Raw genomic sequence first — 57,671 nt, forward strand, 5'->3', positions numbered from 1 at the left:
ATGATCGGGACAGCGAGCGTCTGCCCCATCAGCTGCAGCACCGATTCCAGCAAGCCTTCTGCCTGGTCAGCCGCAGCCCAAACACAAGGCCCAGCGTCAAGGTGGTCTCGATCGCCAGATCAGAATAGCGGGGCTGGCCGCCACGCGTCTTGGCGCTTGCCACCTGAACAGGGCTTCGGGCGTCACCCACAGTCAAACTGCCACCATGACGAAGTCCTGCCTCATATTCTGGCCAGTTCGTCACCCTGAACTTCATCTTCTCGATACGATGGCGGCGCGCGCTATTGTGTTTGAAAGGCATGACTAAACCAAAAGCGGTTCCGTGCTGCCTAACTCAGCCCGCTAAACGATCCCTGCACCAACGCCCCTTTGCAACAAAACCTCTTGTCCAGCTCCGCGCGATAACAATCTAGTTTGATGTGGGGCGCAGCCGTACATGGCCCGATAGACTTTTGAGAAATGTGATGCCGCGACGAATCCGCACGCTATCGCTATCTCTATAACGGGCAGACTCGAGCTGCGAAGCAGCAAGTGCGCGCGTTCCAGACGAAGTTCCATGTAGTAACGGCTCGGACTGCGTCCTAGTTCACACTTGAAGAGTCGCTCAATTTGACGGCGTGTAACGCCAGTCCCTGCCACCAGTCCCTCTATCGACTTGGGATCGCCGATATGTGCTTCCATCTGATCGATGACTTCGATGACTGCCCTATGATTGAACCGTACGCGGGAACTTGGCGGGAAGCGTTGACGGTCCCCAACCGAGCGAACACGACATGCGACGGCCCTCTCGCAGATGCGATTTACGACGGCAGCCCCATAATCGCGCCTAACAAGATCCAGGAATGTGTCAAAGGATGCGTCTGCGCCAGAGCAGGTATACAGCTCACCATCTTTCTCGAACGCCGCTTGCGTCGCTATAACGCCTGGGAATTCCTCCAGAAATAGCGGGAATTGCTCCCAGTGCACTGCGCAGCGACGACCTTCTGCAACGCCAGCTCGAGCAAGCACTAGGGTTCCGCCGCCTATGCCGACAAGGCGCGTGCGGCGGTTACGGCACTCTCGGAGCCAAGCATGCAACTGGTTGTCATGGCGAGGTAGGGAGCGACCTCCGCACACTATCGCGACCGGGGCTGCGGGCGATAGCCGGTTACGGTCACGCTCCGATTGCAATCCGACGGCTGAGCTTATGGTGATGCCGCAACTCGACACCACAGGTTGTCCGTCGCCCGAAACAACCTGCCAACCGTAGGCGTTTCGCCCCGTCACTTCATTGGCCAGCGTAAGCACTTCAATCGCGGAGGAAAACGCATGCAGCGAAAAAGCCGGAAGCAGGAAAAAGTTAAACCTGGCGGGTATGCTTTCCAGCCCTTGCTTTCGGGTCTCGTTGAATCGACCCACGGAACCCCGCGCAGCGTCGAGCGCCGTCGGCCGTTGCAAAATCGAATGTCCTGTCTTCACACGAATAGCCTGAGTACGTTCATTGCTCCCGACCAGATTCTCACGCGGAGTGGATAGGGCGGCGCTCCCACAGGATTGTTCTATGTCACCTAGCTAGGAGCCGGGACCTAACAGCTGATAACGCCGACTTCTTGTACAACGCCGAATCTGTTCGACGGCCGCCAGCCCGACGTCGACCGTCCGTTCACCTCGGGTAGTTCTCAGTTGCATCTAACATTTAAGCCAAGCTTGTTCATGAAGTTAACTTCGTTATTCTACAGCAAAGCTATTTGCGCAAGCGGCACAAGGTTCACATCGGTGAAGTTGCAAATCATCGATATTCTAAACTGAGCTCGGCGAGCTCGTCCCAGAGGCTTTCGGCAAACCCTCGCAGCACCATCAACTCGAATTCAAGCTCAGCGGTTCTTGTGATGCCGACCGCGATATGGCCGATTAGCGTGGTCGTCGCATGGCCGACCGGAAAGACGTTCAAGTCTAGGTCCACCGCTGTACCCTTGGCGAGCACCAAGGCGGCTTTGGCGCCCGAAATCGCTATTCGAACGCGGCCGTGGCTCTGGTCGACCACGTCTGCATGGGGCTTCAGCTTATGCAGGATGTCGACGGGATCTCCTGGCGACCCTATCTCGTCGCCCACGATGAAATATTGGCCCGGCGACATGCTTCTAACAGCAAGGGCATCACACTCAAGCGCGGCAACAATAATGCCAGCGACATTGCCGCTCCCGGTTGCAGAGAGCGCTTGCAGCACAAGGCCTTCCGGAAGTGCGGTCAGCGTCACGTCTGTCGAGAGGATGGGGGGCTTGCTACCCAGCGCAGAGCGGTGTTCGATCGGGAACATGGACATCGGGACCTCAGACTTTCAGCTTTTCGTTGGCCGGATCGACAAACGTCGGGTTGCAGAGGCGAGCGGTCGTGTACTCGTTGCGAATGCCGTTCCATACCTGCACTTCCTCGCCATGACGCGATGCGCCGCGCTTGACGAGCGCCAAGCCGATGGTCGAGCCGACATGGGGCGAGTAGCAACTTGAACTAACGTAGCCCTGGTCGTTTTCCAGCATTGCCGCCGCACCCTTTTCGAGAATATGCGAACCGCTGCGAAACGAGGTAGCGGGATCGAGCGGCACGACTCCGACAAGCTGAGGGCGGTTCGGGTCGTTGAGCCCTTCGCGCTCCAGCATGCGCTTGCCAATGAAATCCGCCTTGGTGGCCGACACCATCCGTCCTAAACCGACATCGCTGGGCACGGTCGTGCCGTTGATCTCGTTGTGCGTAACATGGCCCTTTTCGATACGAAGCACCGAAAGCGTCTCGACACCATAGGAGCAGATGTCATGTTCCTTGCCAGCTTCCATCAGGGCATCCGCCACCGATTCCCCAAAACCCGCGGGAACGGCCAGTTCATAAGCCAGTTCGCCGGAGAAGGAGATTCGGAACAACCGTCCCATAAGCCTGTGGCCAAACAGAGAGACCTGTTTGGCTCCCAGAAATGGGAAAGCATCGTTGGAAATGTCCTCGTCGACGATCTTCTGCAGAATGAGGCGCGCCTTCGGTCCGGCAATAGCCATCTGCGCCCACTGATCGGTCACGGAAGCGAGCCTCACGTCGAGTTCCGGCCACAGCGCCTGCGAGCAGAATTCCAGATGGTTCATAACGCCCGCCGCATAGGCGGTGGTGGTGGTCATGAAGAAACGACCTTCCGCGAGCCTGCTGGTGGTGCCGTCATCGTAGATGAAGCCGTCTTCGCGGAGCATCAGGCCGTACCGGGCCTTGCCGACGGGCAGTTTCCTGAAGGCATTGCAATAAACGCGGTCAAGGAATTCCGCGGCATCCTTGCCGGTGATCTCGATTTTGCCGAGCATCGAGACATCGCAAAGGCCGGCATTGATGCGAACATTCTTCACTTCTCGATCGACACTTTCGCGCCAGCCGGTCTCTCCGGACCGGGGAAACCATGCAGAACGATACCAGAGACCCGTCTCGACGAAGGTCGCACCGTTCTTTGCCGCCCAACCATGCAACGGCGATTTGCGTACTGGCTGGAAATGTTTTCCATGCGACGTGCCTGCAAGCGCACCGAATGAAACCGGCGTATAGAACGGGCGGAACGTCGTGGTGCCGACATCGCCAGGAGAAACACCACGCGCTTCCGCCAGCAGACCGATGACATTGACATTGGATAGCTTACCCTGATCGGTCGCCATGCCGTTGGTGGTATAACGCTTGGCAAGCTCGACATGCCCGTAGCCTTCACGCACGGCAAGGCCGATATCCTTTCGATGGACATCGTTCTGGTAGTCAATGAAGGCCTTGCCCTTCACCCCGGGAATGGACCAGAGCGGCTTGCCGGCAGGAGCGATGATGTCGCCTTCGACTGCTTCGAAGGCAACGGGTTCCACCTTGATGCCAATGGCGCCCAACAAAGCCGCAGCCTTGGCGGAACCCGCTGCCAGGCATGCGCCGATACCGTTCGCTGTTCCGCTGGCGCCTGCCAATGATAGACCCTTGTGGTCCTCGTCTGCCACGAAGGCACCGTCTGCATCCGACCACCGAGGCCTGCCGCCACGATGGAATGCTAGATTGATGACCGGGCTGAAGCCGCCGGAGACTGCGAGCGCATCGGCGCCCAGCTTTTCTGTCCGGCCATCCTTGAAGATGATGATGGAGGAAAGCGCCTTGCCGCCTTCGGCGTCGGAGACGAAGCCACCACGAACGATCCGGGCAGAACCGCCATAGACGCCGGTCGCTGCGCCCGAAGGTCGGCTGTCGATGATCGCCGCAAGCCGGACGCCAGCGGTTTCGAGATCGCGAGCCAGGACATAGCCGCTGTCATTGGTCGTGAAGATCGCCACCGATTTGCCTGGTGCAACTCCGTAACGGTTGAGATAGGCGCGCATGGCGCTTGCCATCATCACGCCGGGAATGTCGTTGCCGCCGAAGACGAGCGGACGTTCTTCCGCGCCGGTGGCGAGAATCGCCTGCTTCGCGACGATGCGCCACAACCGCTCGACCGGCGCTTCGGCGCGCGGGTCGGCAACATGCTTCTGCACGCGCTCGATCGCTCCGAAGACATTGCCGTCATACCAGCCGAAGGCCGTCGTGCGAGAGAGAAGCTGCACGTTGGGCAGACTTTCAAGTTCGGCGATTGTCTGACGGACAAAGCTCAAGGCGGTCAGGCCGCCGATTATGGCTGCCTCGGACAAAAGGCCGCCGCCGATCATCGAATTCTCGTCCACGAGAATGACACGGGCACCGGCGCGACCCGCCGTGAGCGCCGCCGCCAGGCCGGAAGCCCCGCCGCCAATGACCAGCAGTTCGCAATGCGCCCAGGACTTTTCATAGCGGTCAGGGTCGGTCTCGTAGCTCGCCTTCCCGAGGCCCGCCGCCTTTCGGATGAAGGGCTCGTAGAGCTTTTCCCAAAGGCCCGCTGGCCACATGAAAGTCTTGTAGTAGAAGCCGGCGGAGAGGAAAGGCGACAGCAGACCGTTCAAGGAGCCTATATCGAAATCGAGCGAGGGCCAGCGGTTCTGGCTCTGCGCCACGAGGCCCTGATAAAGCTCCTGCATGGTGGCGCGGGTATTGGGTTCCGTACGTCCGCTCTGGCCGATAGTCATGAGTGCATTGGGTTCCGATGCGCCAGCCGAGAGGACGCCGCGCGGCCGGTGGTATTTGAACGAGCGACCCATCAGCATCTGGCCGTTGGCCAGCAGGGCCGATGCGAGACTGTCGCCTTCGAGGCCGGCCATGCGTTTGCCGTCGAAGGTGAAGGAAAGTTGCCTGGTGCGATCGACGAGACCACCCTTCTCAAGACGATAGGACGTCATTTCGCCGTACCCCTTTTCGAAGCGCCGTTGATTGCTGCAAGCTGTGTCGGCGCAGGCGAGGCGGGTATGGTTGTCATTCCGACTGTCCTCGATGGCTCCGGCTGCTGAGCCGCCCGCTTCGCCGACCTGGATCGACTGCTGATTGCTCGATGCCCTCGATGGCTATGTAAGGCGATGTCGGCGAGTCCGGGGCTGCGTTGCCGCCAAGCCTTGAGAGGACCGCCATGGAGATATTCGTTGGAATAGACGTCGCCAAGGAGACGCACTGGGTCTGCGCTCTCAATCACGCCGCCCGGGTTCTTCTCGACCGGGCGGTCGAGAATGATCAGGCCGCGATCGATCGTCTCGTCGCCGACCCTGCGTGGCCTCGACAGTGCAGTCGTGATCGGTCTGGACATCACCGGATCGCTGTTTCCTGGAGGCCATCCTCCTGGCGCTGGGCCTGGCCTGCGCCTCGTCCACGTGCCAGGCATCGCCGTCAATCGCGCCGGGCACGGCTTTGCCGGCGGCGAGCGCAAGTGTCGGACCCGCGCGACGCACACACCATCGCCGACCTTGTCCGCACCAGGCCCCTGCGGCCAATCCTGCCAGACGACGACACCGTCATCGCATTGCGCCTGAAGGTCATGCGCCGCCGCGAACTTACTGACGACCAGACGCGCCGCGTCTCCCGGCTGCGCTAGTTCCTCGGCGCCATCCATCCCGGGCTCGAGCGCCAGCTCGATCTCACCTGCAAGGGACCGCTCGCCCTGCTCAGCCGCTATGTCACTGCTGCCGAGATCCGACGGGCCGGCATCAAGAAGCTCGTCGCGCATCTGAAGAAAACGCCTCATCTTCACGGCATCGAGGCCCTCGTTGGACGCGCGCTCGAAGCCGCTCATGGCCAGAGCATCGTCGTTCCCGGCGAAGCCGTCTTCGCCGACATGATCCGCGTACTCGCCGCCGAAGCTCTTCAAGCCCGCGAGGCACTCGCCCGCATCGAACTCGACCTGGAGGCGCTGCTCGACTGCCACCTTGACCGCGCCCTCATCCGCACTCTGCCGGGGATGGGGGCAGTGCTGTCGGCAGAGTTCATCGCTTGCGTCGGCGACATCCGCCGCTTCGCCTCGGCCGACGCGCTCGCCAGCGCCGCCGGCCTGGCATCGGTCATCCGTCAGTCCGGCAAGTCGACGGGATGGCGCCGAGCCCTCGGCGGAGACAAGGCGCTCAAGCGCGTCTTCTTCCAGAGCGCCTTCTGCGCCATCTCCACGAAACATCCTCTGTCCAAGGCCTTCTACGACCGCGAACGGCGCGAAGGTAAACACCATACCCAGGCGATCATCGCTCTTGCCCGTCGCCGCGTCACCGTCCTGTGGACAATGCTGCGCACCAGACAAACCTTCGATCCAATGAAAAAGGCGGCTTGACTTGCGCATTACTCAGCGGCCGCCTCGCGGGCGGCATCGTCACGCACGCCTTCGATCTCATGGGTCGCGGTATCGCGGCTTACCACCAGCCAGCGGCGGCATCCGGACGTGTGGTGCCAGTATTCCCTATAGGCGCCACGCGGATTGTCGCGCAGGTAGACATATTCGAACCATATCTCCTGCGATGCGTCCGCGGCGGGACGGGCCAGCGCCTCGCCCTTGATCGTGAATTCTTCCTTGGGCCGTTGCCCGCAATGTGGGCAGGGGATGAGGCTTGCCATTTCGGTGTCCTTGCTTCCCGGAAATCAGTGGAGGTTCGGTTGGGCGCCTTGGCCCTTCTCGTCGATGAGATAGCCGCGCTCGAACCGGTCGAGACGCATTTCGCGGGTGACGGCATGCGCATGGTTCCGGGCGATGAGGTGAGCGAAGCAGAAGCCCGAGGCCGGCGTGGCCTTGAAGCCGCCGTAGCACCATCCCGCATTGAGATAGAGATTGTCGATGGACGTGCGGTCGATGATCGGTGACCCATCCATCGACATGTCCATGATGCCGCCCCAGGACCGAAGGACCCGAACGCGCGAAAGAGCTGGGATCATCGCCTTGCCGGCTTCGATGACGTGTTCGACCGTGGCGAGATTGCCGCGCTGGGCGTAGGAATTATAGCCGTCCATATCGCCACCGAACACAAGGCCCCCCTTGTCGGACTGCGAAACGTAGAAGTGTCCGGCGCCGAAAGTAACGACACAGTCGATGAACGGCTTCAGGCCTTCCGAGACAAAAGCCTGCAGCACATGACTTTCGATCGGGAGCCTCATGTCGGCCATCGCGGCTACCTGGGAGGAATTGCCCGCAACTGCCAGTGCGAGCTTACCACAGCCGACGAAGCCCCTAGAGGTCTCGACACCGATCACTTTACCGTTGCCGCGACGTATGCCCGTGACTTCGCATTCCTGAATGATGTCGACGCCCATCGAATCGGCGCCACGAGCATAACCCCATGCGACGCCGTCATGACGGACAGTGCCGCCGCGCTGCTGGAGAAGGCCGCCCTGTATAGGAAAGCGTGCATTCTCAAAATTCAGGAAGGGAAGCTTCTCCCGCACTTGTTCGCGGTCGAGTAGATCGGCATCTACGCCATGCAGCCGCATGGCATTGCCGCGTCGGGTATATGCATCGCACTGCGCATCGGAGTGGAAAAGGTTGAGCACGCCGCGCTGAGAGACCATGGCGTTGAAGTTGAGATCCTGTTCCAGTCCTTCCCAAAGTTTCATGGAAAGCTCATAGAAAGGGTTGTTGCCCGGCAGAAGATAGTTCGACCGGATGATTGTAGTATTGCGTCCGACATTGCCCGAGCCGATATAACTCTTTTCCAGAACCGCGACGTTGCGAATGCCGAATTCCTTCGCGAGATAGTAGGCTGTGGCTAGGCCATGACCGCCGCCACCGACGATAATCACATCATAATGAGGCTTCAACGCCGGCGCACGCCATGCCGACTTCCATGCGGTGTTGCCGCGCAATCCGTTCAGGAAAATGGATAAAGCTGAGTAGCGCATTGGTCTGTCCGCTTCGTTCGGCTTTCTATATCGTGAAATTACGAGTAGGAGTTTCACAGGGCAGCCAAAAAAAGACACACAGAAGCCATGAACCAACAAAACAACCGATTAACCCAGAATATCGGGTTCCTACTTTTGCCCGGCTTCGCGTTGATGTCCTACGCGTCGGCGACGGAGCCGCTGCGCGCCGCAAACCTCTTGGCAGGCCAATCGCTTTATGATGTGGAGGCGTTATCCTTGGACGGCGCCGCGGTTGAAAGTTCATCCGGCGCCATAGTTCCTTGCCGACGGATCAATCAATTGCGGTTTGATACCATCTTCGTATGCGCGGGTGGCAACCCGTCGATATTGGGTTCGCCTGCGCTTTATACAGCTCTTCGGCAATTCTCCCGAGGCGGCGCCAGGATAGGGGGAATTTCAGGCGGGCCTTACATTCTAGCAGCGGCCGGTTTGCTCGACGGACGAGACTTTACGGTTCACTGGGAACATGCGGCTGCTCTCAAAGAAGCTTTCCCAAATCTCAAGCCGAGGCAGGCTCGTTTCGTTCTGGATGGCAACCGCATAACATGTGGCGGCGGGGTGGCACCTTTGGACATGATGCACGCCCTCATTGCCGACAGAATGGGAGCCGATTTTGCCCGCCGTGTCAGTGATTGGTATCTTCACACTGCTGTAGCGGAGCCGACCGCGCCGCAGCGGGCTTCTGCCGCAGAGCGTTTTGGCGTCAACCATCCCGTCTTGCTTAATGTATTGGCAAAGATCGAAGCGGCCATCGAACAGCCGCTGGACCGGGCGCAGATAGCCGCGTATGTGGGCGTAAGCACGCGCAATCTTGACCGCCTGTTCTCCGAGCATCTCAAGGCAGGCTATACAGAAGTTTGTCGAAATTTCCGGCTCGTCCACGCGCGCCGGCTTCTGCAGCAGAGCCCTCTGTCGATTTCCGAGATTGCATTTGCCACGGGCTTTTCAAGCGCGGCGCATTTCTCCCGTTGCTACTCGGCGTTTTTCGGCAAAAGCCCGAAGAGAGATCGGCGTTGATGCAGACGGGATGCTGCGACCCGCATCGCCCGTATCAACCTGTCCGATTTGTTTCGAACAGACCGCCTGCAACTCCTTGATGATCTTGGCGACCCAGCATCCGTCATGAGCTCCCGCGGAACAATGAAGGATATCGCGCCATTGGTTTCACAGGGATTGGTCCCGCGGATCGGTAGGCCTATGCCGCCTTCTCCGGGAAGATAGTATCGGAGATTGACCGAAAAGCTGCGCCGTCGGGCATTCTGAACCTGCTCAAACACAACCGCGGCATTCACGTGCTGAACGAAAGGGTGGCCTATGCAACACTGTGCGTTGTTGTCGATCAGTTGCTGACATTCAGCTTCCGGGAGCATAAAAATCAGCGCTATGCTGCCTGCGGGCGGCCCATGGGTGCACGCCCCCCACGCCCATCCACAATTGTTGCTGCAGGGGGCGGCAGAGTCCTTCTGCACACATGGATCAACGCCGGCCTGAAACCATCATATAAACGATATAGCCCGCCGTTCGGCGGGCGAACTCCGGATGCCCGGCCGGTGGCGCTGGATGAGAGGCATCTGTTTGCCCTGATCCCGCAGTGAGCGGCCGCTGTAACGGTTGGTCGGCTTCATATTTCCTTGAGGTCTCAGCGATTAGCGCGTCGAGGCCCTATCGAAGAAGCGGCGACCCGGTCCACAACCCACAATTTTGCGCTTGCGGGCGTCGATGCTCGATTGCCCGCTGGCTCATATGGCTCAGCCGAGCCAGTGGAGAAGCGACCGTCAACCAACTTGGACATGTTGGTTGGCGTTTTTACCGACGGGTTTGACGAAAATCCAACACCAACCCATTCAAGGTCGGAAGATGCTGGGTCTTAGACCGCAAAGCCAACAAGGGGTAATCCATGGCCTTTCCTAATTCGTCGCCTTACGTGATTATCGGCGCTGGCATCCATGGCCTGTCTACCGCATATCATCTGGCTCTGGCCCTCAAGAAAGCCCGCAAGGGTTCGGGCACGGACATTCTTGTGATCGATAAGAGCGGCATCGCGGCGGGAGCATCTGGCATTGCCTGCGGCGTTGTCCGCAACAATTACTTTCAGCCTGCGATGCGGGAGCTCATGGCACACTCAGTTAGCGTTTGGGAGAGCGACGCCGAAGCCTATCAATACAACCCGGTCGGTTACATGCAGATCAGCTCGGAATCGATGCACGAAGACGTTCGCAGCATCTATGAGCAGCAAAAGGCCATCGGCTATTCCTCGGTATTTGTTGAAGGCAAAGCAGACTGCGACGCCTACATGAAGGACTTATTTTCGGATTGGCAGGCAAAGAACATCACCTCCGTGCTTCACGAAAAGAAGGGCGGCTACGCCCACAACGCAGCGGCGATCTACGCGCTGGCGAAGAAGGCAGAAAGCGAAGGTGTCCGTATCCTGACCGGGGTGAGGGTAACTGGCATGATCTTCGCAAACGGATCAAGCTCGGCCGTGACTGGCATTGACACCGATCAGGGCCACATCACATGCGACTATCTCATCGTCGGAGCAGGCCCGTGGGTCCGCGATTTTTGGCGTATGGCGGAGCTACCGCAGACCGTCACGATCAAGAGCAAGGATGGACAACTCCATGGCGGTATCCCCATGTGGCGGTTTTGGCAGCTTGAGGAGGGGGTACTCGGTGTCGACCCTAACACCTTCAGGACCAACGATGGCAAGATGCCGCCGGTCATCCACGTCGACACGGACGCTCCGCTTTACTCCACCGTCGACGGAAGTCTGATCACGGAGAAGATGTGGGGGATCTACTACAAGCCTGACTTCAATTTCGGCGGTGTCCAAGGTGGTGCAATGCCTTACAAGGTCGAAACACCGGTGGACGAAGTTCAGATCGATCCCTACGGCCCGTCTTCGCCGGAATTCATCGCTAGCGAGGAATTCGCCCATATGTGGGTCTCGGCACTGGCTCACTGCAACAGACGGTTTGAAGGTACGATGGACAAGTTCCACCGCGAGCCGTCGGGCGGCATCGGTTGCTTCACACCGGACAACTTCCCCGTCTTCGAAGCACTCCGTGAGAACGTCTACATGATCGCCGACTCCAACCACGGTTACAAAATGATCGGCGTGGGCGCGCTTGTCGCAGGAGAGGTCCTGGGTCACGAATCTCGCCTGCTAAAGCCGTTCCGCCTAGGCCGCTATGAAAAGGGTGAGCTGCACCCAACCTCGAACAGTCCTTATCCTTGGAGCTAATCGGGTTGGATAAGCGCTTCGCGCCGGACGCCTGGAATCCGCGGGCCGGCGCGTGAAGATGAACCATGCTCAAGGAAAGCGAGTTAAGTGATCCAAGGCTTAAGAACCAAAACATGGCGCCATCAATACCTTGCCGCCGGTGGACAAGCAGAAGTGGTACGGTCCGCGAGCTCCGACTTACATCATCGCCCTCGAAGGGAATCCACCGTCCGGTCGCGAGCAGATCGACAGGAAGCTGCTGACCAACTTGCCGGTCGAAGATCTCTCCGTGGCTGTCGAAAAGCTCGGCTGGTAAGCCCTGCGCTGGAAGCGGAGGGGAGAACCATGCGTCCCGAATTCGCCCGCGTTTCCGAGGCTCAGGTCGCCGCTTACCTGCTGCAAATCGCCAAATCGCATGCTTGGCGGCTATCTCGCTCGCACCGGTGATCCGCGTCCTGTCGACATGGTCTCTTCTGGCGCGGCATGACCCGCTTCGGCACCAGCATTGGATGAGACCGACGATGTGGGAAACCGGACACTTCAGCGCAGGGTTAACGCCTGGCGATTGTCTGGACGGCTGTTTTGAAAATCGCTTGCTGAGGGTTCCGCCTGAGGATGGGTTATGATCAAGGTCCGGATGTGGACGCAGCAGAGCCTTGGCCGGATGCCGCAGATCGCCAAGGAGACAAGCTCTCTCGAATGATTTGACGGACTCAGAGTGGGATCAGCTCGCGACGCTGATGCCCAAACCTGGCTAGAACGGCCCTCAATTCGGAGGAGAACAAGACATGCACGTCATAGCGCTTCTGAAATCCGAAATGTTCGACGTCGAGATCGGTGGCCGGAAAGGCTCGATCTCAGACATCTTCCCGGCCTGGAATGCACATGACCGATTTGGCATGGTTATCGACAGTCCGCTCGGCGGTCTCGGTGCGACGCACCTACTGCAGATCGCGATCACTTCTTTTTACGATATAAAGCCCAGTCGTCGCGCCGAGCGGAAGATCTATCCGGAAATCTACGCGTTGCATTCAGGCAAGGGGTATGGCGCCCATACAGCGTTCGACTTCTGGCCTCGGCGGCGCGAAAAGATACTGCCGGATGACCCCCGCACCGTCCTAGATGCCATTAACGATTGCGGCATCACTAGGCTCGCCGTGCCAGACCGACTGCCACAAGATATAGAACATCGACCGAAGGAAGAGGACGCAGCGCTCGACCGAATCGTCACGGCAGTCGCCTATTCGCCCAGCGGCCGTGTCGGGAGACCTGATTTTATCGTCTCTGGCAACGACAAGCGCACCGAGTATAATCCGGGCCGTGTGTTGCGCCCGCCGGTAGTCCGTGAACCAGCCCCTCAACACAGGGGCGTGCTGATCAAGGAAGTCGATCCGAGTTACCGAAACTGGCTATTGGAAAGGGATGCCGATATCGGCGAAGTGGACCGCCTAGCCGCCGAACGACGGCGCGAAGCCATCCGAAATGGACAGGGTCTCGTTACCGAAAGTTATCGCTTCATTTCTGTGATTGACGCGCTGCGGTGTCTGTAGTTGGCACTCCCCATCAACGGCATTTACGGCGAACTCGATTGGACCGTTCACTGATAAGGCCTTGATCCTGATGCGAGCAGCATTGATTCTTGAACCCGGATCCGGAAGTGGCTTGTATACAAATTTGTCGCAGGAGTGGCCACATCTATGAATCTTGGCGGCAACGAAAAACGACCTGAGTGCGTCGAGTTCTTGCTGCTCGATCTGTTTTCCATGATGTCGGTGACCTGCGCGATTGAGCCGCTGAGGGCGGCCAATCGACTTCTCGGATTTGAGGCCTATAGCTGGCGCTTCTCTTCGGAGGATGGGTCAGCAGCCCATGCCTCCAACGGAATCTCCGTAAATGTGAACGAGCGCTTCGGCACTTCCGATGCACCCGAGTACCTGTTCGTCTGCGCAGGCATGACGTTCGTCGCGAAAGACCAGACCCGGTTGAATGTAATGTTGAAAAGGCGGGCACGCGAAGGGTGCCATATGGGCGCGCTGTCCATGGGCACCGTTTTTCTTGCCCGCGCAGGGCTGCTGACCGATGCGCGATGCACCCTGCACTGGGAAGGGCAGCCAGCTTTCCGCGAGGAATTTCCGTTCATTGAACTAAGCAATCAACTCTACGTCATCGACATGAACAGGTACACGTGCGCTGGCGGAACCGCCTCTCTCGACCTGATTCTGCACATCATCACGCAGGCACACGGCGCGGTTCTGGCACGGTCCATCGCCAACCAGTTTCAAGTCGAGCGTATCAGGACTGGGAATGTCGAACAGCGATCGGGCAGCTCCGTCCGCCTCGACACGCTGCCTCCGCACCTGGCGCAGGCCGTCGGACTGATGATGCGCAACTTCGAGAAACCTTTGAGTATCGGTTCAATCGCCCGCACCTTTGGATTGAGTGTCAGGAATCTCGAGCGTCTTTTTCAGCGGCATACAGGTTACCCGCCCGCCCGCTACTACAAGATCATTCGGCTCGAACACGCCCGGGATCTGCTGCTGCACACTAATCTTGCAAATGTTGATATCGCCATCGCGACTGGGTTCTGCTCGAGTTCCTATTTCTCAGCCTCGTATGCCGAGCATTTCGGACACACGCCGTCTCAGGAACGTCAGTAAATCCAGAATGGTGGACCGAGCGTATATGTCGGCCGCCTTCCGGAAGTTGCGGAGTTCCTTCCGCTCACGCAATTCCGACACTTGACTCCCTGACTTAGTTTGGTGGTTGGTCGTATAAACGGGACCCCTTAACGCTGGTGTCATCAAGACACTGTCGTCGCACCGCACTTTTCAACCGACTGGTTCACCGTGCGGCCGTGCGGCCGTCGTCCAGATCGAAGGATCGATCTATCGGCTCTCAGCACTGCGCGCCGAGCTCATCCCCAAACACCTGCTAGCCTTCATCACGCCACCGACACTAACCCACAGCGATTAGGGCCGTGCCGCCGCGACACCATGGGCAGCATGATGAAGACCTGCAACACACTCGGTCTCAGCTTCTGGGATATCTCGGCGACCGCCTCGGCGTCCCTAGCACCAAGATCCTACCGCTTCGGCGTTGGTGCATGGATCGTTCAGGTCTGAGTTAGGCAGGACGGAACCGCAACAGCCCTTGTGGTTTAGTCATGCCTTCCAAACACAATAGCGTCCGCCGTCATCGTCTCGAGAAGATGAAGTTCAGGGTGATGAACTGGCCAGAATATGTGGCAGGACTTCGTCATCGTGGCAGTTTGACCCTGTGGTACGCCGGAAGCCCTGACCAGGTATCAAACGCCAAGACGCAATACGCGTGGCGTCCCGCCCCGCTATTCTGATCTGGAGGCGGTGCTGCAGCTGATGGGGCAGACGCTCGATCATACCACCCTGAGCCGCCGAGTATAGCGCGACACGATCTGGGTTTCCTGCAATACGCGCTCTCACGTTGATGGCCGTGCTGCAGTCGGGCGCGGACATGGGCGGGAGATTACGAACTGCAGCCCACCCCCGCGCGATGCATTTCAAACCGTGCGGCTTTGTGCTGCTCGCATTTCAGCAGTCGCCGCATTTTGACGCAAGTTCTCTCTCCCTGGGGGTATTATTCCAAGGTGCCAATAATCACGCGACTCGATCGTGGGATCGACAAGGCACAAAACAAGCGCGGGTTAGTCGCACCGCTAGCTAAAAGGGGAACTAAACATGACAATTTCTCGACGAGAAATCCTCAAGGCCGGTTTGGCCGCCGGAACGGCTCTATCGATCCCTTCTGTCCTGCGGGCGCAATCGGCATCAGCTGCCTCGCGAACGGTGCACATGGTTAAGACGCACGCTTTGAGCATCTTCGACCCAATTTATACTGCGACGAATGTTACAGCAGACTACGGGGCGGCAATTTACGACACGCTGTTCTCGCTCGACTCGAAGTTCATGCCGCAGCCGCAAATGGTAGGGAAATGGGGCGTTTCGGACGACAAAAAGACTTATACCTTTGAGCTACGCGACGGCTTAGGCTGGCACGATGGCACTCCCGTCACCGCGGCAGATTGTGTTGCGTCGATCCGTCGCTGGGGCCAGGTGGCCCCAGGTGGGCAAATGCTCCTGGCGCGCGCTAGCGATATCTCCAAGAAGGACGATCAAATCTTCAAGATCGTACTCAAGGAGCCCTTAGGGCCCCTGGTCGATATCCTCGGGGATCTTACGCCGTCGTGTCTGTTCATCATGCGCGAGAAAGACGCGAACCGGCCCGCAACCGAGCAGGTTACCACGACCGTCGGCTCCGGACCATTTACGTTCAACGAAGCTCTTGCCAAACCCGGGGCAAGCTACGCCTTCGATCGAAACGAAAAATATGTACCCCGTAAAGAGCCGTCTGACGGTTTGGCTGGCGGAAAGATCGTGAACGTCGATCGCGTCATTTGGGACGTAATCGCCGACCAGCAGACCGCGATGGCGGCTTTGCAAGCTGGTGAGATTGATTATTACGAGACCCCGCCGGCTGACTTCTATTCCATGATCGAGAGCGATCCCAATCTCGAACTTCAGGTTCGGGACACCGGCCAGGACGCCGTCTTACGTATGAATCATTTGCAGCCACCATTTAACAACGTCAAGGCGCGCCAAGCGATCCTCCACCTAATTGATCAGGACGCGTTTATGCGCGTCATGGCCCCCGACCCAAAATACTCCAGTGCCATAACTTCGATCTTTGGAAGCACCCCACCTTATTCGAACGACGAAAACACTGGATGGTACAAGAAGGGAGGTAACCCGGAAAAGGCCAAGCAGCTTTTCAACGAGGCCGGTTATGCGGGCGAGAGGATAGTGATTCTCGATCCGACGGACTGGCACGAGGGGGACAATGCCTCGCAACTATTGGCTTCGGAGCTGCGGAAGATTGGGATCAATGCCGAACTCGCGTCTATGGATTGGGGTGCGCTCTCCGTTCGTCGGGCAAACAAGGGCCCGGTTGAGGACGGCGGCTGGAACATCTTCATTACGACCGAAAATGATTACGGGCTCAGCAATCCGCTCACAGATCCGATGTTACCCGCGAATGGCGACCAGGCTTGGTACGGCTGGCCGAAGAATGACGAATATGAAGCGCTGCGCGCCAAATGGGCAAATACCGAAGCGGTCGAAGAACGAAAGGACTTGGCCCGCAGGATGCAGGCAATCTGGTGGGACTTCGTCGGTGATGTGAGGTTGGGAAAATACGTTGTTCCTATCGCGCGCCGGAAGACTCTGACTGGACTGATCGGCGTGCCGCAACTGGTCCCGATGTGGAACATGAAAAAGGTTCCGGCCTAATGACTGGTTATATCGTTCGCAGAATTGTTTCGACCATCGCCGTCATGGCGATGGTCGGGATCTTCGTGTTCCTGCTTCTCAGACTTGCACCGGGGGACCCGGCGGTGATGATCGCCGGGAGGTCGGCCACGGAGGAGGTGATCGCCGGCATCCGCGAGCAACTGGGACTGAACGATCCTCTGCCGCTTCAATTCATGCGTTGGGTGCGAGACATGCTCGGCGGCGATTTCGGCGTCTCGATCTTTTCCGGACGACCGGTTCTCGAGCTCATTTCGCAACGGCTTGAACCGACGCTTTCCCTGTCAGTCCTGACGATGATCCTTTCGGTGTCGGTCGGGGTCTCTTTCGGCATCCTTGCCGCTTGGCGAACTGGCGGTCTCATCGACCGCCTCCTGGCGGCCTTTTCCGCGTTTGGGTATTCCGTTCCGGTGTTTGTCATCGGCTATTTCCTCATATACGTCTTCGCGATCAGGACACACTGGTTGCCGGTCCAGGGATATAAGCCGATCGAAATTGGTCTCTGGCCCTGGTTCGTGCACCTGATCCTGCCCACCGTGGCCTTGGGCCTCGGCTACATTGCATTCATCGCCCGGGTTACGCGGGCGAGCATGCTGGAAGTCCTGTCGGAAGACTATATGCGAACGGCCGCCGCCAAGGGGGCTTCGTCCTATGCCATGCTTGTCCACCATGCGTTGAAGAATGCCGGCGTGCCGATCCTGACCGTGATCGGCATAAGCTTCGCCTATCTGATCGGCGGCGTCGTCCTCACCGAAACAGTGTTCAACATACCCGGCATCGGTCGTCTGGTGGTGGATGCAATCAACAACCGCGACTATCCCATCATCCAGAGTGTGCTCATCCTGACTTCGGGTCTGTACGTCCTTATCAATCTCACGGTCGATCTGACCTACACGCTGATCGATCCCCGCATCCGGTACTGATATGACCCTCCTCTCCGCACCAGTTGAATACGTTCCGACGGGCCGCCTGCGAATATCTGACCTTCCTCGTCTGGCAAGGCGTCATCCACTGGTCATTGCAGGCGGCGGCCTGTTGGCGCTTCTGGTCATGCTGGCGCTCGCTGCCCCGATTTACGCCGGCGATCCGGCAAACATGGATCCGTTCAAGCGCCTCCAGCCGCCTTCCGCCGAGATGTGGTTCGGGAGCGACAATCTGGGCCGGGACGTGTTTGCGCGAACGATCTTCGGCGCCCGGATCTCCCTCATGGTCGGATTGATGTCGGCGGCATGCGCTGCTCTTGCCGGGGCTCTGATCGGTATCATCGCCGGCTATAGCCGCAGCTTTGACAACGTCGTCATGCGGGTCATGGACGGCCTGATGTCCATCCCGACCATTTTGCTTGCCATCGCCCTTATTTCTCTTACAGGCCCCGGCATTGGCATTCTCGTCGTCGCCATTGCGATTCCCGAGACGCCCGCCGTCGCGCGGCTGGTTCGGTCGGTGGTTCTGGGTGTTCGCGAGCGTCCCTATGTGGAGGCCGCGATCTGCGGCGGTGCGCGCCTGCCCAAGGTGCTGTGGCGGCATATCCTGCCAAGCACCATTCCGCCGCTGATGGTCCAGGGGGCTACTGTCTGCGCCAGCGCGATCCTGACGGAGGCGGGACTGAGTTTCCTCGGCGTGGGCGTGCCGCCCGAGATTCCGAGCTGGGGCAACATGATCGCCAGTTCGCGCCTGTATCTCGCCATCGCCCCGTTGACCATCTTTGCCCCAGGCATCTGTCTTGCCGTCACGGTCCTTGCCGTCAACCTGCTCGGGGACGGTTTGCGTGACCTGTTCGACCCCCGCGCCAAGCGGAGGCGCTAACGTGCAGATGCATAAAACTGTAGGGAACGATGTGCTTCTCGATGTTCGAGGCCTTGAGACGCGCTTTTACGGCGAAGACAGCGTTACCCGGGCCCTCGGCGGCATCAGCTTCCAGGTGAAGAAAGGCGAGACGCTCGGCGTCGTCGGCGAATCGGGATGCGGCAAGAGCGTCACTGCCCTCTCCATCCTTCGACTGCTACCGAAGCTCACGGCCAAGACCGTCGGCGGCGAGATCCGCTTTCACGGGCGTGACCTCCTCGACCTGTCTGATCGGGAGATGCGACAGATCCGCGGCGACCAGATCGCCATGATCTTCCAGGAGCCAATGACGAGCCTGAATCCGGTCTATACGGTCGGCCACCAGATAGCCGAGGCGGTGCAGATCCACACTAAAGCATCCCGCTCCGTGGCCATGGAAAAGGCCGCAGAGATGCTCCGTCTCGTCCGCATCGCGGACCCCGAGCGTCGCGTCAGCAACTATCCCCATGAGATGTCAGGCGGCATGCGCCAACGCGTCGTGATCGCGATGGCCCTTGCCTGCTCCCCGGAACTGTTGATTGCCGACGAGCCGACGACCGCGCTTGATGTCACCATCCAGGCACAGATCCTGCGGCTCATCGTCGATCTCAAAGAGCGCACGGGAACGGCAGTCATGTTCATAACGCATGACCTAGGCGTTGTAGCCGAGACATGCCAACGCGTGATCGTGATGTATGCCGGCCGGATCGTAGAACAAGCGAACGTGATAGATCTGTTTGCGCGTCCCGCGCACCCCTACACCCAGGGCCTCATGCGATCGGTGCCTGATCCGCGGCGTGGCCGCCAGCGGCGCCTTCCAGAAATTCCCGGGATTGTGCCAAACCTGCGCGAGCCCATTGTCGGCTGCAGCTTTGCGCCTCGCTGCCCATTCGCTATCGATATGTGCCGAGAGAAGACACCCATCCTGCGTGATGTCGGGTCGAGCCACGCCGCGGCTTGCTGGCGCGCTGAAGAGGTGATGGGCGCATGAACTGTCCTCTGCTGAAAGTCGAGAATCTGACCAAGCATTATCCGCTTGGGGCGGGATTCCTCAAGAAGACCATCCCGGTGATCCGAGCGGTGGATGATGTATCCTTTTCCGTCGAGGCCGGCGAGACGCTTTGCATCGTCGGTGAATCCGGCTGCGGCAAGTCCACCGTTGCACGCCTATTAATGCGGCTCGTGGACCCGACTAGTGGACGCGTGCTGATCGATGGCACCGATATTGCAGGCCTCAAGAAGCACGATCTTCGCGCGTATCGCCGTCGGATGCAGATGGTGTTTCAGGATCCTTACTCGTCGCTAAACCCGCGTCTCACCGCCGGACTGATTATCACCGAACCGGTCGAAAATTATGTGCGTCTCACCCGCAAGCAACGCGAGGCCCTTGCCGCGGACCTTCTCCAGAAGGTGGGAATGTCGCCCGAGATGATGCACAGGCATCCGTCCGAGCTGTCGGGTGGCCAGCGCCAGCGGCTCGGCATCGCACGCGCCCTGTCACTCCAGCCCTCGCTTATCATCGCTGACGAAGCAGTATCGGCCCTTGATGTTTCCGTGCAGGCACAGATCCTCAACCTGCTCATGGATCTGCAACAACAGATGGGTATCGCTTTCGTCTTCATCTCGCATGACCTTGGCGTTGTGGAGCATATCGGCCATCGCGTCGCGGTCATGTATTTGGGCCGGATCGTGGAGCTCTCCTCATGCGAGGCGCTGTTCGCTAAGCCGGTCCACCCCTACACCGAGGCGCTACTCGCGGCGGCACCTGTCCCGGATCCCACGCGAGTTCGACTGGAGGCGCCCGTCGAGGGCGAGGTGCCAAGCCCGATCAACCCGCCGACCGGGTGTGCGTTTCATCCCCGTTGCCCGCTCGCTGTCGAGCGCTGCCGCATCGACGTGCCACCTTTGGTGCCAATGGCAGACGGGCGGGCGGTGGCCTGTCATGTGCGTGCTCCAGCCTCTGACATCCCGGTCCAACCGGCTGTAGCGGACGATCATTCGCCTGCTGATGTACTTGAGCCTCATCCGAGCCCGACGCATTGAGAAACAAGTGTAGACCAGTGAAACTGATGCTCTTGAAACAAAGGAAATAGCATATGGCTTCTCACGAAGATGGTCACCTTTCGACCCTCCGGGATGGTGGCTTTGATGCAGTGGGTTCAATCGACACGAACGTTGCAGACGGTTTCACTATGGCGGCAGTCGGCGACCTTCTTTACGCCGGGCCTGTAACAAAAGGCTATCATCCAGGCTTTGCCGATGTTCTCAGGATCTTCGATGGAGTGGACGTCCAGTTCGGCAATTTGGAAACCAACATCCTGGATGTTCAGTCTAAAGGGTGCCCGCAAGCCGAGTACGGCGGCGCATATTTGATCGGTGTTCCGGAGCTTGGAGCTGATTTGAAAGCGATGGGCTTCAATATGGTTAGTCGCGCCAATAACCATACACTGGACTGGGGTGTCGAAGGTATGCGCGAGACAACCCGGGCACTTGATGAAAACGGCATCGTCCATGCGGGTGCCGGCGAGAATCTCGCGCAAGCCGGTTCGGCCCGGTTTTTGGAAACGCCCCGCGGGCGTGTGGCGATGGTGTCATTTGCTACAACCTTCATGCCCATGGCCCGAGCGTGCGACCCCGCCGGCGAGGCGCCGGGCAGGCCAGGACTGAACTCCCTTCGCTTGGCAAAAAGCATAGTGGTTCCACCGGAGATGCTAGAGCAGCTCCGGCAGGTCCGCGAGTTACTTCCTTGGTATGTCCCCGCGCCGAAAGATGCATCGCGTGTGGTTATTGGCGAGGTAGTTTTCAAGTCAGGGGAAATAGCAGGATACAGCTTTGAACCCAGTTCGCGCGACGTCGACAATATTCTGCGCAATTTGCGTCGTGGGAAGCAGTTCGCGGATTTCTGCATGGCCACGAACCACGGACACGAGCCGGGGGAATTCACCGACCAACCGCCTGATTATGAGCAAACATTTGCTCGTAAGACGATCGACGCCGGAGCCGATGCCTACATAAATCACGGACCGCATCATGTGCGGGGCATCGAAATCTATAAAGGCCGGCCCATCTTTTACGGCTTGGGGAATTTCTTTAACCAAGACTTAAGAACGCCGATCGGGGCTGACATGTTTGATGCACACGGTAAAGATCCGAGGTTCAATACGGATGCGGACGTAACAGCTCATGAAATGGCAGTAGGCTATCCAATTCAAGAGGGCTTTATATCGCTTTCCGCTCCACTTTACTATGAGAGCGTGATAAGCGTAAGCCGTTACGAGAAAAATCAGCTTGCCGAACTGAGATTGTATCCAATTGAGCTTCGGCGCACACAGCGGTTGGCGAACCGAGGGGTGCCACGCTTGGCATCCGCGCCGCAAGCAAAGGCCATTCTCGAGCGGCTACAGAAGCTGTCGAAGCCATTTGGCACCAAGGTCGAGATTGAAAACGAGGTTGGAGTAATCCGGAGTGCGGCCCAGCTTGGCGCGTGCGGTATGTAAGGCGTTATCAACTTAACTCGCGTTCAGGGATTTGCGTATAGACCCGACGGCATGAACACCGCGACCGGCGATGTCACGTTGTCTAAATATAAACGCGTTGAGACCTGCGGCCGCTGATGTCGGCTGACCGTTGGTGCACGGATCGTTTAGCGGTCTAAGCTAAGCAGGACGGGACCGCAACATTGTGGCTTAGTCATGCCTTCCAAACACAATAGCGCACGTGTTGACGCTCCGGTGCCCGAGAAGATCGGCGACCTGCGCGTGCTGCAGATCCTGCACAACCCGCGATATGCCGGTGGATTCGTCTATGGACGCACGCGCAAAGCCTACAATGCCAAGCTCAAGTCCGTGCAGCTGCGCGTGGCGAAATCCGATTGGGAGGTTCTGATACCCGAAGCCCGCGAGGGCTACATTTCCTGGGCCGAGTGCGAGCGCAATCAGACTACCCTGGAACAGAACGCCGCCGGCTTTTCTCCTGGCCTGCGCGGACGCATGCCCCGCCAGGGCAGCGGTCTGTTGCACGGCTGCTGTGCGGCCGCTGCGGTGCACGCATGCGCGTCCATTACGAGCCATTCGAGGGGCGACTGCGCCCGTATTATGTCTGCAACGAAGCCGTCGTGCGGCACGCCGGCAAACATTGCCAATGGATGCGCGGCGCTCGAGTCGACCACGCGGTGAGCGCGCTCCTGCTGGAGGCGATGGCGCCGGCAGCGATCGACGTCGCGCTTGCCGTGCAGCAGGAGATCACCCAGCGCGTGGAGGAGGCCGCGGCCCTGCGCGGCACGCAGCTGCAACGCGCCCGCTACGAGGCTGCACTGGCCCGCCGGCGCTACCTTAAGGTCGATCCGGACTGCCTGGTCGCCGACGCGCTGGAAGCCGACTGGAACGCACGGCTGCGCGACCTCGACGCACTCCAGCGCGAGCACGACCGCCAGAACGAAGCCGACCGCTCGCTGCTGGATGAGCCAGCGCAGAAGCGCATCAGGGCGCTGGCCGCCGATTTCCCGCGCATCTGGAACGACGAGCGCACCGGTGCCGTCGAACGCAAGCGCATGCTCGGCCTTCTCATCGAAGATGTGACGCTGCTCGTCGAGGAGCAGGTCAACATCCATATCCGCTGGCGCGGCGGGCGCACGCAGAGCCTGTCGGTGACCAGACCGCGGCCCATGTCAGTGATACGCAAGACGCCGGCACAGGTCGTGGCGTTGATGAATGAGCTGCTGGAGACCGCCAACGACCAGCAGATCGCCGCCCGTCTCAATGAACTCGCGGCATCGCAACTGGCGCGGTGAACCCTTCACCCTGAAGAAGGTCATGCTCGTGCGCCGCACCTATGGAGTGAAGAACCGGTACGAACGGGAGATGCGGAATGCTGACCGGCGAGGAAGTAGCCCAGCAGCTCGGCGTGTGCGCCTCGACCGTTCACCAACTCGGGCGAAAGGGCATTCTCAAGCGCCATCGATACGCCACCAACCATCGATACCTGTACGAACCGGGGCAACGTCAGACTGAAAAAGGCGCCGGCAGTCGATATGGAAGCGCATCATCAAGCCATAGCGCCGGTAGGTGGCGTTGATCGTGCCCTAGGCACCGGCCCCGTGAGCAATGGCTGTCTTCTCGTGTCAATCCGCACGGGGCGCCGCGACGCCGCCCAGCCGGGCGAAGCAGGCCGAGTGGCACGACAGCCACCACAGCATGTCCTTGGCGGTCGACCAGATGATCGCCTCCTTACGTCGAGACCGCAATAGGGCGATACAAGTCGATCTGGGCGGCGTTTGCGGGCACGGTCGGTTCCCGTTCAGCAGACCGAAGTCGCCATCGGCTGCACCGTGTTCAACTGCATGCTTGCCTGCGCACGCTCGAAATCCGCCCGCCGCAAGGCAAAGGAAGCGTAGCCCGCGCGGTCATCAAAGATCAAGACCCGTCATGCTCCAGATCTGTGCACCACGCCGCGCCGAAGCAGCTAACGCACATACTCTGACGAGACTCTAATTTAGAATTCGCCGGAAGCTCTGTGGCGGCGAGGCAGTTAGAGACTGCCGGTTATATGATCGACAGTTCCCTTGCTACCTCGGCAAACGCCTCAACCGCACGATTAACGTCCGCAGTCGAATGCGCCGCCGACATTTGCGTGCGGATTCGCGCCTGGCCCTTCGGTACCACCGGAAACGAGAAGCCGATGACATAGATGCCGCGCTTCAGCATGCGCGCCGCCATCTCCTGCGCCAGTGTCGCATCGCCGAGCATGACCGGGATGATCGGATGATCGGCGCCGGCCAGGGTAAAGCCGAGCTTGCCCATTTCAGACCGGAACCGCGCCGCATTGGCATAGAGGCGCTGACGCAGCGCATCGCCATTTTCGATCAGTTCAAACACCCGGATCGAGGCGCCGGCGATCGCCGGCATCAGCGTGTTGGAAAACAGATAGGGACGCGAGCGCTGGCGCAGCCAGTCGACCACCTGGCTCTTGCCCGATGTGTAGCCGCCCGACGCGCCGCCGAGTGCCTTGCCGAGCGTGCCGGTGATGATGTCCACCCTGCCCTCGACGCCACAATGCTCGGCCGAGCCGCGGCCGTTCTTGCCAACGAAGCCGACTGCATGGCTGTCATCCACCATCACCATTGCATCGTACTTCTCGGCGAGATCGCAGACGCCCTTCAGATTGGCGATGATGCCGTCCATGGAAAATACACCATCGGTGGCGATCAGCCGAAAACGGCAATCCCTTGCCTCCTTCAACCGGGCTTCCAGATCGGCCATGTCGTTGTTGGCGTAGCGGAAGCGCTTCGCCTTCGACAGCCGCACGCCGTCGATGATCGAAGCGTGGTTCAGCGCGTCGGAGATGACTGCATCCTCCTCGCCGAGCAGCGTCTCGAACAGGCCGCCATTGGCATCGAAGCACGAGCCGTAGAGGATCGTATCCTCCATGCCGAGGAAGCCAGAAATCGTCGCCTCGAGCTGCTTGTGCTCTTCCTGCGTGCCGCAGATGAAACGCACCGACGCCATGCCGTACCCGTAGCGGTCAAGCGCCTGCTTGGCCGCGTCGCGCAATTCGGCGCTGTCTGCGAGCCCGAGATAGTTGTTGGCGCAGAAATTCAGCACCTTTTCGCCGCCGACTTCGATCTCGGCCGACTGCATCGAAGAGATCACTCGCTCGGATTTGTAAAGGCCCGCCGACTTCAGGCCGGCGAGTTCATTCGAGAGATGAGAAATGAAAGCGCCGGTCATCGGCATACTCACGGCAGCAAAGACTTCCCCGCTGGGGAGGAGCGCTCGACAATATATCGCGGTACTATGCGTAATTTACCGCGGTCGACCATGCGGGATCGGCATGCTTCTCCCAATACAGGTCTGTCAGCTGGCGTGTTAGAGCGCCAACCTTGCCGTCGCCGACAACGGTCTCGTCAATCTTGGATACCGGCATGATCCCGCCCGCTGTAGACGTGATGAAAACCTCATCGGCACCCTTCAGCTCGTCGCGATCAATGTCGCCGGCACTGACGGAAAGGCCCAATTCGCCGCATAGATCAAATACGGTCTGCCGGGTAATGCCTGCAAGGACGCCATAAGCCGGCGTCTTCAAGCGGCCGTCTTTGACGGTGAAAACGTTAAAGCCAGGCCCTTCGGCAATGTTGTCGTTGATGTCGACGATCAATGCAGTTTCGGCGCCGTAGTCATACGCATCGAACAGGCCCTTTACTAGATCGAGCCAGTGATAGTTCTTGATGGATGGATCGATCGACTTGGGCGGGATCCGAACGGTGTTGCTGATGGCGACATGCAGGCCGCGCTCAAGCTGCTCCTTGTTGGCGACCGACCCGAAAGGCACCGCGAATGCGATGAACCTGTTCTCCGACTGGCGCGGGTCACGGCTAAAGGTGGGCGACCCGCCTCGCGTGCAGATCATTTCGACATAGGCCGACTTGTGCCCGGATAGCGCCACACAGGTCGACAGGATCTTTTCGATCTCAGTGGGGTTGTAGGGGATCTTCATGCGGAGCTTTTCCATCCCGCGGAAGAACCGGTCCAGATGCAGGTCCAGCCTGAAGAACCTTCCGTCCCATACATGAACGGTATCATAGGTGGCATCGGAATGCAGAAAGCCCCAGTCCAGGACGGACACCTTGGCTTCGGACATCGGCAGGTACTGACCGTCCATGAAGGCTATGCCATGAGGATAGTGCCGTTGATCCCGGTGCCGTTGTTCTATGGCTGGGTGAGCCGTTGCAGGTTCGGCTGCAGTAAGTGTCATTCCTGAGTCCTCCAAATCTTGCAATCCAGGCGCTCCGCACACCCGGTTACGATTTGCCGTCGCGGAACCGCCCAGCGGCTTCACGTCTCAGCAATTCAAATGTTGGCGCACCTCAGACCGCCAGCACGCCGCGCGTGCCAGATATCGTCAGCGCGATCGATCGCCTGAGCGGAGCCATAAGCCCTTTCGAGGCCGGCCGCCGGTCACCCGACGATCAATTAAATCGCAGACTTCGATGCACTGATTGCGATCAAATTGGCGCCCCGGCCGCAACGCACGCTTCAAAAACGGGGGAGGAGTGGCGGAAACGTTCAGCCTTAAAAGGGCTACACTAAAACCCGGGGCTCAAACTTCACGCGGTCCAACGCAATCAAGCTCCTGAACTTGCGGACGTTGGCATTTGTATACAGTTTGGTCTTTATAAAAATGTCAAAGGCCTCGACGTCCTCCACCACTACAACAAGGACGAAGTCAGCATCACCTGTAACCATATAGCATTGACTGACTTCTTTCGCCGCCCTCATCGCTCGCTTGAAGTCATCGACAAGATCTAAACGCTCGCGATCGAGCTCCACTGTCACGACGACGGTCAGCGACTTTCCGAGCGCTTTGGAGTCGACAAGGCAGATATCAGCGATGATAACGCCGTCGGCGCGTAACTTATTGACGCGGCGCATGCATGAGGCCGCAGAGGAACCCACGAAGTCCGCTAGCTCGGCAAAAGATAACCTGTTGTTCTTTTGAAGCGCGCCGAGTATCCGCCTGTCAAGGTCATCTATCATCCCAATACCCCCGAGACGAAATCACGATGAGGCTTTAGCGATCCGAAACGCTCGTTGCAAGATCGGACGCGCAATGAAACGCCACCTGCCGTGGGTGCACGGATCTGGAGCATGACGGATCTCGATCTTTGAAGACGCGCAAACGTCGCCCGTTGATCGACTTGTATCGCCCTATGGCGTCTCGACGAGCGAGCGTTTGCCGTAACCGTTGGAGGCCTGCCATTTCATCCGGCCGTTTCTGCTGATTGCGGCGATATGCCGGTCCCTTTGGCCGGAAGGTCCATCGTCGTCCTTCGACAACGGCGGCCCGACCGCAAGCCATCCTACGTCTTATCGTCTGCGAGGTCATCCTCGACTAGGAGCGCTTCCAAGGCCAAGTCTGGTTCAGGATCCTGTGGCAGACAGGATCCGCAAGCGAGCACACCCTCCAAAGGCGGGTCCACACGTATGGCGACTACATCGATCTGGAGCGGCTGCAGAGCCGAGTGATCGAACTCAACGCCTCAGGCAAATGGACAGGGAGATCGCGGCGGCCTTGAACGCGGAAGGCTTTGTCGCAGCACGCGACCGCGCGTTCAGTTCAAATGTCTGGCCTCTGCGCACGTTGGGGCATCCCTATCGTTTAGATCAACGGGACGAGCGCCAATCCCGACCTATGGCCAGACGGAACCTGCTCTGTTCAAGGGTCGGCGGCCACCCGGGGGGCACACCACCAACCGTCTTCGACTATCTCGCACGCGGCTTGCTCGAGGGGCATCAGCTCACAAAGGGGCAGCCTGGGCAAATCGAACTCCAGACGACCAGATCAGCACACTGCGGGTACGGATCGCAACGCAATAGGCGATCAAGGAAGGAGGCTTTATGACAACTTCGGTGATCCCGCAATGACCGTCGCCGCCATCGACCGCCTCGTCCACCACGCCATTCTCCTTGACTCCACGGCGACAGCTACGGTCTTCGCGAAAAGCGTCGGTTCGGCCTTCTGCAGAAGGCCGGACCGACGTTTGAACCCAACAAAACAAACCAGTGAAAGGGGCGCATTGCCTCAAGGAAAAAGTACCGAGCGGCTTCGTTGCCTCACCTAAAATGTTACCGGAGAAGGCTCATGCCGCCATTATGCCTTCACCCTTGGGGCGGAAGACGAAGATGACACATGCCATGCGCATGGAACTGGCCAAGTCAGGGAGCGCTAATGCGGCCGCAACGACTAAAGGCAATCGCCGGATAAGTTCATTGCGGCGACGGGGTATCACGGAAAGTCCGCAATCCGTATCCTGAACAGCCACCCGGAGCCGAAGCACCGCCAGGCCCGTCAGCGGCCGTCGCTCTATGATGAGGGCGCCCGGAGCCGCCTTGATTGTACTGTGGGAAGCTTCCAATCGAGTTTGCGGCAAGCGGCTCAAGGCACTGCTGCCCATTTTATTGCCGGCGCTGGAACACCAATGAACATTTGAAGCTTGAGGAGGAGATACGCCACAAGATCCTGTCGATGAGCGCCGCCACGATCGACCGCTTGCTCCATATGCCAAGGCGCAACATGCGTACGAGAAAGCCGGCAAGGGTTGTGCCAGGGCCGCGGCGGCGCGTAAATGCGCACCTTTGCCGACAGGAACGAGCGGCTTCCCGGCAGCATGGAAATGGACCCGGTGGGCCATTGTGGAGAGGCCAACCGCGGTAGCTACCAACAGCCTGGTTCTTGACCATATCGGGAGCGGATGGACAGAGGCCCCGCCCATCGTGGTGCGAGAAAGCACGCTCGTGGTCGAGACACTCGAACGCATCCGCATGAATCTGACGCGCAGAACCCACTTCTTGGGAGGGAGACGTGCATTGATATTGCCAGAGTGTCGCGTACGCGACACGGTGATGTTCGACTTCGCCTCCTACTGCACTCTCATGTAAGCATTTGAGTTGATGTGCAGAAATTCGCTTTTATGGCCTCTTCTCAGCCTGGCACAATTTTTGAAGCATCTCTTGTGAGGCGGCAAAGCGAAGAAGGGAGGCAGCATGTCAGGTCAGGCATCGAGCGCAGAGCGCGGCAGAATTCAGGGGGCGAAGTACGATTTCACGGCAAGCTACAATCGCAGGTGGCCTCACGCCTATTTTCGGGAGTGTTTGGCCCTGGACTATATGATTACAGATCGAGCCAAGCCGATCTTCGAACGGATCTTCGCCGATTACCGACGCGTTCGGAACAAGAGGAACTTGAAGATAATCGATGTCGGTTGCTCCTATGGTGTCAACGCTGCCTTGCTGCGAACCGATCTCGACCTCGACGATCTGTATGCTGCCTATCTGGAGCCCAGCGGATCGCTGTCGCGCCGACAGGAGATCGAGCATCGCGCTTTTTTTCGCAATCAGGGCCTCCGTGACGACATCCAGTTCGTCGGCGTGGATCCATCGTTCCGGGCTGTTCGCTATGCGCTGGATCTGGGCCTGTTGGAGGCTGGCGTCACGGCTGATCTGGAAACGTGTGACTTGACGGTCAAGGAACGTAGCGCACTGGCGGATGCGGATATCCTCATCAGCACAGGCTGTGTGGGTTACGCCACCGAGGCAACTTTTGCACGCGTGTATGAGGCCTCAGCGACCTCACGCCCGTGGGTCGTCGCCTTCGCAATGCACCCCTTCAGCTATGACGGCATCGCGGCGGCCCTTAAGGCTTTCTCATTGGAAACCGAGCCTTTAAAACGGTTCAGACAGCGCCAGCGGCGCTTCTCCACATCGACGGAAAGGCAGGCGATCCTCCAGGCTATGGCCAAACTCGGCATGGACGATCGCCTAGAGCGCACGAGCGGCTACATCTATGCATCCTGCTATATTTCCGCACCGCCAGGCGAGCGCTCTGAGCTTTGTCATGGACGGACTGCGCGGCGAAATCAAGGTGAGACTCAGCGTCAATCAGGATGAGACTCGGCGGCGGGGGTGTGACGAAGGGAGGTGCAACAGATCCTTCAACTAAGTTTACAGAATCATTGCGACCGCCAAGCGCGGCCAGTGGTACGTTAACCCAACGTCTGAGGTGGGCACGGATAAAAAGTGATGCCTGTTTACGCTCGGGCCGCCTCACACAGCACGCCACGTCGGAGCTAAAAATCCATGGCAAGAAAAGCGCTCATCCTAGTTGAAGGTCACAGGGGTAATGGTCCGCTCCATGTCCAAGCGGCTCAGCGTCTTGGCCTTCATCCAATTACCTTGGCCACAGATCCGGCGCAGTATGAATATCTTGCGCCGGAAAGCATAGAGGCTATTCGTGTTGATACAGACAATTTCGATGCGCTGATCCGTGAATGTTACCGGCTCCGTGCTAACTATGACATTGCTGGAATTACTGGCTTTTCGGGAGACGACGAGTCGGTCTCTGCAACAGTCGGCAAGCTCTGCCGGCACTTCGATCTACCGGGACCGACCCCCGCATCGATTGAAGGATGCTGCGACAAATTCACTCAACGTCAGCTTCTCGCGGAGGCTGGCGTGCCAGTACCTGCTTATCGAGTGGCGACGAACGCGACGGAGGTGGAAAGCTTTGCCGCGGAGATCGGACTGCCGGCGATTCTTAAGCCGGTCCTGGGCAGCGGCAGCATTGGTGTCCGATTGTGCCGCAATGTCGATGAGTTAGCCGAACATACAACCTATCTGTTGGGCAAGATGCACATATGGCGTTCTTCGCCTAGGATACTGGTCGAAGAATTCGCACAAGGCCCGCATTATTGCATTGAGATAATGGGAAATCAGGTCATTGGGATTGGCGCCCTCGACTTCTGCCGCCCACCTCATTTCGTCGTTCGTGAGTTCATCTATCCGGCCGTGCTGAGTGATGACGAGCATGATCGTATCTCTGACGTTTCGCTGAGTTGTTTGCGAGCTCTCGGTCTTGGTTGGGGTCCAACGAACGTTGAACTCCGGTGGACGAAGCGTGGCCCAGTCGTGATTGAGGTCAATCCGCGTCTTCCGGGTTCGCCCTGTCCTGAACTGGTTCAGCTGGCTTACGGTGTCGATCTCGTCACCGAGCACATCAAACTTGTGATCGGTGCCGAATGGAATTTGCGCAAAAGCCATTCGGAAACTGCGGCCGCGCGGTTCCTAGTTGCTGATCGCGACGGCACCCTCGATTGGATCGATGGCGACAGTCGGGCAACGGCTGTACCAGGTGTCGCCGAAGTCAAACTATATGTTCAACCCAAGACGCAGATCGTCAGGAAAAGTGATTTCCGAGACTGTATTGGACATGTCATCGCCGCTTCACCCTGCCCTGCTAAGACAGATTCGATACTTCAGCGAGCTATCGATTTAATCAGTTGGTCGATCACCCCATTTCCGAACCCTGGGGAATAGGCCAATCTGCGGCTCTTGCCGGTTTTGGCTTCGCAAGATGGACATCAGCGGGGCGGATCAGGCGACGAGAATGGCGGATTTCAGAGCAGGCTCGGGTACGCTAACTCTCCGGAGCCGCGATCCCTCTCCGGTATGGCCAATGAGGGGGCGTTATTAACTTACGCTTCGTGGACAAAGCTTGACGCCAGACTGGGCACTGATCGGGCCGCTGCTGCCGGCAGAGCGGAGTGCCGGCCAGTGCAGGATAATCGCCCTATTTCGAAGGCATGATGTGGATGGCTCGAACCGGGCCGCAATGGGGTCATCTGCATCATAACTATGGCAAGTGGAACAGCGTCTTGCGCCGATACCGGCTTCCGTGAATCGCGCAACCTGCACCAAATACGCGGAAGAACTCCTGATCGTCGCGCTATAAAAGCGGCGATGGCGGCGGGAAAGTGAAGCTCTTCGAGCCGACGTGCGGGGTAGCGAAATCGGGCGAGCAGAGCCTTGCCGTCAAGCACCGGCAGAGTGAATAGCCATTTCAGCCTCCTTGGGCCAGAAAAGTAATACCGGCCAAGACAAGTGCGAGGCCAATCCACTTGGACAGATGGAACGGTTCTCCAAAAAGATAACATGACGCAACCGTCACCATCGCAAATCCAGACCCCGCCACAATCGGATAAGCGATTGACACCTCCATAGAGTCGAGGGTCTTTGCATATAACACAACGTTTATGCCGTAAAATATAACTCCACCTATGAAGCCCATCGAGAGGAACTCGTCGGCGCGCCCCGCGTCAACTGGTAATGAGGTTCGGCTCCACTTTAGAAGTATACTGCCGATACCAGAATTCATGCCAGCAAGAAGAACCTGAATAAGGGATAATTTGTTCATTCTAGACCATCCGTAACACTATAGAAACGTCTGCATAGCGCCAATCCCGGAACGACCGGTGTATTGTACACCCTATTGAGAGAGATACTGCAAATGCATGGCCAATCAAATCTTTCGTACGGGGCAATCTGAAATCCGCAATTCCGCAGCCGAAACCGGAGTGTCAAGACCGGGCTCCGGAGCCCCAAGGCGGTCGCGTTCAACAACAGTTCGCGCCAGCACTTTCGCCACATCATTGACTCAAACCCCAGACAATTGTTGGAAACATGCTGAGCGATATCCTGCCGTTCAGAGCGAACCCGACTTCCAGTTACATGCCTCCTGCCCCATTGAGCATGTTTCATGCCAAAGCTGAAAAGTATTTTTTATCAGCATGGTATCTCCTAACCGCAGCGTCCGATATCCGACATTTGTTAGATTGCAGACAAAGCGTTATGCAGTGCGCTGACGGCGTGAATCAAGGAGGTGCTCCGCTGCCAGCGGAACTTGAAACATGGCAGCATGAGGTCCAGGCGATCGTTCAACAAACGCCTACGACACCCGCGGTTTAATCAGACATGTATTTGATTGCATGCAACTCACACCGTAACGATCAACCTCGGTGCCCCCCTTTGGCTGTAAGCGTCACGAGCACCGCACGGGTATCCTTGCTTGACAGAGGCAGGATTCAGATGCGGGCCGCTTTGACGCGCCTGGGCATGAGTGCTAGCGGATGGCGACGGCCGCCTTTGCATCGGCGGCGACGCCCACGTAGAACGGGCGCCAGAGCCTTGGAGCAAAATCGGTGGCGAGCAGGAAGGCAGTCGACCAGTGGAAGGGATCGAAGGAACCGCTTTGCGCCGCACAAAGCGCGGGCGCCAGGTTTCCGGCGTTTCGGCAAGGCTGGTCGAGATTCGGTTATAACTTGCAACGAACGTCTGCGCGGCGAGCGTCCCTTCGAGTGTCATCAGCGCTCGCTCACCGGCGTTAGTGCACGGATCTGGAGCATGACGGATGCGGGCACGGTCGCTCCCCGTTCAGCAGACCGACGTCGCAATCGGCTGCACCGTCCCAAACCGAATGCTTGCCTGCGCACGCCCGAAATCGCCCGCTGCAAGGCAAAGGAAGCTTTAGAGCGCGCGTCATCAAAGATCGAGATCCGTCATGCTCCAGATCCGTGCACCAACGCCGTGTAGCTGATGGTCGCTGTGTTCATGCCATCGGGTGTATGCCGCAAATCCCGGACGCGAGTTAAGTTGATAAGACTGGCGACGGGCGAAGTGCACATCACGCCCAACCTGGCATGCCGCTTGCTGCTGTGAGATTTGCCAGTCAAACGTCTGCGGGTTCTCGGGGATCAGCGGCTGAATGACAGCTTGTCGAAGCTGAGACCGGTGGGCTAGCGACGGCGACTCCTTGGGGATACGAGAGACGGCCATGGGTGCTCCGGAGCTACTGATCAGATATGGACGACTCTCATTGCGACCTCCTATATCTGACTGCGGTCGAGGCCGTTGGTGAGGCGTTTGTCGTTGAAGTGTGCGCCGTTCACTCCGAGACGAACTCAGCATAAGAAGCGAAATGACCAAAATTGAATGTCCCGCAGCTGGACGACACGCCTGGCTCACAGTGGCAATCCGCAAAAAAGCCCGCTCTTTGAGCCGGCTTCGCTTGTAGGGGAGGGATGGGGCGATGGCGAAGGAAAGACGGTTGGCAAAGGAAGATTTCAAATTTGGCAACGCAGCATGTTTTTTGAACCGGCAGTTCTTAGTCCTCAGATTCTGAAGGTAGCCAGCTTGCATCTACTCTACACGAGGAATTTATGAACACGTTGGCCGGACAAAACGCACTTCGACAAGCCGCGCAAAAGCGGATCGAGGCATCACATGCGCTCGACGGTGACGCCAAAAGTTTGGTCCGTTATTATCGTGAATGGGCTGGGTCCTACGAGTTGGACCTCGCGCGCGAACACTACCGCAGCCCCTTGATTGTGGCTGAACTGGCGGGCGCCGTGCAATCGGCCTACATCGGCAGAGAACGAGCAGCCATGACAATACTGGACGCTGGCTGCGGTACAGGCCTAGTTGGCATTGAGCTGGATCATCTTGGCTTCCGTTTAATCGACGGCTTTGATCTCTGCGAGACGATGGCCGAAATGGCAAGGCAAACAGGCACCTACCGCAATGTCCAAGGGGACGTTGACCTCAATAGACCACTCTCGGACTATTCCGGCGCGAGCTATGATATGACCGTGTGCTGCGGCGTCTTCACGCTTGGACATGTCCGGCCGCATGGCCTGCGCGAGTTGGTCCGCGTGACGCGCTCGAACGGATTTGTGGTGGTAAGCACCGAAAGGAGCTATTCGGAGGCAACGTCGTTTGAAAATGAAGTGTTGTGTCTCCAGCAGGCGGGCGTCCTTACACCAGTACAATATCTGAGCAACGGAAGATACATCGGGGAGCAGGAAGCGCACTATTGGGCGTTCCGAGTCCATCGGGGCCCGGCGGCATAGGCGATCATCTCGCGCAGAAGATCGGAATCCACGCGCTTCTTCATGAGCCCGCAGGTTATCATGGCGTCGGTCCGGTGGTTTCTCAGCGTTCGGTTGGCTTCGATAAGCCGATAAGCACAGACGCTATCCACCGTGCTGCCGGGCCACCCCATGTTCCGGATGTCACCTTCTGTGATAACCCTGTCCGGTTCAAGACGTCCATGTTCGGAACCCGACCTATTGGGGCGCAAGTATTCCGCCGTTGCGGCGCGAACCTTGGCGTTGAGCCTCTTTCACGCACGGCCTCTTAGGTGGCACGCCAATTGCGTAAAGCAGGGTGAATGATCCGTCTCTGGCCGAGGAGGTCTACAGGTCACCGGTTATGATGTAGCCAGAAAAGTCGAGTGCCGCAAGCGTAGCGCAGTGGTCGACGCCGAAACGCGAGCCCTGTTCCGACGAATCTCCCCTGCTGGCGGCAAATCACATGTTAACGAGCCTGTAGGGAGGCGATATGTCAATTCAGAATCCCACCCATCCCATCGGCCCCGTAGGAAGCGATGCGAGCATCTCGACTAGAGAGCTTGTAGCAGCAGCCGCCGATGAAGTTTGGAAGCCATACATATATCACCAGTGGTTCGATGGCGCAGATGGGGCCGAGATTTTCGCCGAGGACGGGCGGCAGCCAAGAATTCATTCTAGCGACGCTCTTTGTTGCGGCACATTCGGCGAGTTGCTGCAAGGCCAGTTGCCGGTCGCCTCCGTTCCCTGCGACCCTCACTTTTTGGTCACGATGCCCATCGCGCTCTTTGCGCGAGCTCACTTCATGCCAACTCCAGGCACACGATTGGTAACCGTTTATCCGTCACATAAAGTCAAAGCTAAACGACTGGCTGAGGACCTAGTGATAGCGCTCGGCGCCTCAGGAGGAATCCTCCTTTTGGAATCTGAGCTCCCCGAAGGCAAAGGACTCGCGAGTTCGTCTGCCGATCTTGTCGCGACGGCACGGTCAATCGCACGCTGCTTCAAGCGTAGAATTCGGACATCGTTGATCGAGAAGCTGATGGCGGACATTGAGCCATCCGACGGGGTGATGTACCCCGGTGTGGTCGCATACCAACAGCGATCATGTAGCCTTCTCTCTTTCCTTGGCCAAATGCCCCCACTTGCAATCGTTGGTATCGATGAAGGAGGGACGGTCGAAACCCTCGACTATGACCAACGGCGAGGTGAAATCTCCGCCGGGGACAGAGCAGAATACCACCAATTACTCGAGCGCGCACGGATCGCAATTCCGCAGGGTGACGCGGCGACAATAGGCAGAATAGCCACGGCCAGCGCGCTCCTGCATCAGGAGCGGGTTCCAAAGGAGCATCTGAACTCGATGCTGAAAGCATCCGAGGCCACTGGCGCTCTCGGGGTCATAGTGGCGCACAGCGGCACAATGGTTGGAATCCTGCTTGATCGAATGGCGGCTGACTTTCCACGGAAGCTCCGGTCCGTGCTCGCCCATATATCGCCTATCGACAACTCGCCAAGAATATATCTGACCATGACCGGATCTCGCTGAGGTAGCAATATGGACGCTGTTCGCAGACGCCTGCCATTCTCCAGCTATTCTGATGCCTATGCTCTCCCCAGCATTATTAAGTGCGGGACAAACCTTTATCTTGCGCAGTTCGCGTTCATGAAGCTTCTCCCTGCGAAGTACATCATTGAGAAAGCGCTGGCTCGAGGAAATTTGACTCACGGCATGAAAGTTATCGAGACCTCGAGTGGAACCTTCGCACTCGGTTTGGCCGTAGTTTGCCGGGAACATGGTTTCCAGCTCGAAATCTTCACAGATCCAGTGATGGACAAAGGCCTGGAAAACAGGTTGATCTCCTTGGGAGCCGAAGTTGTCATAATAACCGAAAAGGCGAAGCGGGGTGGTTATCAAAGAAGCCGCCTCGACGCATTAAACGCTAGAATGAGACAGTTAGGCTCCTCCTGTTTCTGGCCCCGGCAATACGAAACACCGGACAATCCGGCAGCCTATAAGCTCTTCGCCGATCAAATATCGGAGATGTTTGGCGCCGACGTAACTGTGGTTGGCTCCGTCGGATCTGGAGGCTCAACTTGCGGAACGATAGAGCGCCTCCGCCAAAAAGCCCCTGGTGCGCGCCTAGTCGGAGTGGACACCTTCAATAGCGTCATTTTTGGTCAACCGGACGGCGAACGGAAGCTGCGGGGGCTGGGGAACAGTCTTGTCCCGAAGAACGTCAAGCACGAACTGTACGACGAGGTGCATTTCATCTCGGCTCCGCTCGCATTTGCCGCAACGCGTACTCTCCACGAGCGGCACGCCGTTTTCGCCGGACCGACTTCCGGCGCGAGCTATATCGTGGGGCGCTGGCGCGCTCGGCAGTATCCAGATGATACCGTAGTCGTCGTATGTCCTGATGAAGGCCACCGCTACGTCGATGCTGTTTATGACGATAAGTGGCTCGAGCAGAACGGATGTCTGGATGAAGGTGTACCCCTGGACGCGCCGGCGACCGAAAATCATCCCTCGACGGCTCTCCCACCATGGAACCGATATCATTGGAATCGGAGAAGCCGGGAAGCTGTCCTACACTTGCTGGAGAATGCTTCATGACGAACCGGGGTAGCTTCCTTTTCGTGGAAAGCAACACGACAGGCACCGGCGAACTATTGATGACGCGGGCCCGATTCCTGGGCTTTAAGCCCTACCTAGTCACGCGCAATCCCGCGCGCTATCCGTTTCTCAGGGACTCCGCCGCTGAAGTTATCGAAGCTGAAACCCGCAGCCCGGACGAACTCATCGGAGTCGCCGCCAAATTAAAAAACCTCGCGGGAATATATTCGTCGTCAGATTATTTTGTGGAAGCAGCGGCAAGCCTCGCGGCGGCGATCGGGCTGCCAACAGCGGATTCGGGTGCTATAGCCACCTGCCGGAACAAATGGCAGCAAGCGGTCGAGTTGGAACGAGCATCGATCACGATCCCTAAAACTCGGTTGGCCACTTCCGTCAGGGACGTCGAGAACATCCTTACACGAGCTACTCTGCCGGTGGTCGTGAAGCCGGTCTCCGGAAGCGGCAGTAGCGGAGTGCGGTTGTGCAATAGTGCCACAGCCGCCATCACGGCATTTGAGAGTGCAAAGAACGTATTGTTGGATCAAGTGGATCTGCCCAGTCCCGACATCCTCATCCAGCAATATATACCGGGTAAGGAATACTCTGCCGAGATAATTGCGTACGATGGGACGCTGCATTGCCTTGGAATTCTTGCCAAGCACAAAAGCCCGCTTCCCTCCTTCGTGGAGGTGGGGCACGACTTCCCGGCCTCGCTACCGGAGCCATCCCTCAAGGAAGTGGCTTCTTTCGCTGCGCGAGCGGTGTCGGCTCTGGGCCTGAAGTTCGGACCAGCTCATGTGGAAATCGTGATAACGGAATCGGGTCCCGTCATCATCGAGGTCAACCCCCGGCTGGCTGGAGGAATGATTCCAGTCATGCTCTCGCACGCCTTGGGCACCTCAATCCTTGACATGGTGATTGGACTTTACGCGGGAGAAGGGCTCGCACCTCCACGCGCGAGCGCAAGGGCGGGAGCCATCCGCTTCCAACTCGCTCATAGATCCGGCAAGCTCAAACGCCTTGGCTTCTCTCGAAATCCAGAGCCGACAGTGCCTGAAGTGGGTCTGCTGAAGTCTGAGGGAGACGAAGTTCAAATAAATGGCGACTTCAGAGACCGAGTAGCTTACGCCGTCGGCGTCGCTGATGAACTGAATGCCGCCGTCGCGGCAGCTCAACGGATGATCGACTCCCTTGTGATCGACATCGAGACGAGTGTTGGTGAATCGGACAACAAGCAGGACCCTGGGTCAAGCGATACTAGGTGGACTCTGCATCCCGAAGCGATGAAGTTGCTCGCTCCGCCTATCGAAATCTCGCGTGACGGTCGCCTTCTACGGCACCAGGCGACCATAGACGAAGCACATCTGGTGATGCTGGCGGACCAGGGCTTGGTCAGCCAAGCAGCCGCTGCCGAGCTCCTCAAGCACATCTTGGATCTCCAGGACGAGGGCTTTCAGTCTTTGGAAGGCCGCGATGCTCCGCGTGGCCTCTACCTTGCCTACGAGGCCGAACTTGCCGCCAGAGCTGGCCTAGAAAAGGCCGGTTGGCTGCACCTTGCGAGGTCCCGCAACGACTTGAACGCGACCATTTCTCTCCTGGTTCTTCGGGAGACAGCATGTTCCATCTCGCAAGAAATAGGAATTGCACAAGATGCCCTGCTTCAGCGAGCGGAAGAGGCATCGAGACTCGTGGCTCCGTTGTACAGCCAATACCAGATCGCACTCCCTGGGTCGCCAGGCCACTACCTGCTTGGCGTTTTCTTCGCTCTGGGGCGCGAGCGCCAGCGCCTCCATAGTCTGCTGGAAGACATCAGGAACTGCCCTATGGGAGCTGGTGCCGGCGGAGGCACCAGTATGCAGATTGATCCTTTGAAAACCGCAAGTCTTCTAGGATTTGAAGAGCCGTCGTTCAACTCACTTGATGCGGTCGCGAGCCGAGACCATCACCTGCACGGGCTTTCTATCTTTGCTAGCACCTCAACCTTGCTCAGTCGTGTGGCCCAGGATCTGCAGGTCTGGACGACTCGTGAACTCGCTCTTATCGACATTCCTCGAAATCTTGCCGGGGGCTCGTCCATGCTGCCGCAAAAGAAGAACCCGTTCCTACTTGAACACATCAAGGGGTCGGCTAGCACCGTAATTGGCGCATACGTTTCTGCGGCAACGGCTACCTCCAAAGCACCCTTCAGCAACTCGATTGAAGCAAGCAACTACGGCTGCTCTCCTCTCAGGCTTTCAGAGGAGGCCCTGACGAGGGCCATCATCCTTACATCGCTTATCGTGAAGTACATGTCGTTCAACATCAGGTCGATGCGCGAACATCTGGAAGACGGGTCATCAATGACGGCCGTCGCCGCGGAACGGATGGCGTCGCAAGGCATCCCTTTCAGGGAGGCCCACACTCAAATTGGGGAGATCGCGCAGCGACTGTCTCAGGTTAGCTGCGCCACACAACGCCGAAGCGAGCTTGCCAGCCAACTCGCTGGCGTGTTCCCGGCGAGTCTTGAAGAGTGCAGGGATGCTCTGCAGTTCGGAGGAGGACCCGGAAAACGATCAACCGACGACCAGCTTTCTGCAGCAAAAATGCTTTATCGGGACGCGCAGCTGAAATGTGCGGACATAAGGGAACGCGGTGCGATCGCCGAGATGCACCGCAAAAGGAGAGTGAAAGAACTCATTGATAAGCACCGGACTGCCTGAAGGTGTGTGTTAGAACGCCCGCTTGCTGGATGGCGCGCAGTCTATTCTAGACTAGCAGCCTGTCGGAATTAGCGAACCAATAGGATATCGGCTAGAAGTCGCCAGATGTCGCTTGGCAGTTAAACGTAAGAATGCGCCGGTTTTGCTAAGGGTTGGCATTTAAACGTGAGAATCTTGGGCGGCGGATTCTCAAATTATGTGCCTCTGCGATGAAGCTTTCCACTTACGAGTTCGGGCTATCATGCTCTCGGCTTGCTGAAGACTGGACTTTTGACAGGCGTGACCGGCACGGTCGCAAGTGTTGTGACGGCGGCGTTCCTCGTCCTTCTGGCCAAAGCCGAAGGAAAGTCGGCGCTGCAGCCGACCAACGCCACCAGCCACTGGCTCCACGGCGACAAGGCTGGTGCGGTTAGGAAGGCCGACCTCGCGCACACGGCGGTCGGCTTCGGCACCCATCATGCTTCGGCCATATTCTGGGCCGCTCCTTTCGAGGCTTGGCTCGCCAGAAATCCTCCGCGGTCGCCGCTACTGATGCTGCGCGATGCCTCCGCGGTAGCCGCGATCGCTGCGGCTGTGGACTATCTCGTTGTGCCGAAGCGGCTGACCCCGGGCTGGGAGACAGTGCTTTCTAAGCGCTCCATCGCAGCTGCGTATGTAGCGCTCGCTCTGGATTTGGCTGCCGGCGGACTAGTCGCGCAGGAGATGCGAAAAGGCGAGGTAGGGCCATAGCGCCGCGCATTTCGTGGCCATTGAACTCCTGTGCGAAAGCTTCTGTACTACGGCACGAAGTGGAGAACCGTTCGGCCCACGGCATCGCCGCGGCCGCGGGTGTGTCGATTCAGTTCGTGAACACAAACCCGGACGGCCTCGCAAATCTCGGCCTGATGACCACCCACCGCTGACGCTGCGCTGCGCCCAGATGGTGCTTGCGGCGCGTGCATGGAGTGCGGCAAAGCCGGACCAAGATACCTCGTCGACGGCCCAGATGGTGGCAAGCCGCGCGATTTGATAGGGGAATGTATTCATGGCCGGCCTCCTGCAGGTGCCTATGACAACAATGGCAAAGTCATTGAAGCGTAGACCTGGATGCGTCTGGGCACGTAGTTATGGAAATGGAGCGACGCCAGCGGCACTACAAGATTCTGCCGTCAGAATCAGGGCTGTGGTCTGTGATCGATAGCCTGACAGGGCTTCCCGCCGAGAGATACGGTCGGCCGCTCACCGGGCTGACCTGGTACGAGGCCGAAAAGGCTGCCTTTAACCTCAGCGAGAGCACTCCGCCATGGATAGCCTTGGTCAGACATCGCAGACGTTAATCAAGGCTGCCGATTCCACGGATGGTTGGACGCGATGCGCCTCCCACTCTCACCACACCCGTTCGCGTAACCTCTCACCTCTTCCTTCTGGATGCGCGCATCATGGCAGGGGGCGCATGTGCTCTCCAGTTCGCCGTACCATAAGAGATCCGGATCGTCGCGGTGCGCCACCAGATGGTTGGCGCCGTGGAGAACCGTCGCCCGTTCTCTTGCCGATGAAGTGCGGGGTGCCCGTCACCGAAAGGGCGCGCGACACCCAGAATTCTGCCCGTTGGGCCGGGCGACCACCTTGTTCCCGGCGATGCCTGCTCCACTAGGCCGCAAACTCATAATTGAGGTACCGCTTGTGACGAGTTTTGATTAAAGCACATTCAAGCCTTCTCTTGAGTCACGATGAATACAGGGCAACGCAAGCTCCTCATGGTTCTCAGATCGGCCAGAGTCCTTGTCGGAGAAACTTCGCCAAGATTTTTGGTAATTCCGGCTAAACTAACCGGTTTTGTCCCTCGCATAACGCCGCGGAGCCCCTACACGGGAGTACTTGCGTAAAGATCAATGGGAGGAGACTTATGGCGAAGAAGAAGCTTCTAATAGTGACCGGAGCGGGGTCGACCCTTGAGTTTGGCATGCCTTCTGTCGCGGAAGTTGGCGACACAATTAAAAGCAAAATGCAGGCGTGTTTTCCACTCGCCAATCGTCCTGGTGAGAACCTCTATGGGTTTATCGAACAAGCGATCCGGAAACGCTGGAACGCAGGCGCTTCGCGCGGCCGATTTCGTGACCTCAATTTTGAAGACGTTCTTTATACCGTATTCGCTGCGTCCGGGCTGCTGGAACATGGACCATCCTCTCCAGCGCTGTCGGCTATCGTGAGACCGGAAAACCTGCCGGACTTCAAGTTCTTTGGCCGGGATCTCCACTCGGTGGATAGCTTTCAAATGTACAATCTCGGGAGTTATGCGATCGACAGCATTCTCGACGATGTCCGTGAGCGGTGCAGGGCTGCCGAGCGTGACCGAATGGCCCAGTTCGACTTGCTCCAGTCCTTCATCGCCGAACTCAATAGCGAGTTTGAGGTTGCGATGGTAACGCTCAACTACGACAACGTAATGCATCGCGCTATGTCGAACGCGGAGACGGGGTTTGATCCTCGCACCAGGCGATTTGAGCAAGAAAGGCTTTTCCTTCGCCCGAATTGGTCTTGCATGCTCCATCTTCATGGTTCGATTCATTTCGACATGCCAATACCGAGTACTCCCGATATGCACGAGATATTTTGGCAGCCCGACATCAACGCTGTCTTCTCGCAAAACTCCTCTGGGCGAAGTGGACGCACCAACCCTGAAGGCACCAAATTACCGACTTCTGCGATCGTCGCCGGCTACGGCAAAACAACACAAATTCTGAGAAGACCATTCAGAACTTATTACGCCGAATTGGACCGCCTTGTAGGAGCCTGTGATGCTCTCATGCTTGCGGGCTATGGCTTCGGCGATCCGCACCTGAATATTGCGTTCGAGCGCTTCCGAGACTCGCGCCGGAGACCGGTGGCAATTATCGGCTATGCCAAACGAGGTTCGATGACCTTGGGGGGCTTCGATGACGGCTCTCTAGCGACCGGCGTGGTACACACTTTCGATACCGATCTCGGCACGATGCGTTGGCTGGGACACAGTTGTCCAGGTGAAATAGACGAGCTAGTTGATCTCGGGGAGTTCGAGACCAGCAATGATCCCAGCACGCCGTTAGGTGTGTGGTACGGCGGCATGATGGAAGCTTGCAAACAGCCGGACAGGATTATCGCAAAACTGAAATAGGTTCCGCGTCAGAGGGCGCGATAAAATCATTACTGCGGGAGCATCGTCGAAGCAGAGCAGAAGGCTTGCGCCTCTGTTGCGAAAGCACGCGGGCAAGCTGGCGCGCATAGCCCCGCAATCCCGCGTGACGGCGGCGACTATGCTGATGCTCCTACGGTCGCCCTGTTGAACCGGTCTCACGGCCACGAAATTTCTCCGGCATCGAACTGACTTGGTCTCGCTGGCGGGCATTTCGGTGCTTCCGCCTTGTACGCCTTGTATTGACGGCAGCGAAGGAGGCCCTCCAATCCGCGCCACCGCAACCGTTGCGGCAAAGAGGGGTGCGTTTATGCGGCACATCCCAAATCTGGCGCAAGTCCAACCGATTGGCGGCCACTGCCATTCCTGCGGCGACATGGCTATAGCATTCTTTCCGGCGCCGAGCTGACAGTCACTCGCAAATGTGTGTCATGCACTGGATGCACGGTGTGGTTGCAAAATCCGGGACGTTGTGCTAGGGCATGTAACACGAAGAGGCTTTCGAATGAAGCGGATGCAAGAAAAGGACATTCCGGCGTTCGTGCAGGAGGTGGCCGCAACCGGCTGCGATATCTGTGCCGTTGGTCCGGCTTACTACACCATGGGCGATTCCGATGTTCCGCGCGGCAGTCGGAGGGGGCTGTACAAGAAGCTCGCCGACATCGACGCGCGCTACGGCAGCCGCGATCACCTGCGTTACCAGATCGTGGCGCACCTGGCCTCGATTGGCCGCTATATCGACGCGCCTCCACCGGACGAGGGAACGTGGATCGATAGTGAGGCACCCGAGTTAGACGAGGTCACGCCTTACGACATGGCGCACCTCCCGACCTACGCAGTCCTGCTGTTCGCGGCAGCCGAGGGCGCTGACTGGCGCAAGGTGGCACGAGCCACCTTGAACATTGACCCAGAGCGCCAGCCGGAACGGGCACGTCGGGCCTGGGCGTCGCACTTGGCGCGGGCGCGGTGGATGGCGACGAGCGGCTGCGGGCAGCTTCGGGGCGATTTGCTGCAATAGGACATCGGCTGCCCGTAAGGAAGCCCCACCGGCAGGCCGTCTCCGGAGGGGGGGCCTCATGGCAGGTCACGAGCGGCATCGTCGTGGTGTATGCCGTGTGAGCAGAAGACGGTTCAGGCAATGTCCAAATGGACCTGCTATTCCTCAATCAACAACCTTCCCGGCGAAGGCGTGTGTGGCAGCTCAGGCGAGTCGATGAGATCGCCCTAAGGCGTCAGGATAGGGGTGATGTTTTGGTGAAACGCGAGGGTTCTGTCGCAAAATTCGACATCGAACGCGAGGACCTCGAGAGGTTGCTGCAGCAGGTCGAGCTGCAGGCAATGGTGCGCTCACACCGACCGCTGCTTTGCCGGGACAGCATGGCCCGCGACGTGATTTCGGTGCCGGAAAATGCCACCGCCGACGAGGCCCGAAAGCAACTTCTCGACCACAACGCCCGCACCTTGCCAGTGGTCGATGCCGAGGCAAAGCTGGTCGGCGCCGTCGGTCTGCGCGAGCTGACGCGAGGGACCGACACGGTCAAGGGCGTGATGTCGAAAGCGGGCAACGCCTCGCCCGACACAACGGCGATGAGCCTCCTTTCCGTGCTCACTGACGGCCGCTGCCATGCCGTCGTCAGCGTCAATGCCGAGCAGCGCATCCTCGGCCTGATCACCCAGACCGACCTGCTGGCGGCGGCGATGCGCCTGCAAACGGCAGACGAGCCGCCGCTCAAAGCAGCAGCATAGGGGCCATCCGAACATCGCAGGTCGGACCCTTCTGCCGGCAGGCGCATCCAATCTTCGGATGAATACTGTTCAAGTAGAGACCGGGTCGCGATGAGAAAGTCCGCGATGCCCACGGTCGCCTTGCTAGGACCGATGATGGCATGGCCGCCACCATGGCGCTGGTGCGCGCCATTTGACGCGCGAGGCGGATGCCTTCCACCCCATTATCAAAACTCATAACCAGTCGCTTACCGCTCTACCGCATTGCGCGTGGCCTATTGTGCAGTGACGCCGAGGCCGAGGACATCTTGCAGGAGGCCTATGTTAGGGCCTTAGCCCATCTTAGCGCCTTTCATCGGCGACGCCTTCCTGTCGGCCTGGTGGCACATAGTCATCAGTGAGGGCGCGGTTAGTTGCGCGAGCGCAAAGCCGCGGAGCAATGTTCGACAACCCGGAGTCGCAGATCATCCGGTTTCCACTCAATCCGAGCGGCGATCCGGAGCAGCGCACTGGCAGATTCTCGGGCTGGTTCGAGCGGGCGACCGACAGCCCGTCGTAACGTCTACTGCCCCGTCTTCTTCGCCCGCGTCATTGAGGGGCTGATCGTCGAGGAACGGCCCACCTGCTCGGCGTCAAGCCGAGATGTCAAAGACCAGGTTGCACCGTGCCCGCGCTCTGATGCCGACGCGCGCCAGGAAACAAGCCAGAAACTTGGACATGCCGGTTAAATCTGTCCTGCAAGCTTAATTGGCTATTGAAACAATAGCCGATCAAGCTTGCCCTGACGGAAGTCATCTTGGCGAAGAGGTTGTGGCCAGTTGTGGCGAGGCCCGACTTTCGCCACCGCAGCGCGAGGCGCCTAAAGACGTCCTTCTTCTCCCCTTTGTGTTTCCGCCGCCGCTCCTTCCGCGGCCCGCTCCAAGGCCACCATTTTCTTGACCAGGGCCAGCAGATCGCGCTTGGTTCCGTGGGGCAGAGACACGATCTGTTGCGCTAGCTCCATGGTGTCGTGCGCTTCCTCCTCAGTGCGGCCCCATAGATGCGGGGCAGCACTGAACAGCATCGCCATTGGCATGAATCCGAGGATTTCGCACAAGTGGATCATGCGCGTGACGTGCATTTTTGAGAATGCGCGTTCATAGCGGCCGTAAACCTGCATCGAAAGGCCAAGCAAGGGAGCAAGCTCTGCGCGGGTCAGATCCTTGTCCTCGCGCGCCTTACGGATGAAGGCGGCAATTCTTTCATCGAGTTCGCCGAAGGTTTTGATGCCTTCGAACCCCGGGCGTCGGAAAACAGGCTTGTCGATCTCGGGATCGATCGTCTCAACCAATTCCATTTTGATTTTATAGGCGTCCATATCTTTCGGCACGTCCTCTCCCTTCTTGCTTTTTTCCAGTCGCGGATAGGGCGACGCCTCAATCAAACATTTTGAAAACGGGATTGACCCAAGCACGCCTCAGCACTCTCTTGCGCAGCGACTTTCCAGAAGCGGAGAGTGAGGACAGCGCTTTCGGCTACTCGCAAAAAGCCACCATCACTTCCATGCTGCGCTCGCGTGCCATGCTTCTTTGCGGAGGATCCTGCATTATAATGCCCTCGACTTTGGCACTGGGATAGGCACTGCCCACTGGGAGAAAATCAGCGCGCCTTGGCTGCAACCTACGCCGCTTTCCCTCGAACACAGCTTCGACAAGTTTTTCCCATCGAGACACCCCAGACGCGCCGGGAGTTCGCCAGCGATTGATTCTTTTGCCGATACTAATACATCGCCGCAGGGTAACCGTCGATCCCGCCCCGTGCATTGATATATCTCAATTGGATAAGCGAAACAGCTCGCCTTTGGCGATTTCGTCAGATGGCCGAATAGCCGCATCGGCAGCGGATTCGAAAGCCCGTTCAAGGGGAAGTGGCGTTTTGAGCCTCCACCCAAGTCGATGCCTTGGCGACCGACCCACGGTGCGGCGTAGATGCCAATGAGGATACCGATTGTCATCCCGAGCAGGAATCTTCAACCGCCTGACGGATCAATAGCCGTTGTCTCGGAGAAACTGGTCGATGGCCGCCTTTATGATCACCGTCATCTTGATGTCGTTGTCGAAGGCGGCCTTTTGCAGTCGCACCTTCGTGTCGTAGTCCAGCGGGCAATTGACGTAGTGCTTGGCTTCTCGCACGTGCGCGCGTTTGAGGTCGCGCAAGCGATAGCGTCCCTCCTCCTGAGCCAGAGCACGTTCGATCGCCTTGCTCTTGCGCTCTTCACCGCTTGGGTTCGGCAGACTGCGCTGCGGCCGTTCTCTTGTCGCATCCGCTTCTGAAACCGGCGCCGCAGCTGGTTCCCCTGCAGCCGTTCCAGCCTCTGCCTCTTCCGGCACAGAGGCTGGTTTCATTGCGGCTTTGGATATGGCTGCCTTGGGCCGTCGCGGAGCGATCGGAAAGTCAGAGACGGACAGTTTGCCTGGTTTAGACATTTCCCACCTTTTCCCGGTTTTCTGCGAGATGGCGATCAAGCTCGGCCACAAACGCCGCGACCTCCGCGCGACCCTTCATCACCGGGTCGGTCAGCTCGAGCATCTGCAAGGTGCCGAGGCCGTTGCGGATTTCGCGGTAGCAATTTCTTTCGGTGAGCTCGGTTTCCATCAACGTCGATTCGTAGCCATTGGCGCGAAGGTTGGCGATGAACGGACGGATCAGCCTGTAGGCCTCAAGAACGCGGCCGGGAAGGGCGATGCGCGTCACCACGTTGAGGTGGGGAATCGTGCGTCCGTTCCTGTCGCCAATATCCGCGGTGATGGTGGCGGCTTCGCCGGCCGCCTTGATTTCATCCTGGTTCGGCTGAATTGGCGTCAGCACCAGGTCGGAGTTGCGGATGATCGTGTCGCGAATGACGCTATCGACGCCCGGTGAGTCCATCAGGATTACGTCATAGATGCCGTCTTGTTCGGCCAGCACGGTTTCAATGCTTCGCTGCGTTGCCGCGCTGTGCAGCTCGATGTTGGCCGGAAGGTTGTCCTTGGCCTCACATCGCTTCCACCATTCGGCGAGGTTCTGGCGCGGATCGGCGTCGATCAGAAGAACCTTCCTTCCATGAATAGCGTACTCGCCGGCAACGAGGATAATAACCGTCGTCTTCCCGGCACCGCCTTTTCCGCTGATCGCGCAAATTCTTTGAGTCATGTTCGATCCCTTTTTTTGCCGTCTCCAAGGGCTTCAATGCGGCAGGCCGCCACCACGCAGCATTTCCAAACGAAGCGAATGCTTGATTTTGCACGGCGTTTTTACACCCTGCGATCACTCCTCACTATCCTAGTGTGTGATACATCAATCACATCGTGCTTTCACATCGTAACGTCATGGCATGTGAACACATCGTGTGAACAAGTCGTGTGAAACGGAATCAACCGCGCGCTGCCGTTTGAGCCATCCTGAAAGTCTCCACGGTCGCCCAATTTCGCCTTGGCGGCACCGACCTTCCCGCTCCTAATTGTGGTGAACCCCGGAGCCGCGCGAAGGCCGTCTGTGACGCTCGCACGCAGTCCGCCAGGGCGAAGAGCGGAGCGTCCCTTGCGGACGAGTACGAGGGGCACACAAAGGCCGACAAAGCGGTCCTGGAGGTGAACCCTGGAGAGCGTTTTAGCGTTTGAAGGGGCAGGGCAGGGCGAAGGCCCTGCCAATCGTTTCGATGTGGACGAGCGAAACGTTGGACGCTCGAAGAGTTGGTTTTTGTTGAGTGCGAATTTCACGTCTATTGAGAGTGGCAGGATACGGAAAAATGTGCGACATTTTTCCCGACGATCGAGGGACAAGCCCTCGATGCCTGCCGCAAGCGCCAGAGAGAGGGGCCCAAGGCCAATGGACGACGCGAAATTCGAAGTCCGGCTCGAGCCGGACCGGAAGGATCGCATGGTGCATGCCCGCGTCAGCGCGGACGAATATGCGGCGATCGAAAAGGCGGCCAAGGCGGCCGACATGACGGTTTCCGGATTTTTTCGGTCGCTGATTCTCGAAGGTGCGGGTGTTCGGCCGGTCCTGACAAAGGAGGATCGGGCCGTGATGGCATTGCTGCTTGAGGATATGCGCGCGATCGGCGTGAACCTCAATCAGGTGGCGCGATCGCTAAACAGCGGCAAAGGGGTTCATCCAGGCGACGTCGACATCAATCTGGGAAATGTGCAACGCGTTCAAGCAGCCGTGATGACGGAGTTGCGATCGCTGGCTAGGCGCGCCGGCCACAAGCGGCGAGCCGAGGGGTAAGGCGTGGAAATCTTCTTCGGCGCCTTCACGAGCGAATGGGAGCAGCGCCGTGCGGCGTTTCTGCATGAGGCATCGCTTGGGCCAAAACGTCGTTCGTCGGCCGAAGACGAAATGAAGCGTCGATTGAAAGCGATGGCTGAGCTGGGCGGCGGCGGTGGCGCTGGTGGCGGCGGTGGCAGCCAGCCCAAAACGCGGCGAGTGGCCGCCCGGTCGATCTTCGCGACCGAGGCGCGGTCAGCAGCGGCCCGCACAATGGAAGCGCGGCTAGCGGCGGTTGCCCAGGGCAGTCAGCCGGCGGTCGTTAAAATGGCATCCTATGGCGGCGGCGCGAGGGTAGGGGCGATGCTGAATTATGTGTCGCGCGGCGGCGAGCTAGCGGTCGAGAACGAGAACGGCGAGCGCCTCAGTAGCCGCGAGGATCTGGCGCGGTTGCGGGGCGACTGGAACCATCTTTTCCAGAACCGAGTAGAGAGCCGCGATATCGGCAGCTTCACCGTAGAGATTGCGACTGCAGCGGTTTCGTCAGACGAGGCGATGCATGAGCTGGTCAGGAACAGTTTGACGAGCGCATTCGGCGATCGACGCTACGCTTATGCGGTCACGCGCCAGACCGACGGCGCGCTGACGGTTCAAGGGGCGGTCGTGCTCAGAAGCGGGCAGGGCGAGCGGCTGACTGGCGACGACAAGGCCGCCAGCATCATTCAGACGCGCTATGACGCTAGTGCCGCCGGGCAGGATGTGGCTGCACGGTTCTCGTTCCAGGGCTACGGCAACGGTGTCGAGTTTGGCGCCAGCAAATTGCGGAGACTGGTCGAACGTCATGACGGCAACGTTCGTGACGACCGCGGCAAAATCGTTGGTGACGAAAAACAGGCTGGCGATCTGGTGCAAAAGGAATGGCGCGGTGATCTGCACAGCCGCAAAAGCCGCGACGTGATGCACCTGATCATGTCGGCCCGGGCCGGCACGAATGTCGCGGCGTTTGAAAAAGCTGCACGCGACTTCCTTGCCGAACAGTTCGCCGGCCATCGCTACGTGTTCGCCATGCATGATCCGGCCAATGACCCGAAGGAAAAAGGGGAGGGGGGCAAGCGGCCGCATGTCCATGCGCACGCGATCATCACGATGCGATCGGAATCGGGTGATCGGATCGAGACGACGCCTCAGGTGTTTCGCGAGTGGCGGGGCACAATGGCGGAGAAGGCCCGGGAGCAGGGAATAGCGATGGAGATGACCGATCGTCGCGAGTTCGCCGCTCCGCCCGCCTTTACCCGCAATCAGGTGAGGCCGGTGAGCAGGGAAGGGCGGACCGAGCACGTCGGGACCAGCGAAGCGGCGCAAGGACGGTACGACGCCAAGCGGGGCGGCCGGAGAAGTCTGGCGAAGGCCGAGAGGAGCCGGGAGTATGCCATAAAGGCAACGCAGAGTTGGCAGAAAATCGCGCTCGCCAGCGGTGATCAACGGATCGTCGCCTATGCAGAACAGCAGCGGGATCGATTGACAGCAAGCCTTTCAGCAGGCCAGGCGGAAGCTACACCAAATGTGGTGCATGCAGATTTCGGCTCAAAATTCCGCGCCAATCTGGTAACATTGCAAAAGCTCGTATTGGAGGGTCAGGACGTGCGCGAAACATCCAGGGCTGAATTTGAGACTTATGAAAAGCAGGTCGAAAAGGCGCTGTTCAAGCTTGAAAGAAGTGTTGGCCCTGATGACAGGAACGATTTCGACGAGGTTGCCAACCTGGCGCGCGATCACGTCAATCAGCGTCGCGAGCTTCTGGAGTTGCACAAGCAGCGAGACGAGGCGATGGCAGGGCAGGGCAGGGACGAGCAGCGTTCCGCCGGGCGCGACGATGCGACGGAGCAGTGGAACGCCGCTGTCGTGAAGCATGGCGAGGCGGTCGTGGAAGCCGGTAATCATGTCATGATCGACATCGAGCACTATAGAGAAGGGCTTGACCGCTTTGAGGCCGGCGAGTTTTCGTCGGGTGACAAGGACGCAATGCAGAATGGGCTTAATCAGGCGGTCGAAAGGGCGGCGCAGCTCGCGATCGAGGGTAACACCTACATAGGTGAGGTGGCCGAGAGAGATCCTGACTTGATGCGCGCCATCGAAGAGGCCGGGAAGAAGGACGCCGCACGGCCTGAAGGGGAGAAGGACAAGACGCCGGCGAATGTCGACGCCACAGCAGAACAGCAGCGCGATCTTCGCCATGAGGACGCCGAGCGCCCGACGAATGAGCCTGACGCCCGCGAAGCGCACGAGCTCGCGTCAACGGTAGACGCTACAAACCGCCTTCAGGATCGGGTAAACAAGGAGAGGGAAGCAACACAGCGCGGCGGAGAGACGACGCGCACCGACCCAGCACAGCAGCATATACCGCGGCTTGAAGAGCTGGAGCGCGACGAAATTGAACGGAAGGAACGCGACCGCGACGATCGGGAACGTTAAGTGAGCACGATGCTGAACAACAGGCAGGACTATGTAATCCAGACCAACGATCCGAAGGGCGACGAAGGCTTCGGCAAGGGCCTTGGCGTGGTCATCTGCCTCGTGTTCGTGTTTGGCGTGATCCAGATCGCTTATGAGACGGTTGTTGGCTGGTATCAGTCGATCGTGCAGTGGGGCGGCGAGACCGCCGCGTTCATCGCCAGCTTTTGGCCGTTCTAGAGGAAGCTGGCCGCCAGGAAGCTCTTAAGCTTCGGCGGCCAGGCCAACGTCGACGGGATCAGGAACCGTCGCTGAGAATATATCCAGATAGTTCTTTCGTGTTGTCGGGGAGCGGTCACCGAGCTTCTCGACTTTCTGCGCAACCGTCGCCTTCAGTCGTTCGGCGCTAGGTTTTAAGCTCTCTTCGACCGTCTTAATGCGCTCCTCGATTGCCGCAACGTCGCGTTTCGACGTTTCGGCGCCGGCGCCGGAATTGCTCTTGGTTGGTTTTTTTCGTGCATCGATCGCCTTGCGGTTGACCACACGAGCGGAAGAACTAGCCGGCCGTCCTAAATCCGATTCCGGCTGTTTGTCGTCGGCGGCCGAGGCAGTTGCTTGCGCCTTCGCCGGCGTCAGGACTTGGACTGTTTCGACAGTCGGCTCGCTGTCGCCTCCATACTCTTCTGTCAATGCCGGTACCGGTTTGACGGGCAGGTATTCGACGGACGGGACTTCCGGCACGTGCGCTTGTGAGAAAGCCTCGGCAGCCTTGAAGGGCTGTGTCTCGAAAAATCGAAGTTTGTCACCAAAGATCGGCCTCTGGCCTTCGATGAGCAGAACCATCTTGCGTTCGGGCATCTGCCGGATTTCTTGCGGCATCATCAGATCGCGTTCGCGAATCTGTTCGACCTTCGTGCGGCGAGGCAGGCCAAAAAGCTCAATGGTGCGCGATTCCGACTGATAGCGAATTGTGCGCTTGCCGAGCGCACGAGAGGCATATTCGGCAGTTGCCTGGTCGTTGGCGCCGAGCACGAGCTGATAACCACAATTGCCGAGCAGTGAGTGCCTGGAGGTCTCGCCATAGATTTCGTCGAGGTTCTTGAGGTCCTGGATGATGAAGGCGAGCTTGATGTTGTAGCCGGCCACATAGGGTAGCTTTGTCATAATCTCGTCCATCTTCTTCAACTGTCGGAACTCGTCGAGCAGGAAATAGACGGGCAGGGAATTGGGGTCGTGCTCCAGGGTGAGGATGTCCATGGTCTGCTGCACGAACAGCGTCAGGAGAGGACGCAATAGCGTGATGTCAGTGATGTTGGGCGCGAGGTAGATCGAGATCGGCCGGCGCTTGAGCGCCCGTAAATCCATATCGGTTACGTTCGTGGCGGCTACGATGCGCTCGTTTTTGAAGGGGCGCATGGCCTTCTGAATATCGAGCAAGGCAGAGGCGGCGGCCCGTTCTGACAGCGCGAGGTAGGCATTGAAGCTTTCCATGGTGAACTTGGAAAGGTATGGCTCTCTCGCCTTGATGAACTTCATCAGCGCCTGGAGGTCGACGCCGCTATTGATGAGGGAATTGACTTCGCCGAGGTTGCGCCGGCCATTGTAGTGCGGGCTCTCCAGAACGTAGCTGATAGCGCCCGCCATCACTTGCTGTGCCGTGGCCTGCCATACCGAATTCTCGGATTCGGTGTTCTCGGGGACAAGGACGCTCGCCATGTTTTGGATATCCGTCGTCCGCGTGCCGCGCTCCTGGCGCACGAAGTCGAGCGGATTGTAGCGGTTGGTGGCTTCCGATCCCGGAGCAAATAGAAAGACCTGGCTTCCCTTGCGGCGGCGATAACCGGCAGTGGCCTTGAAGACTTCGCCCTTCAGATCGGTGACGATCATTGACCCTTCGTGCAGGAGGGCGTTGGGAATGACGTAGCCAGCACCCTTCCCGGATCGAGTTGGACCGATGATGAGATGGTGACGATCATCCTTTGTGCGGAGGATCTTGCGACCAAGGCGGCCGAAGATGTGCCCCTGCTTGCGGAACCATCTGCCGCGTCGCAAGGCGGCAATGTCCTGAAAAGCGGCGTCGCCGAGCGGGTTGCTCGGCGATTTCAAGCCAAGGTAGGCCGCCAGGCCGCCGGCGAACAAGCTTGGCAGGAGCGCGACGAGCGCGACCTTCTGCAGGGTACGGCTGCCCTTGTAGAGCCAGAATTGTTGAACAGGCACGAAAGGATTGGTGGTGATCGTCGTTTCGAGAATTCGGCCGTCCTTATAGACGAGCTGCAAGCCAAGTCCGTAAGTGAGGGTCCAGACGGCGAAGACGATTCCGGCGCAGAAGAGAAGATAGAAGGCCTGATAGCCCTTGTTCATGTCTCGTCTCGGGCAAAGAAGATTTCCGAAACGCCCCGTTTTCCGCCATCACGGCGCAACTGGATTACGATCGGGATGACCATTTGGATGTATGACATGAGATCCTGCTTGGAATAACCCGACGACATTCCGGCCTGCTGCATCATCATGGCGAGTTGTTCATAGGCGCCCATCGGTGTATCCGCATGCACCGTCGACATGCTGCCCGGATGGCCGGTGTTGATGGCGCGCAGGAAGGAGAAGGCCTCGGCGCCACGAATTTCGCCGACAAAGAGTCGGTCCGGTCGCATCCGAAGCGACGCTTCCAACAGGTTTTGGATCGTCACGTCTGCGGTGCCCTGGTCGCCCTTCGAGGCAATCAGATGCACCTTGTTCGGCTGAGGCGGAAATAGCTCGCGCGTGTCCTCGAGCGTCAGTATCCGCTCATGCTGATCGACGCTTTTCAGGCATGCGTTGAGGAATGTGGTCTTGCCCGACGAGGTGCCGCCGCTGATTAAAATCGACACGCGCTTGGTGATCGCCGTATGGATGAAATCATAGATACGGCTCGCCCGAAGGTGCGCGATCAGCTCCCGGTCGATGTCGCTCAGTCCGCCGACTGCGACCGAGACTTTATCCAGTGAGCCGCTATCGCGGTACTCCTCGAGCGTGAAATTGTTCACGACCTGCTTTCGGATCGAGATCGAGCCGCCTTCCGGCGCAGCGGGAGGCAGCACGATCTGAATACGCTCGCCCGTCGGTAAGGCCGCACTTAGAACGGGCTTGGTGCGGCTGATGAACTGGTTCGTTGCGCCGGCCACGCGCTCCCCGATATTTTCGATTTCAGACGCCGTGAGCTTCTTAATTTCGTGAAACTCCATATGATCGGAGCCCAGCCGTTCCACATAGACATGGCCCGGCTTGTTCACGGAGATTTCGACTACACGCGGATCGTCAAGAAAGCCGCGGATCGGTTCGAGTGCCCGATCAAGGAAGTAATAGGGATTGGTGGCCGATCGGCCCTTGTTACTGACCGCGACGTTCACGTTGTATTTCCTTCATCGCTTCTGTGATGGGATCGTCATACATGGCGCTGAAATCGAGATCCTGGCGCACATAGACGAAGATGCGTTCGCCCTGGCTGACACTGATCGTCGGCGGGATGCGCAGGTTTTCGCTCAAAGCCTGGTTAGCCATGTCGCTGAACGTTTGCGCGATCGTGTCGCGCGCCAGCTCCTCGCCGCGTTTGGCTTCATCATTATCTTGGCCGAAAGCTTCATCGCTTCCATAGCCGGTGAGGTAACTAGCGCCTGCGCCGACAATCGACAGCACGATTGCGGAACCGAACCGCTCGCGCCATTTGTTGTCGACACGACCAGTCAGCCCGGAGCGACCAAGGCTGTCAGTGCCGATGGAGTTGAGGCGAACGGACACACCGTCATCGCGGAGAAGTCGGGTCCAGATGACGAAAATGCGTTTCTGACCCCTGACAACATCGGACTGATATTCGCCGATAAGCCGGGTTCCAGTCGGAATCAGGACGCGCCGTCCGTCAAACGAATAGACATCCTGAGATGTGATCGCGCGGATTTGGCCCGGAAGATCGCTGACGATCGCGGTTTCCAAAATGCCCGGAATTAGGGTGCCTTCAGGTACCAGCGCGTCGGTACGTTTGATCTGCTTAGCCTTTGCCGACCGATCAGCCAGGCTTGACGCCGCCGCGAGGAATTTGCTGTTGCGGTCCTCGCCCGCAACACTCAAACCGTTGCCGTCGGCACCACCGAGGCCGCCGGCGCCCTCCTCCTCGCGAGCCGTATCCAACGATATCAGCTTGGACCGATAGCGCTCCGGAAATTCTTCAGGGGGCGGCGCAGCTGCCGGGTCCGTGGGCGGTGCCTGGACGACTTCAGGCGGAGGCGGCACGTTAAATGTGGTCGTGTCGACCCTTTCCTGTACCGGCTCCGGAGGCGGCGGGATGTTGATCACGTCAGGTTCAGGTTGCGGTTCGGGCTTTTCTTCCTCGCGGACGAACGACGGTGGCCGGAACGTCGTGGTTCGGAATTCTTCGTCGCCTTCGGTTGTGCCGCGAGCTGTTTCCGTCGGCGTTGCAAGGACGAAGTAGGCTGCCACGACGCCGCCGATAAGCAAGGCTGCTCCGCCGAGGAGCTGGTTGCGCTTTGCGTTCTTGTTGCTGACGGCCGTTTCGTCGGCCGACATCATGGCCTCAAGCTCAGGTGTCCGGTTCATTTGTTGCCGCTCCTCCAGCGCTTTTTGGCGACGCGATCAGGAGCCGGACCGAGGATATCAGGGTCCGGAGCGCCGAAATCAGGCTTCCGAAGGTTGAAAATGCACGTCCATTGATTGCCATCGCGCAGCGTGTATTGGGTCGCGACACCATCAAGGACGAGGTATTCCCCTTCCTTGCGGAAGTTGCGCAGTGTCTCGGAAAAATCCGACTGCACGGCGAAAATCGCCGGCACACGCCCGGTGAATTTGAAAAAGGTCTTCTTGCCGTCATCGAAAACCATCGACGGCTTCAGCTTAGCGTCACCCGAAAACGAATAGTCGATGTTGACATTTGCCTTGTCGATGTTCGAGATATTCGGATTGGCGGCGCGGTACTCAGCTTCTTTGCGCAGCGCCGCATTGAGGTCCTTTTCCGGGTAGACAAACCTGACGCCGAAGACCTTCTTGCCGGCGGCAGGCGGATTATCGTGAAGCTCGATGAAATAGATCCTCTTCGTCGTCACGACATTCATGTTCGTAGTGACGTTCTTGGCGATCGGCTTCACAAACAGGATGTTGCCCTTCTCTGAAGGCGCAACCTGCCAGCTCTCCGTGTCGCCAAGTGAGATCGTCTCGAAACGTTCATCTTCATCGAAAATGATCATTGTCGAAATGCCGTAAGTCGCATTGACCGTCACGACGTTGTTGGGCTGATAGACAACGCTTGTAACCCGGCCGTCGAGATTGCCCGGGCGTGGTGACTGTGCCGCATGGGCGTGAGTCATGATTGCGGCGAAGAACGCCGCCCAAAACAGGAGGTGTTTCATCATCCCTCACCTCCTGGGGTCACCGTCTCCTGGTCACGACGGTAGCTGAAGACCTGGAAGCCGAGGGGATTTTCAAAAAGCCACTGATTTTCAGTGGGGGTGTCGGTGTAGCGGAAACGCACGACCGAAATGTAGTGCCGCGTGATGGAATCCGTGTCGGATTTTTCCATCGTTGAGAAACGGACAAGAGCCGTCGACGGCGGTTGACTAGGATCGCTCGGCTCAGTGACCGCCACCGATTTGATGTCCACCGAAACCCGCTTGTTTTTTCCGTAGACTTTTGCGGGGTTATTCGAATTGGCGGCGCTATAAAGCTCCTGCAACTCCCGCGCGGCATCGCCGGTCGACAACAAGGCGGCAATGCCGAAGTTTTGTTCGATCTCGTAGGGGTCATAGCCTTCGCGAGCGCGGATATAGCGCACAACATTGGCTTGGGTGACCGCTTTTTGTTCGGTGAGGTTGGCAGGCCTAGTCAGACCACTTTTGACCTCCAGATAGCCGGTATTTTTGTCGACCACGACGACATACG

Annotated in this window: 46 protein-coding genes and 5 pseudogenes (1 of these 51 cut by a window edge); 30 read left to right on the top strand and 21 right to left on the bottom strand. The window is 58.5% G+C overall.

Annotation, left to right across the window (positions count from 1 at the left end; translation table 11 throughout):
- The 5 genes and pseudogenes from EN846_RS27785 to EN846_RS36000 all read right to left on the bottom strand — a co-directional run.
- A pseudogene (locus EN846_RS27785) lies at nucleotides 1–301 on the bottom strand (transposase); the annotation flags it as partial.
- A gap of 41 nt (nucleotides 302–342) precedes the next feature.
- On the bottom strand, nucleotides 343–1,458 hold the full coding sequence (locus EN846_RS27790) for a GlxA family transcriptional regulator (protein ID WP_348630834.1): 1,116 nt from the start codon (nucleotides 1,456–1,458) through the stop codon (nucleotides 343–345).
- 310 nt (nucleotides 1,459–1,768) lie between these two features.
- A complete protein-coding gene (locus tag EN846_RS27795) occupies nucleotides 1,769–2,302 on the bottom strand; it encodes a sarcosine oxidase subunit gamma family protein (RefSeq protein WP_135913975.1) in 534 nt (177 codons plus the stop codon).
- 7 nt (nucleotides 2,303–2,309) lie between these two features.
- Entirely contained in the window at nucleotides 2,310–5,279 is a 2,970-nt protein-coding gene (locus EN846_RS27800; RefSeq protein WP_135913976.1) for a sarcosine oxidase subunit alpha family protein, read from the bottom strand.
- The gene (locus tag EN846_RS36000) at nucleotides 5,276–6,235 is read right to left on the bottom strand and encodes a hypothetical protein (RefSeq protein WP_245518730.1); all 960 of its coding nucleotides are present in this window, start codon (nucleotides 6,233–6,235) and stop codon (nucleotides 5,276–5,278) included. Before EN846_RS36000 ends, EN846_RS27800 begins: the two co-directional genes overlap by 4 nt.
- Between EN846_RS36000 and EN846_RS36005 the strand changes: the two genes are divergently transcribed.
- Nucleotides 6,203–6,685, top strand: coding sequence for a transposase (locus EN846_RS36005; RefSeq protein ID WP_245518731.1), 483 nt, complete (start codon nucleotides 6,203–6,205; stop codon nucleotides 6,683–6,685). The two genes, EN846_RS36000 and EN846_RS36005, sit on opposite strands and share 33 nt — an antisense overlap.
- Nucleotides 6,686–6,693: 8 nt before the next feature.
- Here the strand turns inward: EN846_RS36005 and EN846_RS27810 are convergent, their stop codons facing one another.
- Nucleotides 6,694–6,966 (bottom strand): sarcosine oxidase subunit delta, encoded by a 273-nt coding sequence (locus EN846_RS27810; RefSeq protein ID WP_135913977.1) that lies wholly within the window; start codon nucleotides 6,964–6,966, stop codon nucleotides 6,694–6,696.
- Nucleotides 6,967–6,990: 24 nt separating this feature from the next.
- Nucleotides 6,991–8,241: a sarcosine oxidase subunit beta family protein gene (locus EN846_RS27815; RefSeq protein WP_135913978.1), complete on the bottom strand. Its 1,251-nt coding sequence runs from the start codon at nucleotides 8,239–8,241 to the stop codon at nucleotides 6,991–6,993.
- A gap of 87 nt (nucleotides 8,242–8,328) precedes the next feature.
- Between EN846_RS27815 and EN846_RS27820 the strand changes: the two genes are divergently transcribed.
- The 14 genes and pseudogenes from EN846_RS27820 to EN846_RS27880 form a co-directional block, all read left to right on the top strand.
- Entirely contained in the window at nucleotides 8,329–9,279 is a 951-nt protein-coding gene (locus EN846_RS27820; RefSeq protein WP_135913979.1) for a GlxA family transcriptional regulator, read from the top strand.
- An 880-nt stretch (nucleotides 9,280–10,159) separates the two neighbouring features.
- Nucleotides 10,160–11,506 carry an FAD-binding oxidoreductase gene (locus tag EN846_RS27825; protein WP_135913980.1) on the top strand — a complete coding sequence of 449 codons (1,347 nt, stop codon included), beginning with the start codon at nucleotides 10,160–10,162 and terminating at the stop codon, nucleotides 11,504–11,506.
- 767 nt (nucleotides 11,507–12,273) lie between these two features.
- Nucleotides 12,274–13,035 (top strand): hypothetical protein, encoded by a 762-nt coding sequence (locus EN846_RS27830; RefSeq protein ID WP_135913981.1) that lies wholly within the window; start codon nucleotides 12,274–12,276, stop codon nucleotides 13,033–13,035.
- A 147-nt stretch (nucleotides 13,036–13,182) separates the two neighbouring features.
- Complete coding sequence (locus tag EN846_RS27835; RefSeq protein ID WP_135913982.1) at nucleotides 13,183–14,142, top strand: GlxA family transcriptional regulator; 960 nt, start codon at nucleotides 13,183–13,185, stop codon at nucleotides 14,140–14,142.
- Between the two features lie 506 nt (nucleotides 14,143–14,648).
- Nucleotides 14,649–14,898: pseudogene (locus EN846_RS27840) on the top strand (IS5/IS1182 family transposase); the annotation flags it as partial.
- Nucleotides 14,899–15,198: 300 nt separating this feature from the next.
- Nucleotides 15,199–16,806 carry an ABC transporter substrate-binding protein gene (locus EN846_RS27845; protein WP_135913983.1) on the top strand — a complete coding sequence of 536 codons (1,608 nt, stop codon included), beginning with the start codon at nucleotides 15,199–15,201 and terminating at the stop codon, nucleotides 16,804–16,806.
- The gene (locus EN846_RS27850; RefSeq protein ID WP_135913984.1) at nucleotides 16,806–17,747 is read left to right on the top strand and encodes an ABC transporter permease; all 942 of its coding nucleotides are present in this window, start codon (nucleotides 16,806–16,808) and stop codon (nucleotides 17,745–17,747) included. The genes EN846_RS27845 and EN846_RS27850 overlap by 1 nt, the downstream gene beginning before the upstream one ends.
- Nucleotide 17,748: 1 nt before the next feature.
- Nucleotides 17,749–18,630, top strand: coding sequence for an ABC transporter permease (locus EN846_RS27855; protein ID WP_135913985.1), 882 nt, complete (start codon nucleotides 17,749–17,751; stop codon nucleotides 18,628–18,630).
- A 7-nt stretch (nucleotides 18,631–18,637) separates the two neighbouring features.
- Entirely contained in the window at nucleotides 18,638–19,639 is a 1,002-nt protein-coding gene (locus EN846_RS27860) for an ABC transporter ATP-binding protein (RefSeq protein ID WP_189523721.1), read from the top strand.
- Nucleotides 19,636–20,691 carry a dipeptide ABC transporter ATP-binding protein gene (locus tag EN846_RS27865; RefSeq protein WP_135913987.1) on the top strand — a complete coding sequence of 352 codons (1,056 nt, stop codon included), beginning with the start codon at nucleotides 19,636–19,638 and terminating at the stop codon, nucleotides 20,689–20,691. Before EN846_RS27860 ends, EN846_RS27865 begins: the two co-directional genes overlap by 4 nt.
- Before the next feature lie 53 nt (nucleotides 20,692–20,744).
- On the top strand, nucleotides 20,745–22,145 hold the full coding sequence (locus tag EN846_RS27870; protein ID WP_135913988.1) for a CapA family protein: 1,401 nt from the start codon (nucleotides 20,745–20,747) through the stop codon (nucleotides 22,143–22,145).
- 234 nt (nucleotides 22,146–22,379) lie between these two features.
- Nucleotides 22,380–22,823: a recombinase family protein gene (locus tag EN846_RS36010; RefSeq protein WP_245518732.1), complete on the top strand. Its 444-nt coding sequence runs from the start codon at nucleotides 22,380–22,382 to the stop codon at nucleotides 22,821–22,823.
- Nucleotides 22,730–23,437: a hypothetical protein gene (locus EN846_RS36015; protein ID WP_245518746.1), complete on the top strand. Its 708-nt coding sequence runs from the start codon at nucleotides 22,730–22,732 to the stop codon at nucleotides 23,435–23,437. Before EN846_RS36010 ends, EN846_RS36015 begins: the two co-directional genes overlap by 94 nt.
- A 440-nt stretch (nucleotides 23,438–23,877) precedes the next feature.
- Nucleotides 23,878–24,040: pseudogene (locus EN846_RS27880) on the top strand (IS5/IS1182 family transposase); the annotation flags it as partial.
- 148 nt (nucleotides 24,041–24,188) lie between these two features.
- Here the strand turns inward: EN846_RS27880 and EN846_RS27885 are convergent.
- From EN846_RS27885 to EN846_RS35335, 5 genes and pseudogenes are all read right to left on the bottom strand, one after another.
- On the bottom strand, nucleotides 24,189–25,373 hold the full coding sequence (locus EN846_RS27885; protein ID WP_135913989.1) for a glycine C-acetyltransferase: 1,185 nt from the start codon (nucleotides 25,371–25,373) through the stop codon (nucleotides 24,189–24,191).
- Between the two features lie 64 nt (nucleotides 25,374–25,437).
- A complete protein-coding gene (locus EN846_RS27890; RefSeq protein WP_245518733.1) occupies nucleotides 25,438–26,397 on the bottom strand; it encodes an aminotransferase class IV in 960 nt (319 codons plus the stop codon).
- A 326-nt stretch (nucleotides 26,398–26,723) separates the two neighbouring features.
- Nucleotides 26,724–27,179: an Lrp/AsnC family transcriptional regulator gene (locus EN846_RS27895; RefSeq protein WP_135913990.1), complete on the bottom strand. Its 456-nt coding sequence runs from the start codon at nucleotides 27,177–27,179 to the stop codon at nucleotides 26,724–26,726.
- A 34-nt stretch (nucleotides 27,180–27,213) separates the two neighbouring features.
- Nucleotides 27,214–27,452, bottom strand: a pseudogene (locus tag EN846_RS27900) (hypothetical protein); the annotation flags it as partial.
- A gap of 488 nt (nucleotides 27,453–27,940) precedes the next feature.
- A complete protein-coding gene (locus tag EN846_RS35335; RefSeq protein ID WP_189523713.1) occupies nucleotides 27,941–28,096 on the bottom strand; it encodes a hypothetical protein in 156 nt (51 codons plus the stop codon).
- A 1,090-nt stretch (nucleotides 28,097–29,186) separates the two neighbouring features.
- Here EN846_RS35335 and EN846_RS27910 point away from each other — a divergent pair.
- Together EN846_RS27910 and EN846_RS27915 are read left to right on the top strand one after the other, a co-directional pair.
- Nucleotides 29,187–30,089, top strand: a complete 903-nt coding sequence (locus EN846_RS27910; RefSeq protein WP_135913991.1) for a hypothetical protein — start codon at nucleotides 29,187–29,189, stop codon at nucleotides 30,087–30,089.
- A 189-nt stretch (nucleotides 30,090–30,278) separates the two neighbouring features.
- Entirely contained in the window at nucleotides 30,279–31,514 is a 1,236-nt protein-coding gene (locus EN846_RS27915; RefSeq protein WP_135913992.1) for an acetyl-CoA carboxylase biotin carboxylase subunit family protein, read from the top strand.
- A gap of 523 nt (nucleotides 31,515–32,037) precedes the next feature.
- On the opposite strand, the gene EN846_RS27925 is transcribed toward EN846_RS27915, so the two are convergent.
- Entirely contained in the window at nucleotides 32,038–32,391 is a 354-nt protein-coding gene (locus EN846_RS27925) for an SMR family transporter (RefSeq protein WP_135913994.1), read from the bottom strand.
- 990 nt (nucleotides 32,392–33,381) lie between these two features.
- Here EN846_RS27925 and EN846_RS27930 point away from each other — a divergent pair.
- The 10 genes and pseudogenes from EN846_RS27930 to EN846_RS36025 all read left to right on the top strand — a co-directional run.
- Nucleotides 33,382–33,504, top strand: a pseudogene (locus EN846_RS27930) (IS5/IS1182 family transposase); the annotation flags it as partial.
- Between the two features lie 688 nt (nucleotides 33,505–34,192).
- Nucleotides 34,193–34,882 (top strand): class I SAM-dependent methyltransferase, encoded by a 690-nt coding sequence (locus tag EN846_RS27935; protein ID WP_135913995.1) that lies wholly within the window; start codon nucleotides 34,193–34,195, stop codon nucleotides 34,880–34,882.
- Between the two features lie 490 nt (nucleotides 34,883–35,372).
- Nucleotides 35,373–36,428 (top strand): hypothetical protein, encoded by a 1,056-nt coding sequence (locus EN846_RS27940; RefSeq protein WP_135913996.1) that lies wholly within the window; start codon nucleotides 35,373–35,375, stop codon nucleotides 36,426–36,428.
- Nucleotides 36,429–36,437: 9 nt separating this feature from the next.
- Complete coding sequence (locus EN846_RS27945; RefSeq protein ID WP_135913997.1) at nucleotides 36,438–37,496, top strand: pyridoxal-phosphate dependent enzyme; 1,059 nt, start codon at nucleotides 36,438–36,440, stop codon at nucleotides 37,494–37,496.
- On the top strand, nucleotides 37,493–40,195 hold the full coding sequence (locus EN846_RS27950; RefSeq protein ID WP_135913998.1) for a lyase family protein: 2,703 nt from the start codon (nucleotides 37,493–37,495) through the stop codon (nucleotides 40,193–40,195). The genes EN846_RS27945 and EN846_RS27950 overlap by 4 nt, the downstream gene beginning before the upstream one ends.
- Before the next feature lie 279 nt (nucleotides 40,196–40,474).
- Nucleotides 40,475–40,924 carry a hypothetical protein gene (locus EN846_RS27955; protein ID WP_245518734.1) on the top strand — a complete coding sequence of 150 codons (450 nt, stop codon included), beginning with the start codon at nucleotides 40,475–40,477 and terminating at the stop codon, nucleotides 40,922–40,924.
- 1,156 nt (nucleotides 40,925–42,080) lie between these two features.
- Nucleotides 42,081–43,328 (top strand): SIR2 family protein, encoded by a 1,248-nt coding sequence (locus EN846_RS27965; RefSeq protein ID WP_135914001.1) that lies wholly within the window; start codon nucleotides 42,081–42,083, stop codon nucleotides 43,326–43,328.
- A 523-nt stretch (nucleotides 43,329–43,851) separates the two neighbouring features.
- A complete protein-coding gene (locus EN846_RS36545) occupies nucleotides 43,852–44,364 on the top strand; it encodes a hypothetical protein (RefSeq protein WP_348630835.1) in 513 nt (170 codons plus the stop codon).
- Nucleotides 44,365–44,600: 236 nt separating this feature from the next.
- Nucleotides 44,601–45,092: a CBS domain-containing protein gene (locus EN846_RS27980; RefSeq protein ID WP_245518735.1), complete on the top strand. Its 492-nt coding sequence runs from the start codon at nucleotides 44,601–44,603 to the stop codon at nucleotides 45,090–45,092.
- Between the two features lie 188 nt (nucleotides 45,093–45,280).
- Nucleotides 45,281–45,472, top strand: coding sequence for a sigma factor (locus tag EN846_RS36025; protein WP_245518736.1), 192 nt, complete (start codon nucleotides 45,281–45,283; stop codon nucleotides 45,470–45,472).
- A 458-nt stretch (nucleotides 45,473–45,930) separates the two neighbouring features.
- On the opposite strand, the gene EN846_RS27990 is transcribed toward EN846_RS36025, so the two are convergent.
- The 3 genes from EN846_RS27990 to EN846_RS28000 all read right to left on the bottom strand — a co-directional run bounded on the left by EN846_RS27990 (nucleotide 45,931) and on the right by EN846_RS28000 (nucleotide 48,242).
- Entirely contained in the window at nucleotides 45,931–46,428 is a 498-nt protein-coding gene (locus EN846_RS27990; protein ID WP_189523723.1) for a helix-turn-helix transcriptional regulator, read from the bottom strand.
- Nucleotides 46,429–47,095: 667 nt separating this feature from the next.
- Complete coding sequence (locus tag EN846_RS36030) at nucleotides 47,096–47,536, bottom strand: hypothetical protein (protein WP_245518737.1); 441 nt, start codon at nucleotides 47,534–47,536, stop codon at nucleotides 47,096–47,098.
- Complete coding sequence (locus tag EN846_RS28000) at nucleotides 47,529–48,242, bottom strand: ParA family protein (protein WP_135914002.1); 714 nt, start codon at nucleotides 48,240–48,242, stop codon at nucleotides 47,529–47,531. The genes EN846_RS36030 and EN846_RS28000 overlap by 8 nt, the downstream gene beginning before the upstream one ends.
- 675 nt (nucleotides 48,243–48,917) lie before the next feature.
- Here EN846_RS28000 and EN846_RS28005 point away from each other — a divergent pair.
- Genes EN846_RS28005 through EN846_RS28015 form a run of 3 tightly spaced genes read left to right on the top strand, consistent with a single transcriptional unit; the run spans nucleotide 48,918 to nucleotide 51,989 of the window.
- Complete coding sequence (locus EN846_RS28005; RefSeq protein ID WP_135914003.1) at nucleotides 48,918–49,319, top strand: MobC family plasmid mobilization relaxosome protein; 402 nt, start codon at nucleotides 48,918–48,920, stop codon at nucleotides 49,317–49,319.
- A gap of 3 nt (nucleotides 49,320–49,322) precedes the next feature.
- On the top strand, nucleotides 49,323–51,770 hold the full coding sequence (locus tag EN846_RS28010; protein ID WP_135914004.1) for a conjugal transfer protein TraA: 2,448 nt from the start codon (nucleotides 49,323–49,325) through the stop codon (nucleotides 51,768–51,770).
- A 9-nt stretch (nucleotides 51,771–51,779) separates the two neighbouring features.
- Nucleotides 51,780–51,989 carry a hypothetical protein gene (locus EN846_RS28015; RefSeq protein WP_135914076.1) on the top strand — a complete coding sequence of 70 codons (210 nt, stop codon included), beginning with the start codon at nucleotides 51,780–51,782 and terminating at the stop codon, nucleotides 51,987–51,989.
- 24 nt (nucleotides 51,990–52,013) lie between these two features.
- On the opposite strand, the gene EN846_RS28020 is transcribed toward EN846_RS28015, so the two are convergent.
- The 5 genes in view from EN846_RS28020 to EN846_RS28040 are tightly spaced (each overlapping or abutting the next) and all read right to left on the bottom strand, a layout consistent with a single transcriptional unit that may run on beyond the window.
- Nucleotides 52,014–54,110: a type IV secretory system conjugative DNA transfer family protein gene (locus EN846_RS28020; RefSeq protein ID WP_135914005.1), complete on the bottom strand. Its 2,097-nt coding sequence runs from the start codon at nucleotides 54,108–54,110 to the stop codon at nucleotides 52,014–52,016.
- Nucleotides 54,107–55,135, bottom strand: coding sequence for a P-type DNA transfer ATPase VirB11 (gene virB11, locus EN846_RS28025; RefSeq protein ID WP_135914006.1), 1,029 nt, complete (start codon nucleotides 55,133–55,135; stop codon nucleotides 54,107–54,109). Before virB11 ends, EN846_RS28020 begins: the two co-directional genes overlap by 4 nt.
- A complete protein-coding gene (virB10, locus tag EN846_RS28030; protein ID WP_135914007.1) occupies nucleotides 55,116–56,336 on the bottom strand; it encodes a type IV secretion system protein VirB10 in 1,221 nt (406 codons plus the stop codon). The genes virB11 and virB10 overlap by 20 nt, the downstream gene beginning before the upstream one ends.
- A complete protein-coding gene (locus EN846_RS28035) occupies nucleotides 56,333–57,145 on the bottom strand; it encodes a TrbG/VirB9 family P-type conjugative transfer protein (RefSeq protein WP_135914008.1) in 813 nt (270 codons plus the stop codon). The genes virB10 and EN846_RS28035 overlap by 4 nt, the downstream gene beginning before the upstream one ends.
- Nucleotides 57,142–57,671, bottom strand: the 3' portion of a protein-coding gene (locus EN846_RS28040; protein WP_135914009.1) for a type IV secretion system protein. 187 nt of this gene lie beyond the right edge of the window; the window shows 530 of its 717 coding nt (coding positions 188–717); the start codon falls outside the window, past its right edge — the gene reads right to left on this strand; it ends in the stop codon at nucleotides 57,142–57,144. Before EN846_RS28040 ends, EN846_RS28035 begins: the two co-directional genes overlap by 4 nt.

The organism is Mesorhizobium sp. M4B.F.Ca.ET.203.01.1.1, from assembly GCF_004791025.1.
Taxonomy (GTDB): Bacteria; Pseudomonadota; Alphaproteobacteria; order Rhizobiales; family Rhizobiaceae; genus Mesorhizobium; species Mesorhizobium abyssinicae.

What these genes read in the sequence shown, in the direction of transcription:
- EN846_RS27795 (WP_135913975.1), bottom strand. Translation starts at nt 2,302, where the DNA reads ATGTCCATGTTCCCGATCGAACACCGCTCTGCGCTGGGTAGCAAGCCC.
- EN846_RS27800 (WP_135913976.1), bottom strand. Translation starts at nt 5,279, where the DNA reads ATGACGTCCTATCGTCTTGAGAAGGGTGGTCTCGTCGATCGCACCAGG.
- EN846_RS36005 (WP_245518731.1), top strand. Translation starts at nt 6,203, where the DNA reads ATGATCCGCGTACTCGCCGCCGAAGCTCTTCAAGCCCGCGAGGCACTC.
- EN846_RS27810 (WP_135913977.1), bottom strand. Translation starts at nt 6,966, where the DNA reads ATGGCAAGCCTCATCCCCTGCCCACATTGCGGGCAACGGCCCAAGGAA.
- EN846_RS27815 (WP_135913978.1), bottom strand. Translation starts at nt 8,241, where the DNA reads ATGCGCTACTCAGCTTTATCCATTTTCCTGAACGGATTGCGCGGCAAC.
- EN846_RS27820 (WP_135913979.1), top strand. Translation starts at nt 8,329, where the DNA reads ATGAACCAACAAAACAACCGATTAACCCAGAATATCGGGTTCCTACTT.
- EN846_RS27825 (WP_135913980.1), top strand. Translation starts at nt 10,160, where the DNA reads ATGGCCTTTCCTAATTCGTCGCCTTACGTGATTATCGGCGCTGGCATC.
- EN846_RS27830 (WP_135913981.1), top strand. Translation starts at nt 12,274, where the DNA reads ATGCACGTCATAGCGCTTCTGAAATCCGAAATGTTCGACGTCGAGATC.
- EN846_RS27835 (WP_135913982.1), top strand. Translation starts at nt 13,183, where the DNA reads ATGAATCTTGGCGGCAACGAAAAACGACCTGAGTGCGTCGAGTTCTTG.
- EN846_RS27845 (WP_135913983.1), top strand. Translation starts at nt 15,199, where the DNA reads ATGACAATTTCTCGACGAGAAATCCTCAAGGCCGGTTTGGCCGCCGGA.
- EN846_RS27850 (WP_135913984.1), top strand. Translation starts at nt 16,806, where the DNA reads ATGACTGGTTATATCGTTCGCAGAATTGTTTCGACCATCGCCGTCATG.
- EN846_RS27855 (WP_135913985.1), top strand. Translation starts at nt 17,749, where the DNA reads ATGACCCTCCTCTCCGCACCAGTTGAATACGTTCCGACGGGCCGCCTG.
- EN846_RS27860 (WP_189523721.1), top strand. Translation starts at nt 18,638, where the DNA reads ATGCATAAAACTGTAGGGAACGATGTGCTTCTCGATGTTCGAGGCCTT.
- EN846_RS27865 (WP_135913987.1), top strand. Translation starts at nt 19,636, where the DNA reads ATGAACTGTCCTCTGCTGAAAGTCGAGAATCTGACCAAGCATTATCCG.
- EN846_RS27870 (WP_135913988.1), top strand. Translation starts at nt 20,745, where the DNA reads ATGGCTTCTCACGAAGATGGTCACCTTTCGACCCTCCGGGATGGTGGC.
- EN846_RS27885 (WP_135913989.1), bottom strand. Translation starts at nt 25,373, where the DNA reads ATGACCGGCGCTTTCATTTCTCATCTCTCGAATGAACTCGCCGGCCTG.
- EN846_RS27890 (WP_245518733.1), bottom strand. Translation starts at nt 26,397, where the DNA reads ATGACACTTACTGCAGCCGAACCTGCAACGGCTCACCCAGCCATAGAA.
- EN846_RS27895 (WP_135913990.1), bottom strand. Translation starts at nt 27,179, where the DNA reads ATGATAGATGACCTTGACAGGCGGATACTCGGCGCGCTTCAAAAGAAC.
- EN846_RS27910 (WP_135913991.1), top strand. Translation starts at nt 29,187, where the DNA reads ATGTCAGGTCAGGCATCGAGCGCAGAGCGCGGCAGAATTCAGGGGGCG.
- EN846_RS27915 (WP_135913992.1), top strand. Translation starts at nt 30,279, where the DNA reads ATGGCAAGAAAAGCGCTCATCCTAGTTGAAGGTCACAGGGGTAATGGT.
- EN846_RS27925 (WP_135913994.1), bottom strand. Translation starts at nt 32,391, where the DNA reads ATGAACAAATTATCCCTTATTCAGGTTCTTCTTGCTGGCATGAATTCT.
- EN846_RS27935 (WP_135913995.1), top strand. Translation starts at nt 34,193, where the DNA reads ATGAACACGTTGGCCGGACAAAACGCACTTCGACAAGCCGCGCAAAAG.
- EN846_RS27940 (WP_135913996.1), top strand. Translation starts at nt 35,373, where the DNA reads ATGTCAATTCAGAATCCCACCCATCCCATCGGCCCCGTAGGAAGCGAT.
- EN846_RS27945 (WP_135913997.1), top strand. Translation starts at nt 36,438, where the DNA reads ATGGACGCTGTTCGCAGACGCCTGCCATTCTCCAGCTATTCTGATGCC.
- EN846_RS27950 (WP_135913998.1), top strand. Translation starts at nt 37,493, where the DNA reads ATGACGAACCGGGGTAGCTTCCTTTTCGTGGAAAGCAACACGACAGGC.
- EN846_RS27965 (WP_135914001.1), top strand. Translation starts at nt 42,081, where the DNA reads ATGGCGAAGAAGAAGCTTCTAATAGTGACCGGAGCGGGGTCGACCCTT.
- EN846_RS36545 (WP_348630835.1), top strand. Translation starts at nt 43,852, where the DNA reads ATGAAGCGGATGCAAGAAAAGGACATTCCGGCGTTCGTGCAGGAGGTG.
- EN846_RS36025 (WP_245518736.1), top strand. Translation starts at nt 45,281, where the DNA reads ATGCCTTCCACCCCATTATCAAAACTCATAACCAGTCGCTTACCGCTC.
- EN846_RS27990 (WP_189523723.1), bottom strand. Translation starts at nt 46,428, where the DNA reads ATGGACGCCTATAAAATCAAAATGGAATTGGTTGAGACGATCGATCCC.
- EN846_RS36030 (WP_245518737.1), bottom strand. Translation starts at nt 47,536, where the DNA reads ATGTCTAAACCAGGCAAACTGTCCGTCTCTGACTTTCCGATCGCTCCG.
- EN846_RS28000 (WP_135914002.1), bottom strand. Translation starts at nt 48,242, where the DNA reads ATGACTCAAAGAATTTGCGCGATCAGCGGAAAAGGCGGTGCCGGGAAG.
- EN846_RS28005 (WP_135914003.1), top strand. Translation starts at nt 48,918, where the DNA reads ATGGACGACGCGAAATTCGAAGTCCGGCTCGAGCCGGACCGGAAGGAT.
- EN846_RS28015 (WP_135914076.1), top strand. Translation starts at nt 51,780, where the DNA reads ATGCTGAACAACAGGCAGGACTATGTAATCCAGACCAACGATCCGAAG.
- EN846_RS28020 (WP_135914005.1), bottom strand. Translation starts at nt 54,110, where the DNA reads ATGAACAAGGGCTATCAGGCCTTCTATCTTCTCTTCTGCGCCGGAATC.
- virB10 (WP_135914007.1), bottom strand. Translation starts at nt 56,336, where the DNA reads ATGAACCGGACACCTGAGCTTGAGGCCATGATGTCGGCCGACGAAACG.
- EN846_RS28035 (WP_135914008.1), bottom strand. Translation starts at nt 57,145, where the DNA reads ATGATGAAACACCTCCTGTTTTGGGCGGCGTTCTTCGCCGCAATCATG.